At 67.1% G+C, this 55,457-nt stretch carries 58 protein-coding genes (2 of these 58 running past the window's edge); 26 read left to right on the top strand and 32 right to left on the bottom strand.

Annotated elements, in window-relative coordinates:
* The 7 genes from M8312_RS11675 to M8312_RS11645 all read right to left on the bottom strand — a co-directional run.
* Positions 1–10: the start of a DUF3800 domain-containing protein gene (locus M8312_RS11675; RefSeq protein ID WP_250117862.1), read on the bottom strand. It extends 731 nt beyond the left edge of the window; only the first 10 of its 741 coding nucleotides appear in the window; the start codon lies at positions 8–10; its stop codon lies off the left edge, out of view.
* A gap of 7 nt (positions 11–17) precedes the next feature.
* The gene (locus tag M8312_RS11670) at positions 18–1,079 is read right to left on the bottom strand and encodes a ribonucleotide-diphosphate reductase subunit beta (protein WP_250117861.1); all 1,062 of its coding nucleotides are present in this window, start codon (positions 1,077–1,079) and stop codon (positions 18–20) included.
* 2 nt (positions 1,080–1,081) lie between these two features.
* On the bottom strand, positions 1,082–1,312 hold the full coding sequence (locus M8312_RS11665; RefSeq protein ID WP_250117860.1) for a hypothetical protein: 231 nt from the start codon (positions 1,310–1,312) through the stop codon (positions 1,082–1,084).
* Complete coding sequence (locus M8312_RS11660) at positions 1,309–1,503, bottom strand: hypothetical protein (RefSeq protein ID WP_250117859.1); 195 nt, start codon at positions 1,501–1,503, stop codon at positions 1,309–1,311. Before M8312_RS11660 ends, M8312_RS11665 begins: the two co-directional genes overlap by 4 nt.
* Complete coding sequence (locus M8312_RS11655; protein ID WP_250117858.1) at positions 1,500–1,886, bottom strand: PepSY-associated transmembrane domain-containing protein; 387 nt, start codon at positions 1,884–1,886, stop codon at positions 1,500–1,502. Before M8312_RS11655 ends, M8312_RS11660 begins: the two co-directional genes overlap by 4 nt.
* Before the next feature lie 47 nt (positions 1,887–1,933).
* Positions 1,934–3,808: a ribonucleoside-diphosphate reductase subunit alpha gene (locus M8312_RS11650; RefSeq protein WP_250117857.1), complete on the bottom strand. Its 1,875-nt coding sequence runs from the start codon at positions 3,806–3,808 to the stop codon at positions 1,934–1,936.
* Positions 3,809–4,151: 343 nt separating this feature from the next.
* Positions 4,152–5,285, bottom strand: coding sequence for an acyltransferase family protein (locus tag M8312_RS11645; protein ID WP_250117856.1), 1,134 nt, complete (start codon positions 5,283–5,285; stop codon positions 4,152–4,154).
* Positions 5,286–5,468: 183 nt separating this feature from the next.
* On the opposite strand from M8312_RS11645, the gene M8312_RS11640 reads away from it, so the two are divergent.
* The gene (locus tag M8312_RS11640) at positions 5,469–7,373 is read left to right on the top strand and encodes a PAS domain-containing HWE histidine kinase family protein (RefSeq protein ID WP_250117855.1); all 1,905 of its coding nucleotides are present in this window, start codon (positions 5,469–5,471) and stop codon (positions 7,371–7,373) included.
* Here M8312_RS11640 and M8312_RS11635 read toward each other — a convergent pair.
* The gene (locus M8312_RS11635; RefSeq protein ID WP_250117854.1) at positions 7,370–8,539 is read right to left on the bottom strand and encodes a serine hydrolase domain-containing protein; all 1,170 of its coding nucleotides are present in this window, start codon (positions 8,537–8,539) and stop codon (positions 7,370–7,372) included. The genes M8312_RS11640 and M8312_RS11635 overlap by 4 nt on opposite strands.
* Before the next feature lie 247 nt (positions 8,540–8,786).
* On the opposite strand from M8312_RS11635, the gene M8312_RS11630 reads away from it, so the two are divergent.
* On the top strand, positions 8,787–9,779 hold the full coding sequence (locus M8312_RS11630) for a TerC family protein (protein ID WP_250117853.1): 993 nt from the start codon (positions 8,787–8,789) through the stop codon (positions 9,777–9,779).
* Between the two features lie 6 nt (positions 9,780–9,785).
* Here M8312_RS11630 and M8312_RS11625 read toward each other — a convergent pair whose 3' ends face one another.
* On the bottom strand, positions 9,786–10,298 hold the full coding sequence (locus M8312_RS11625) for a DUF3617 domain-containing protein (RefSeq protein ID WP_250117852.1): 513 nt from the start codon (positions 10,296–10,298) through the stop codon (positions 9,786–9,788).
* Between the two features lie 174 nt (positions 10,299–10,472).
* On the opposite strand from M8312_RS11625, the gene M8312_RS11620 reads away from it, so the two are divergent.
* The gene (locus tag M8312_RS11620) at positions 10,473–11,324 is read left to right on the top strand and encodes a hypothetical protein (protein ID WP_250117851.1); all 852 of its coding nucleotides are present in this window, start codon (positions 10,473–10,475) and stop codon (positions 11,322–11,324) included.
* Between the two features lie 91 nt (positions 11,325–11,415).
* Here the strand turns inward: M8312_RS11620 and M8312_RS11615 are convergent, their stop codons facing one another.
* Entirely contained in the window at positions 11,416–12,081 is a 666-nt protein-coding gene (locus M8312_RS11615) for a PEPxxWA-CTERM sorting domain-containing protein (RefSeq protein ID WP_250117850.1), read from the bottom strand.
* A gap of 511 nt (positions 12,082–12,592) precedes the next feature.
* On the opposite strand from M8312_RS11615, the gene M8312_RS11610 reads away from it, so the two are divergent.
* The 7 genes from M8312_RS11610 (at position 12,593) to M8312_RS11580 (ending at position 17,865) form a co-directional block, all read left to right on the top strand.
* On the top strand, positions 12,593–13,243 hold the full coding sequence (locus M8312_RS11610) for an Npun_F0296 family exosortase-dependent surface protein (RefSeq protein WP_250117849.1): 651 nt from the start codon (positions 12,593–12,595) through the stop codon (positions 13,241–13,243).
* Between the two features lie 135 nt (positions 13,244–13,378).
* The gene (uvrB, locus tag M8312_RS11605) at positions 13,379–15,580 is read left to right on the top strand and encodes an excinuclease ABC subunit UvrB (RefSeq protein ID WP_250117848.1); all 2,202 of its coding nucleotides are present in this window, start codon (positions 13,379–13,381) and stop codon (positions 15,578–15,580) included.
* A 78-nt stretch (positions 15,581–15,658) separates the two neighbouring features.
* The gene (locus tag M8312_RS11600; RefSeq protein ID WP_250117847.1) at positions 15,659–16,333 is read left to right on the top strand and encodes an alpha/beta hydrolase; all 675 of its coding nucleotides are present in this window, start codon (positions 15,659–15,661) and stop codon (positions 16,331–16,333) included.
* Between the two features lie 46 nt (positions 16,334–16,379).
* Positions 16,380–16,952: a DUF1993 domain-containing protein gene (locus tag M8312_RS11595; protein ID WP_250117846.1), complete on the top strand. Its 573-nt coding sequence runs from the start codon at positions 16,380–16,382 to the stop codon at positions 16,950–16,952.
* A 60-nt stretch (positions 16,953–17,012) separates the two neighbouring features.
* A complete protein-coding gene (locus M8312_RS11590) occupies positions 17,013–17,396 on the top strand; it encodes an excalibur calcium-binding domain-containing protein (RefSeq protein ID WP_250117845.1) in 384 nt (127 codons plus the stop codon).
* A gap of 110 nt (positions 17,397–17,506) precedes the next feature.
* Positions 17,507–17,644, top strand: a complete 138-nt coding sequence (locus M8312_RS11585; protein ID WP_250117844.1) for a hypothetical protein — start codon at positions 17,507–17,509, stop codon at positions 17,642–17,644.
* Positions 17,641–17,865, top strand: a complete 225-nt coding sequence (locus M8312_RS11580; RefSeq protein ID WP_250117843.1) for a hypothetical protein — start codon at positions 17,641–17,643, stop codon at positions 17,863–17,865. The genes M8312_RS11585 and M8312_RS11580 overlap by 4 nt, the downstream gene beginning before the upstream one ends.
* A gap of 12 nt (positions 17,866–17,877) precedes the next feature.
* On the opposite strand, the gene M8312_RS11575 is transcribed toward M8312_RS11580, so the two are convergent.
* From M8312_RS11575 to M8312_RS11555, 5 genes are read right to left on the bottom strand one after another with little or no spacing between them, the layout of a single operon-like run.
* Complete coding sequence (locus M8312_RS11575; protein ID WP_250117842.1) at positions 17,878–18,144, bottom strand: hypothetical protein; 267 nt, start codon at positions 18,142–18,144, stop codon at positions 17,878–17,880.
* A 23-nt stretch (positions 18,145–18,167) separates the two neighbouring features.
* Positions 18,168–18,800: an SOS response-associated peptidase gene (locus M8312_RS11570; RefSeq protein ID WP_250117841.1), complete on the bottom strand. Its 633-nt coding sequence runs from the start codon at positions 18,798–18,800 to the stop codon at positions 18,168–18,170.
* Between the two features lie 39 nt (positions 18,801–18,839).
* Positions 18,840–19,124, bottom strand: a complete 285-nt coding sequence (locus M8312_RS11565) for an EF-hand domain-containing protein (protein WP_250117840.1) — start codon at positions 19,122–19,124, stop codon at positions 18,840–18,842.
* A gap of 42 nt (positions 19,125–19,166) precedes the next feature.
* Positions 19,167–21,509 (bottom strand): hybrid sensor histidine kinase/response regulator, encoded by a 2,343-nt coding sequence (locus M8312_RS11560; protein WP_250117839.1) that lies wholly within the window; start codon positions 21,507–21,509, stop codon positions 19,167–19,169.
* 10 nt (positions 21,510–21,519) lie between these two features.
* The gene (locus tag M8312_RS11555) at positions 21,520–22,779 is read right to left on the bottom strand and encodes an MFS transporter (protein ID WP_250117838.1); all 1,260 of its coding nucleotides are present in this window, start codon (positions 22,777–22,779) and stop codon (positions 21,520–21,522) included.
* A 231-nt stretch (positions 22,780–23,010) separates the two neighbouring features.
* Here M8312_RS11555 and M8312_RS11550 point away from each other — a divergent pair, with 231 nt between their 5' ends.
* Positions 23,011–23,283 carry a PilZ domain-containing protein gene (locus tag M8312_RS11550; RefSeq protein ID WP_250117837.1) on the top strand — a complete coding sequence of 91 codons (273 nt, stop codon included), beginning with the start codon at positions 23,011–23,013 and terminating at the stop codon, positions 23,281–23,283.
* Positions 23,283–26,282 (top strand): EAL domain-containing protein, encoded by a 3,000-nt coding sequence (locus tag M8312_RS11545; RefSeq protein ID WP_250117836.1) that lies wholly within the window; start codon positions 23,283–23,285, stop codon positions 26,280–26,282. The genes M8312_RS11550 and M8312_RS11545 overlap by 1 nt, the downstream gene beginning before the upstream one ends.
* Positions 26,283–26,298: 16 nt before the next feature.
* Here the strand turns inward: M8312_RS11545 and lepA are convergent, their stop codons facing one another.
* Positions 26,299–28,119 (bottom strand): translation elongation factor 4, encoded by a 1,821-nt coding sequence (gene lepA, locus M8312_RS11540; protein WP_250117835.1) that lies wholly within the window; start codon positions 28,117–28,119, stop codon positions 26,299–26,301.
* Between the two features lie 180 nt (positions 28,120–28,299).
* On the opposite strand from lepA, the gene M8312_RS11535 reads away from it, so the two are divergent.
* The 3 genes from M8312_RS11535 (at position 28,300) to M8312_RS11525 (ending at position 32,807) form a co-directional block, all read left to right on the top strand.
* Positions 28,300–29,487 (top strand): hypothetical protein, encoded by a 1,188-nt coding sequence (locus tag M8312_RS11535; RefSeq protein ID WP_250117834.1) that lies wholly within the window; start codon positions 28,300–28,302, stop codon positions 29,485–29,487.
* A gap of 153 nt (positions 29,488–29,640) precedes the next feature.
* The gene (locus M8312_RS11530) at positions 29,641–32,466 is read left to right on the top strand and encodes a M16 family metallopeptidase (RefSeq protein WP_250117833.1); all 2,826 of its coding nucleotides are present in this window, start codon (positions 29,641–29,643) and stop codon (positions 32,464–32,466) included.
* Positions 32,467–32,612: 146 nt separating this feature from the next.
* Entirely contained in the window at positions 32,613–32,807 is a 195-nt protein-coding gene (locus tag M8312_RS11525; RefSeq protein ID WP_250117832.1) for a hypothetical protein, read from the top strand.
* 27 nt (positions 32,808–32,834) lie between these two features.
* On the opposite strand, the gene M8312_RS11520 is transcribed toward M8312_RS11525, so the two are convergent.
* Entirely contained in the window at positions 32,835–33,890 is a 1,056-nt protein-coding gene (locus M8312_RS11520; RefSeq protein WP_250117831.1) for a 5-(carboxyamino)imidazole ribonucleotide synthase, read from the bottom strand.
* Positions 33,887–34,366 (bottom strand): 5-(carboxyamino)imidazole ribonucleotide mutase, encoded by a 480-nt coding sequence (gene purE / locus M8312_RS11515; protein WP_250117830.1) that lies wholly within the window; start codon positions 34,364–34,366, stop codon positions 33,887–33,889. The genes M8312_RS11520 and purE overlap by 4 nt, the downstream gene beginning before the upstream one ends.
* A gap of 119 nt (positions 34,367–34,485) precedes the next feature.
* On the opposite strand from purE, the gene M8312_RS11510 reads away from it, so the two are divergent.
* Positions 34,486–35,079, top strand: a complete 594-nt coding sequence (locus tag M8312_RS11510) for a GGDEF domain-containing protein (RefSeq protein ID WP_250117829.1) — start codon at positions 34,486–34,488, stop codon at positions 35,077–35,079.
* 7 nt (positions 35,080–35,086) lie between these two features.
* Here M8312_RS11510 and gpmA read toward each other — a convergent pair whose 3' ends face one another.
* On the bottom strand, positions 35,087–35,776 hold the full coding sequence (gene gpmA / locus M8312_RS11505; protein ID WP_250117828.1) for a 2,3-diphosphoglycerate-dependent phosphoglycerate mutase: 690 nt from the start codon (positions 35,774–35,776) through the stop codon (positions 35,087–35,089).
* A gap of 4 nt (positions 35,777–35,780) precedes the next feature.
* Positions 35,781–36,908 carry a M14 family metallopeptidase gene (locus M8312_RS11500; protein WP_250117827.1) on the bottom strand — a complete coding sequence of 376 codons (1,128 nt, stop codon included), beginning with the start codon at positions 36,906–36,908 and terminating at the stop codon, positions 35,781–35,783.
* Between the two features lie 122 nt (positions 36,909–37,030).
* Here M8312_RS11500 and galE point away from each other — a divergent pair, with 122 nt between their 5' ends.
* From galE to M8312_RS11480, 4 genes are all read left to right on the top strand, one after another.
* Positions 37,031–38,038: a UDP-glucose 4-epimerase GalE gene (gene galE, locus M8312_RS11495; RefSeq protein WP_250117826.1), complete on the top strand. Its 1,008-nt coding sequence runs from the start codon at positions 37,031–37,033 to the stop codon at positions 38,036–38,038.
* Positions 38,035–39,693 carry a M20/M25/M40 family metallo-hydrolase gene (locus tag M8312_RS11490; protein ID WP_250117825.1) on the top strand — a complete coding sequence of 553 codons (1,659 nt, stop codon included), beginning with the start codon at positions 38,035–38,037 and terminating at the stop codon, positions 39,691–39,693. Before galE ends, M8312_RS11490 begins: the two co-directional genes overlap by 4 nt.
* 138 nt (positions 39,694–39,831) lie before the next feature.
* Entirely contained in the window at positions 39,832–39,957 is a 126-nt protein-coding gene (gene ykgO, locus M8312_RS11485; RefSeq protein ID WP_029941846.1) for a type B 50S ribosomal protein L36, read from the top strand.
* 167 nt (positions 39,958–40,124) lie between these two features.
* Positions 40,125–40,412, top strand: coding sequence for a hypothetical protein (locus M8312_RS11480; RefSeq protein WP_250117824.1), 288 nt, complete (start codon positions 40,125–40,127; stop codon positions 40,410–40,412).
* Between the two features lie 25 nt (positions 40,413–40,437).
* On the opposite strand, the gene M8312_RS11475 is transcribed toward M8312_RS11480, so the two are convergent.
* Together M8312_RS11475 and purT are read right to left on the bottom strand one after the other, a co-directional pair.
* Positions 40,438–40,869, bottom strand: coding sequence for a hypothetical protein (locus M8312_RS11475; RefSeq protein WP_250117823.1), 432 nt, complete (start codon positions 40,867–40,869; stop codon positions 40,438–40,440).
* An 11-nt stretch (positions 40,870–40,880) separates the two neighbouring features.
* The gene (gene purT / locus M8312_RS11470; RefSeq protein ID WP_250117822.1) at positions 40,881–42,041 is read right to left on the bottom strand and encodes a formate-dependent phosphoribosylglycinamide formyltransferase; all 1,161 of its coding nucleotides are present in this window, start codon (positions 42,039–42,041) and stop codon (positions 40,881–40,883) included.
* Between the two features lie 48 nt (positions 42,042–42,089).
* On the opposite strand from purT, the gene M8312_RS11465 reads away from it, so the two are divergent.
* Positions 42,090–42,965 (top strand): peptidylprolyl isomerase, encoded by an 876-nt coding sequence (locus tag M8312_RS11465; RefSeq protein WP_250117821.1) that lies wholly within the window; start codon positions 42,090–42,092, stop codon positions 42,963–42,965.
* 76 nt (positions 42,966–43,041) lie between these two features.
* On the opposite strand, the gene M8312_RS11460 is transcribed toward M8312_RS11465, so the two are convergent.
* The 3 genes from M8312_RS11460 to M8312_RS11450 form a co-directional block, all read right to left on the bottom strand.
* Complete coding sequence (locus tag M8312_RS11460; RefSeq protein ID WP_250117820.1) at positions 43,042–43,305, bottom strand: hypothetical protein; 264 nt, start codon at positions 43,303–43,305, stop codon at positions 43,042–43,044.
* Between the two features lie 66 nt (positions 43,306–43,371).
* A complete protein-coding gene (locus M8312_RS11455; protein ID WP_250117819.1) occupies positions 43,372–45,849 on the bottom strand; it encodes an ABC transporter permease in 2,478 nt (825 codons plus the stop codon).
* Positions 45,846–46,520, bottom strand: coding sequence for an ABC transporter ATP-binding protein (locus M8312_RS11450; protein ID WP_250117818.1), 675 nt, complete (start codon positions 46,518–46,520; stop codon positions 45,846–45,848). The genes M8312_RS11455 and M8312_RS11450 overlap by 4 nt, the downstream gene beginning before the upstream one ends.
* A 56-nt stretch (positions 46,521–46,576) precedes the next feature.
* On the opposite strand from M8312_RS11450, the gene M8312_RS11445 reads away from it, so the two are divergent.
* Positions 46,577–47,215: an arylesterase gene (locus M8312_RS11445; RefSeq protein WP_502957418.1), complete on the top strand. Its 639-nt coding sequence runs from the start codon at positions 46,577–46,579 to the stop codon at positions 47,213–47,215.
* On the opposite strand, the gene M8312_RS11440 is transcribed toward M8312_RS11445, so the two are convergent.
* On the bottom strand, positions 47,212–47,598 hold the full coding sequence (locus M8312_RS11440) for a PilZ domain-containing protein (RefSeq protein ID WP_250117817.1): 387 nt from the start codon (positions 47,596–47,598) through the stop codon (positions 47,212–47,214). The genes M8312_RS11445 and M8312_RS11440 overlap by 4 nt on opposite strands.
* Before the next feature lie 193 nt (positions 47,599–47,791).
* On the opposite strand from M8312_RS11440, the gene M8312_RS11435 reads away from it, so the two are divergent.
* Positions 47,792–49,129, top strand: coding sequence for a L,D-transpeptidase family protein (locus M8312_RS11435; protein ID WP_250117816.1), 1,338 nt, complete (start codon positions 47,792–47,794; stop codon positions 49,127–49,129).
* Between the two features lie 72 nt (positions 49,130–49,201).
* Here the strand turns inward: M8312_RS11435 and M8312_RS11430 are convergent, their stop codons facing one another.
* Entirely contained in the window at positions 49,202–49,897 is a 696-nt protein-coding gene (locus tag M8312_RS11430) for a murein L,D-transpeptidase catalytic domain family protein (protein WP_250117815.1), read from the bottom strand.
* A 296-nt stretch (positions 49,898–50,193) separates the two neighbouring features.
* Between M8312_RS11430 and rpsU the strand changes: the two genes are divergently transcribed.
* Together rpsU and M8312_RS11420 are read left to right on the top strand one after the other, a co-directional pair.
* Positions 50,194–50,400, top strand: coding sequence for a 30S ribosomal protein S21 (gene rpsU / locus M8312_RS11425; protein WP_037498287.1), 207 nt, complete (start codon positions 50,194–50,196; stop codon positions 50,398–50,400).
* Between the two features lie 97 nt (positions 50,401–50,497).
* Entirely contained in the window at positions 50,498–51,046 is a 549-nt protein-coding gene (locus tag M8312_RS11420; RefSeq protein ID WP_250117814.1) for an FKBP-type peptidyl-prolyl cis-trans isomerase, read from the top strand.
* Positions 51,047–51,049: 3 nt separating this feature from the next.
* Here M8312_RS11420 and M8312_RS11415 read toward each other — a convergent pair whose 3' ends face one another.
* The 5 genes from M8312_RS11415 to pyrE are packed head-to-tail and all read right to left on the bottom strand — an operon-like array spanning position 51,050 to position 54,751.
* Positions 51,050–52,129, bottom strand: coding sequence for an AI-2E family transporter (locus M8312_RS11415; protein WP_250117813.1), 1,080 nt, complete (start codon positions 52,127–52,129; stop codon positions 51,050–51,052).
* 7 nt (positions 52,130–52,136) lie between these two features.
* Positions 52,137–53,036, bottom strand: a complete 900-nt coding sequence (gene lepB / locus M8312_RS11410) for a signal peptidase I (RefSeq protein ID WP_502957417.1) — start codon at positions 53,034–53,036, stop codon at positions 52,137–52,139.
* A complete protein-coding gene (acpS, locus tag M8312_RS11405) occupies positions 53,029–53,445 on the bottom strand; it encodes a holo-ACP synthase (protein ID WP_250117812.1) in 417 nt (138 codons plus the stop codon). Before acpS ends, lepB begins: the two co-directional genes overlap by 8 nt.
* A complete protein-coding gene (locus M8312_RS11400; RefSeq protein WP_250117811.1) occupies positions 53,442–54,170 on the bottom strand; it encodes a pyridoxine 5'-phosphate synthase in 729 nt (242 codons plus the stop codon). The genes acpS and M8312_RS11400 overlap by 4 nt, the downstream gene beginning before the upstream one ends.
* On the bottom strand, positions 54,167–54,751 hold the full coding sequence (pyrE, locus tag M8312_RS11395; protein ID WP_250117810.1) for an orotate phosphoribosyltransferase: 585 nt from the start codon (positions 54,749–54,751) through the stop codon (positions 54,167–54,169). The genes M8312_RS11400 and pyrE overlap by 4 nt, the downstream gene beginning before the upstream one ends.
* Positions 54,752–54,927: 176 nt before the next feature.
* Between pyrE and coxB the strand changes: the two genes are divergently transcribed.
* Positions 54,928–55,457, top strand: the 5' portion of a protein-coding gene (gene coxB / locus M8312_RS11390; protein ID WP_250117809.1) for a cytochrome c oxidase subunit II. It continues 625 nt past the right edge of the window; 530 of the gene's 1,155 nt are visible here — the first part of the coding sequence; its start codon is at positions 54,928–54,930; the stop codon falls past the right edge of the window.

Genomic DNA, 55,457 nt, shown 5'->3' with positions numbered 1-55,457 from the left:
TGAGCCTCATGCTGTAACTACTCCGCCGCCACCCCGGCCGCCTCGAACAGACCACCCGCGTCGCCGCCCTCATTGGCGACCTCGGGCGTGCCGCCGGCCTTGGCCTTCATGCGGTTGTCGAAGTTGGTCCAGACCGTGTTCCAGTCGCCCCGCGTCGCCGCCTTCGAATATTCGGTCGCGCGGGTTTCGAAGAAGTTGGCGTGCTCGACCCCGTTTAGCAGCGGCGCGAGCCACGGCAGCGGGTGCTCGTCGATCATGTAGATGGGCGCGAAGCCGAGCTGCCCCAGCCGCCAGTCGGCGATGTAGCGGATGTACTTCTTGATCGCCTTGGGCGTCATGCCCTCGACCGGGCCCATCTCGAACGCCAGGTCGATGAAGGCGTCCTCCAGCCGGACCGTCTTCTGGCAGGTGTCGATGATCGAGTCCTTGACCGCGGGGGTCAGGCAGTCGCGCTCCTTCACGAAGGTGTGGAACAGCTTGATGATGCCCTCGCAGTGGAGGCTCTCGTCGCGGACCGACCAGCTGACGATCTGGCCCATGCCCTTCATCTTGTTGAAGCGCGGGAAGTTCATCAGCATCGCGAAGGACGCGAACAGCTGCAGCCCCTCGGTGAAGCCGCCGAACATGGCCAGCGTCATCGCAATCTCTTCATCGGTGTCGACACCGAAGGTCGAGAGATAGTCGTGCTTGTCCTTCATCTCCTTATACTGAAGGAACATGCCATATTCGCTCTCGGGCATGCCGATGGTGTCGAGCAGGTGGCTGTAGGCCGCGATGTGCACCGTCTCCATGTTGGAGAAGGCGGCCAGCATCATCTTGATCTCGGTCGGCTTGAACACCCGACCGTACTTCTCGTGGTAGCAGTCCTGCACCTCCACGTCGGCCTGGGTGAAGAAGCGGAAGATCTGGGTCAGCAGGTTGCGCTCGTGATTGGACAGCTTCTGCGCCCAGTCGCGGCAATCCTCGCCCAGCGGCACTTCCTCCGGCATCCAGTGGATCTGCTGCTGGCGCTTCCAGAACTCGAACGCCCAGGGGTATTCGAAAGGCTTATACTGCTTGCGGGCTTCGAGGAGGGACATCGTTAGGCTCCCGGTGCTGAATTGTTGAAATCATACGGTTTGGTGGTCGCGTAGGCGATGGCGAAGCCGCTCATGATGAGGCCGAAAGCCAGAATCATCATGCCGGCGATGAGCAGGCCGGTGGAGCGCTGGGACTCGCCCGGGTCGCCGCGCAGGGCCGCAACCAGCATGAGCAGCCCGGCCAGCGCGGCGATGATGCCGACGGTCAGGAACAGGATGTTGGCGCCGCTCACAGCAGCCGGTCCAGCAGGCCGCCCGCCAGCGCCGCGAACACCGCGCCGGCGGCCAGGAACAGCACGCCCCCGGTGCGGCGGTTGCGGCGCTTGAGCGGGTCGGCGGAATTGCCCGGAATCGCCAGCAGCAGCACCCCGGCCAGCAGCAGCAGCGCGGCCGCCACCCAGAACAGGTTCATGTGCGCGTTCACCAGAAGAACCTTCCGCCGCGGCTGTGTGCCTTGCGTCCACGGACCGCGAACATCTGGACGTACATCCACAACCCGCTGATGGCGAAGAAGATCAGCGCCAGGCCCGACGCGATCGAGATGGCTGTTCCGACGGGGCCGAACTGCTCGCCCGAATGGAGGCGGTGAAGGAAGCTGACATTCCAGCCCCCCGGCGCCGGCTTGGGCCGGCAGGTCATCGTTTCCGGACAGACGAAGCCGGCGGGCACCGTGGCGACCGGGCGCGGCGCCCGATCGCGCGCGGCGTCGTTCGCCAGCTCGCCAACGTGGCTCAGCACGCCGGTGACCGCGATCCACAGGATGAAGACGCCGACCAGAACCGACAGCCAGCGATGCCACTTACGCATGCAAAACTCCAAGGGCCGTCATTCTCCCTCTCCTTGCTGGAGAGGCGCTACTGGCACGCCAGGCACTCGTCATAATCGGTGGTGGCGAGTTCGTACTTGGGCGCTTCCGACGTGTTGTCGGCTTCGACCCCGCCAGCGAAACCGGCCCGCTGCACCGACTTGGAGCGGAGGTAGTAGAGCGACTTCACGCCCAGCTCCCACGCGCGGAAGTGGAGCATCATCAGGTCCCACTTGTCGACGTCGGCCGGGATGAACAGGTTCAGGCTGGTGGCCTGGTCGATGTAGGGCGTGCGGTCGGCGGCGAGTTCGAGCAGCCAGCGCTGGTCGATCTCGAAGCTGGTCTTGAAGGTGTCCTTTTCCTCCTCGCTGAGGAAGTCGAGGTGCTGGACCGAGCCGCCACGCTCGAGGATCGAGTTCCACACCGCGTCGGAGTTCTTGGCCTTCTCGGTCAGGAGCCGCTCCAGATACGGATTGCGGATCGAGAAGCTGCCCGACAGCGTCTTGTGGGTGTAGACGTTGGCCGGGATCGGCTCGATGCAGGCCGAGGTGCCGCCGCAGATGATGCTGATCGACGCGGTCGGCGCGATCGCCATCTTGCAGCTGAACCGCTCCATCACGCCCATGTCGGCGGCGTCCGGGCACGGCCCGCGCTCTTGCGCCAGCATCATCGAGGCCTCGTCGACCTGCGCGCGGATGTGCTTGAAGATCTTGAGGTTCCAGCTCTTCGCCATCGCCCCTTCGAACGGCAGATTGCGCGCCTGCAGGAAGGAGTGGAAGCCCATCACCCCAAGCCCGACCGACCGCTCCCGTTCCGCGCTATACTTGGCGCGGGCCATCTCGTCCGGCGCGCGGGCGATATAGTCGCTGAGCACGTTGTCGAGGAAGCGCATCACGTCCTCGACGAAGCTCTTCTCGCCCTTCCACTCGTCCCAGGTCTCGAGGTTCATCGACGACAGGCAGCAGACGGCCGTGCGGTCGGCGCCGAGGTGGTCACGGCCGGTCGGAAGCGTGATTTCCGAGCAGAGGTTGGACGTGGTGACCTTGAGCCCCAGGTCGCGGTGGTGCTTGGGCATGGCCCGGTTCACCGCGTCGATGAAGATGATGTAGGGCTCGCCGGTCGCAAGCCGGGTTTCGACCAGCTTCTGGAACAGCGAGCGGGCGTCCACCGTGGCGCGGGCCGACTGGTCCTTGGGGCTGCGCAGCGTGAATTCGGACCCGTCGCGGACGGCCTCCATGAACTCGTCGGTGATCAGCACGCCGTGATGGAGGTTCAGCGCCTTGCGGTTGAAGTCGCCGCTCGGCTTGCGGATCTCCAGGAACTCCTCGATCTCCGGGTGGGAAACGTCGAGGTAGCAGGCAGCCGAGCCGCGCCGCAGCGAGCCCTGGCTGATGGCGAGGGTCAGCGAATCCATCACCCGCACGAACGGGATGATGCCGCTGGTCTTCCCATTCAGGCCAACCGGCTCGCCGATGCCGCGCACACTGCCCCAATAGGTGCCGATGCCGCCGCCCTTGGAGGCGAGCCAGACATTCTCGTTCCAGGTGTTGACGATGCCTTCGAGGCTGTCGCTGACCGAGTTGAGATAACAGCTGATCGGCAGACCACGGCCGGTGCCGCCGTTGGACAGGACCGGGGTGGCCGGCATGAACCACAGCTTGGAGATGTAGTCGTAGATGCGCTGCGCATGGGCTGCGTCGTCGGCGTAGGCCGCGGCAACGCGGGCGAACAGGTCCTGGTAGGACTCGCCGGGCAGCAGATAGCGGTCCTTCAGCGTTTCCTTGCCGAATTCGGTCAGCAGCGCGTCGCGACTCGAATCGGTGGTGACGGGGAAGCGCCGTTCGGCGATCGAATGGCTCGAGCCCGCGGCCGCGCTGGCGGTGACATCATCGGTGCTGACGTTGCTGCCGGTCGAGAAATCCATCGCCTTCGTCCTCCAAGCGCGCGAGCCTCACAACGACTCGCGTGTTCCTGTTCTGTTCCATCGAGACATGCCAAAGGCCCGGCTCGATTCCAAGCGCGCCGGAGGGCTGAAAGCAGGGTTGGCCAGGACCTATCCCCGCTTTCCACAGGGCGCAGTTGTCCTCGCTGGAGATATAGTTATCCCCAGCACCAATCACAACCTCGTGTAGGTGCCCCCGCGGCGTCGCTACCAGATGTTGTGCTTGCATCCGGGTTCGGGCGCAAGCGGATTTGCGGTGGTTAACGAAATTTTGCGGTGGATCATGTGGCGGCAGGGACGCAGTGTCCGGCTCCGGGACGAATGCTTAGTCCGCAGCCTGCCCGCTGGCGGTCGCACGGCTGGTCGGACTGGCAGCATGAGGCGCGGACTTGCCGGTGAGACGCTCGAGCAAACGGCGCAGCGGTGCCTTGGCCCAGGGCTCGATGAACAAGACAAGGCGGGCGAGAATCGTGACCGCCACCAAGGCCAACAACGGTGCCAAGGGGCTTCCGACAGCCGGAGCCAGAGCCAGAGCCACGTCACGACCAACTTCGCTGTGCACGAGGTACAGCGGATAGGTCATCAGTCCCGCCGTACGAACAAGGTGCCGCCGTTCGCCGAGCAGCGCCTCAATCCGGCCGTTGCCGACGATGGCCAGCACGATGCCGATAAACGCCGCGCCGAAGATGAGCAGGGGCATGACAACCCCTACCTGAGTGCCGTTTTTGAGATCGACGGAGCGAGAATTGCTAACGATCTGCAGGAGCGCGGCAAGCAGGCTCAGCGCCAGCAAGGGCAGGTGCGAGCGGACCGACCTGTCCGCTGCAAAGGCCCACAGGATCATGCCAATCGCGAAATAGCAGCCGTAGGTAAGCAGGGTGAGATTGCCCCAACTCGACCCCTCCACTGCCTCGAAGAAAGGGCGCCAAGGCTTGCCAAGCAGGAAATCCAGTGTGCGGGCGAGCCAATAGCCGGAGCCGAGCAGCGCAATGACCGCCAGCAGCCGGGTGAGGTCGATTCGCAGTGCCAGGGCGCAACTGACGAGGAGGTAGAAGGAGATTTCGATTGGCAGCGTCCAGTAGGCGCCACTGATCCATGGGCCAGTTGGAGCGAGCAGAAGCGCCCGCCCATAAGCGGTAGCGGTCCCGCCGGCGATCAGCAGGGTAAGCGTCGCACAGATCCATGCCGTCGGATAAAGTCGCAGCGCGCGATTCTGGAGGAATTGGCCAGGGGACCGGCCATCGGCGGTAAAGGCGATTACGAAGCCAGACAGGACGAAGAATATCTGGACGCCAATCCACCCCGAGCCAACGAACTTGCCTGTAATGCCTGCCGCTGGATCAAGCGCGGCACCCACATCGTGCGCTGGCAGCCACCACCAGAAGCAGAGGTGATAGAATGCGACCAGCAGGGCCGCGCCCAGGCGGATGAGGTCAAGCCCGGGATAGTCACGCTTCATGGGTCATCAGCTAGGCCAAGCCCGCGCCGGCGCCAATGGCGAAGCCCCACGCTCGCCTTGGCTCGCTTGCCAAGAAAATCATCCGCGCTACGGTCGGGCCCGGGGTGCGTGTTGCCGGCTCGGCCGGATGTGAAGGTTGAGCATACGTTGGTAGAATACGCGACCTCTTCTGTCCCCTATTTCATGCAAGGCGACGGCGAGATGGCGGCGCGGATTCGCGCGCTCGACTGGTCGCGGACCGCGCTCGGCCCGGTCGAGCAGTGGCCGAGCGAATTGCGGACGATGCTCGGCCTTGTGCTGCAGTCGAGCGCGCCGATGGCGCTCTACTGGGGCCCAACCTTCAAGCTGCTCTATAACGACGCGTGGGCGCACATCCCGGCCGAGCGGCACCCGTGGGCGCTGGGCCGCCCGGGCCACGAGGTGTGGGACGACATCTGGGACGTGGTCGGGCCGCAGTTCGAAGGGGTGCGCGCGACCGGCGAGGGAGTGGTCGCGCTCGACCAGCTGCTGATGATGAAGCGGCGCGGCCGCCCGCGCGAGACCTGGTGGAATTACAGCCTGACTCCGATCAAGGGCCCCGACGGGTCGGTGCTGGGCATTCTCAACGAGGGGCTGGAGGTAACCGAGCGGGTCCAGCTCGAGCAGCGTCAGGACTTCCTGCTGCGCTTCAGCGACGCGCTGCGGGAACTGAGCGAACCACGCGATATCCTGCGCACGGCGCAGCGCATGCTGGGTGAGCAGTTGGGAGCCAATCGCGTCGGCTATGGCGAAACGGACCCGAGCGAGCGCTACTTCACGACGCTCGACAATTGGGTCGATGGCGTCGACCCGCAGCACGGCATTCACGACCTCAGCATGTACGGAGCAGCGGTGCACGCGCAGCTGAAACGCGGCGAGATGCAGGTCATCGAGGACATGGGCACCGACCCGCGAACAGCCCAACCGGGAGTGCGGGAAGCGTTCAAGGCGATCGACGTGGGCGCCTCGCTGACGTCATCGCTCGTTCGCGGTGGCCGCATGGTCGCCGCTTTGTATGTCCACACGCGCGAACCGCGTGCATGGTCGCCCGGCGACATCACGCTGGTCGAAGAAGTCGCGCAGCGCACCTGGGCGGAAATCGCCCGCGCCCGCGCCGAGGCCGAGGCTCATGCCAGCGAGGAACGCTACCGCCGCATCTTCGACCAGGCGAGCGACCTCATCGTGACCTCGGGGCTGGACCGGGTCATCACCAGCGCCAACCCGGCGGCCGCGGCCGCGCTGGGCCTCACCCAGGACCAGCTGATCGGCCGCAAGACCAGCGACTTCCTGGCGCCAGAATCGCGCGAGATCAGCGAATCCATGCTGGCCAAGAAGATTCGCGAGGGCGGAACCACCCGCTACGAGGTGCTCGCCTGCACCGCTCATGGCGAGGACCTCTACCTGGAGGTGAGTTCGGGCCTGGCCTCCGACGAAAAAGGCAATCCGATCGGAGTGCATCTGGTCGCCCGCGACATCACCGCCCGGAAGCGGTGGGAGAACCACCAGCGGCTGCTGGTCGGGGAGCTCAATCACCGGGTCAAGAACACGCTCTCGATCGTCCAGAGCCTGTCCCACCAGACCTTCCGGCCGGAGCAGCGACCCGAAGATTCGATCAAGGCTTTCGAAGGCCGGATCCAGGCACTCGCCGCCGCGCATAACCTCCTCACCCGGGAGAATTGGGAAGCGGCCAGCCTCAACGACCTTGTGGCCGAGGCGCTTCACCCATTCTGCTTGGGATCGCGCTGCAGCATCAGCGGCCCGCCGGTGCGCGTCCCGCCGCAGACAGCCGTGAGCCTGGCGCTTGCGCTTCACGAACTCGCCACCAACGCCAGCAAATATGGCGCGCTTCACAACGATGCGGGGATCGTGTCGGTCGCGTGGCGGCGAACGGGCGATCGCCTCTCGCTCGAGTGGCGCGAGGAAGGTGGCCCGAACGTCTCCGCGCCGCTGCGGCAGGGCTTCGGCACCCGCATGCTGAGCCGGGCGCTGGCCCGCGAGCTCGGCGGAACCGTCACCCTGACCTACGATCCCGGCGGTGTCCGCTGCCTGATCGAGGCGCCGCTGCCCTAGCGGCCGAGCGCCAGAGCGCGGCGGAAGGCCCGTTCTTCGGGTGCGGGCCATGATGTCCTGCCCTTGGGCGGATGCTCGGGCAGGCCGGTCGCAATGTAAGCAACCCCGGTCCTGCGCGCGGGGTCGATCCACAGCCCGGACCGGACACCGTAGGCATCCCCGGCATGGCCGGCGAATGGCCGCCCGGCGAGATCATCGTCGCAGCCCGGCCCGCGAGTCCCGATCAGTTGAACGCCGAGCCCATAGGCGCAGTACAGGCCTTGCTCGGTGTCGCCATTGCTCCCGTCGAAGCGCCAGGCAGGCGTGACCATCAGCGCGACGGTCTCCGGCCGAAGCAGGCGGACACCGCCGACCGCCCCTTGCCCCAGCAGCAGCTGGCCGATGATGGCCAGTCCACTCGCCGAGATCCTCAAGCCGCCCTGCGGCGCGAACAGTGCTCCATTGTCACCCGGCACCCAGGCGTTGAGATCGCAAGGTGCATCGGCCCGAACGAACACCGGACAGTCGGGCTGGTGGCCGTGGAGGTCATCGCGGATGACCTTGCCGTCCTGGGAGAGGACGATGGCGCGGGCGAGCGCCGCGTCCGGGCAGGTCGGCCAGTTGAAGCAGGCGTCGAGCTTGAGCGGCTGAAGCACCGCCCGACGCATATACCGATCGAACCGCTCCCCCGTCACTCGCTCGACCAGGCTGCCGACGACCACGAAGTTGAGGTTCGAATAAGTGAAGTACCCCGTTCCAGGCGGATGCGCGGAGTCCCAGCTAAGGGAATCGGCCAGCACATTGCCAAGGTGCTCGCCCAGCGGGATCGCATATTGATCGTCATGATCGCGCAGCCCGCTGGTGTGGCTGAGCAGCATGCGCAGGGTGAGGGGGTACCGTAGCGGCACGCCGAGCACCGGCGCGACATCGCCATCGAGCGAAAGACGCCCATCTTCCACCAGACGCATGACCCCGATGGTGGTGACCAGCTTGCTCAACGATGCGACCCGGGCCGGATCGCCGATGGTGACGGAGCGCCCGGTGGCGGGGTCGGCAATGCCTTCCGCGAGGCTGCCGCCAATGCCCTGCTCATCGAAGGCGACGGCCGTCAGGGTCTGCGGTCGCGGTCCCGCGGCCGCGCAGGCCGACAGCGCGAGAAGGAGCAGGATCGGCAGGACGCGGCGCATTGCCGGGCACGATGCCATGGCCATGAAAGCGCTGGCAAGGCACCCGACTTGAAGCGAGCGATGGCCGCACCTATACTGCGTCTGCGGACCGGGCCCCTCTGGCGCGACCTGCCCTTCCCTATGGGAACAAGGGCGCGTGATGTCGGACCGCATCGGAAGTGAACCGATGTGCGTGGCCCGGCGACCCCAGCCTCCCCTCACCGCGGTTCCTTTCGGGCGTGCGTCACGCATTGAGAGGAGTGCAACCGTGGAATTCCTGACCGCCGACTGGCTCGGCACCCCTATCTGGTTCTGGCTGAGCTTCCTTGGCCTGGTCGCGGCGCTCACCGCCTTCGACCTCGGCATCTTGCACCGTGAAGACAAGGAGATGGGCATCGCCGAAAGCCTCAGGCTATCGGCCTTCTACATCGGCATCGCCCTCGTCTTCGGGGCCTTCGTCTGGTGGCAGAAGGGGCCTGAAGACGGGCTTCAATATTACACCGGCTTCTTCATCGAGAAGGCGCTGTCGATCGACAACGTGTTCGTGATCAGCCTCATCTTCGGCACCTTCGCCATCCCTCCCCGTTATCAGTATCGCGCCTTGCTGTGGGGGATCATCGCGGTGATCCTGCTGCGCGGCCTGATGATCGCGGCCGGCGCAGCGGTCGTCGAGCAATGGCACTGGGTGCTCTACATCTTCGCCGGCTTCCTGGTGCTGACCGGGATCAAGATGCTGTTCGGTACGGACAAGCCGGCCGACATTGCGAGCAACCCGGTCGTGCGCTGGATCTCCACTCACATGCGGGTGACGAATGAACTGCACGATCAACACTTCTTCGTGCGGGTGCCCGACAACGCCACCGGCAAGCTGGTGTGGGCCATCACGCCCTTGTTCCTGGCGCTGGTGGTGATCAACCTCGCCGACCTGGTGTTCGCGGTCGACAGCGTGCCGGCGATCTTCGCCATCACCACCGACACCTTCATCGTCTACACCAGCAACATCATGGCGATCCTCGGCCTGCGCGCGCTCTACTTCGCGCTGGCGGCGATGGTGCACCGGTTCCACTATCTCAAATATGCGCTGGCGCTGGTGCTGGTGTTCATTGGCGGCAAGATCTTCGTTGCCGACTTCCTGCTGGACGGGGGCAAGTTCCCGCCGCTGCTCAGCCTGGGAGTGACCGCCGCGCTGATCGCCGGCGGTGTGCTCACTTCCTTGTGGAAGACGAGGGAAACGGCGGAGCCCGGCACCGCCGCCACCTGATCCGGACTATCCCCTGGCGGTGCACGCGCCGACGCGCTTGCCCGCCAGCTCGGTCCTGAGTTCATAGTCGCCCGGCCCATCGATGAAGGTGGTCGTGGTGGCGTTGCCCTTGAGCCCACCAGCGGTGGTGGAGCCGTCGACGTTGACCATGATCTTGCCGTTCACGCCGGCGCGCGTGCACGACAGCGTGACATTCACGACGCCGCCGCTGAAATAGGGGTTCTGCGCCGTGCACTGGTCGCCCGCTGCCGCGAACAGCGCCGGCTGGGGCGTGCCCTTCTCGTCGACGCACCCGTGCGTGGTTACGACATCGCCAACCTTCAGCTTGATGAGCGGCGTCTTGCCATCCGTCGAACGGATCGAGGTCACCTTGGCCTGCACCTCATAGTCACCAGCGGCGAGCTTGTCGGGCGCGGCGGCGGCCGGCTTGGCGGTGCTGGCGGGTTGGCCGCTGTCGCAAGCAGCAAGCGACAGCGTAAGACTGGCAAATAGCGCCGGCATGATGGCGATCCGGGTCAAGATGGTCTCCCCCATAGTCGAGCGGTTGCAGCTTAGTCGTGGTGTCCACCCGCGCAAGCCGCCCTGGATCGGAACGGAGGCGCAAGGAATTTACAACTACGCCACGGCACCATAGGCTCACCGGGCCGGAACAATCGCGCGGGGGCGCGGCCGGCTGCCAGGGGGACTATTACCGTGCGTGCACTTCGCTTTTTGCTGGTCGCGGCCAGCCCGCTACTCTTCACCGCCATGCCCGCGCAGGCGCAGAGCGCGTCTGGCGACATCGGCAGCTTCCTGCGCTCGAACGGCGGGACGCTGACCAGCGGAAGCACGGTCAACGGCGTGCTCCAGTCCGGCGACCTTTTGCGCAGCGACGGCACCTATGCCGACGGCTACCTCTACAACGGGCAGGCTGGGGAACAGCTGACGGTCACCTTGCGCTCTGACCAGTTCGACACCTGGGTGGTCGTCGACGATCCCAATTCGTCGTTCCGCGAAACCAATGATGATGGCGACGGCGGCACCAACTCACGGCTGACCGTGACGCTGCCGCGCACCGCCACCTACATCATCGTCGCCAATTCGCTGACCAAGGGCGCGACCGGCTCCTACTCACTGACGGTGCAGAGCAACCGCTCGGGTGCCGGCAATTCCGCCAGCAGCGGCGCTGCGGCGACCGGCGGCGGGGAGCTCTCCGCCATGTTCGCGCGCGGCGGCCTTCCGCGGATCGCGATCGGGCAGTCGGTCAACGGCCAGCTGACCAGCAGCGACTTCCTGCGCACTGACGGAACCTACGCCGACGGCTTCCTGTACAACGCCATGGCAGGCGAGAAGCTGAAGATCACGCTGCGCTCCAAGGAGTTCGACAGCTGGTTGGTGGTGGATGAACCCAACGGCCCGTTCCGCGAGACCAACGACGACGGCGGCGGCGACAACGACAGTCAGATGATCGTCACCATCCCGCGCTCCGGACCTTATCTGATCGTCGCCAACACCGTGTCTAAGGGCACGACGGGCGCCTACACGCTGAGCCTGTCTCGCCCCTGACAGCGGCTCTGCGACCGACGCAATAAAGAAAACCCGCGTCTGGTCGCCCAGACGCGGGTTTTCTGTTCCCGAGCAGGGAAGCTTAAGTGGCTTACGCCATCTGCTGCAGCATCGCCTGACGACGCGAGCGGCGCATGGCCATGCCCATCCCACCGAAGCCGAGCAGCATCAGTGCCCAGGTGCCCGGCTCGGGCACGGCGCCGGGCGCCAGGACCAGCCGCAGCTGCTTGAGGTCGTTGAAGCCAGCGCCGTCAGTCGTGCTGAACGACGCGCTGGTGAACACCTGACCGGGCGAGTTTCCGGTAATGTTGAAGATGTTCGAACCATTGGCGTTGGTGAGCGTGATCTGCGTCGCCACATCGAACGTGTCGATGAGGGTCACGATGAACGAGCGCGGAGAGCCGTTCTCGAGGTTGAACTCGGCGGCCGTGAAGCCGCCGGCCACGGTGAAGGTCAGCTGGGTCAGCAGCGGTCCGCTGTTCGGCGAGAAGCCGGCGCGGAACACGGTGGCGGCGCCCGGATTGGTATCGAGCAAGCCGTCGGTCGACGTGAACGTCACCAACGGGCCGCCAATGCCCACGGTGCCGGTGACGGACGCCGAACCGGTGTCCGGATAGGCGTTGAGATTGACGTTGGTGGTGCCGCTAAGGCAGCCAGCGCCATTGCTGCAGAGCGTGATCGCCGCCTGGGCCGGCGTCGCAACGGCTGCGATCCCCAAAGCAGCCGCAGAAATAGCGATAGACGTGAACTTGCGCATGACCGAGGTCCCCTTTGAGCCCGAAGGCAGGAAATCCCGCCGGATCGGCAATGGCCGAGTCGCTCCGGGATTAACAGGAGTCATAAACGATTCGTTAACCAATCCCAAGCGCAATCTGTGCCTAAGGTCGTGAAAAGGTGGGTTCTCTCCCATTCTGGCTCGCTTAAGCAGTCCAATTCGAAGCAACCTCCGGTTAACCAGATTTGGACGGAGCCTAGCGTGCGTGAGCCACGAGCACGACGACTGATCATTGAGGCATGGATGCTCGCCGCCTTCCCTATCTCGAATCAGTAGCTAGGCAAAACCAAAGTCGCCGCAATCCATCGGACCGAGTATTACTGTACCATAACGAAACACTACGCTTTCTAGACCCTTGGACTCCGGGCTGAATCCCTAAAACTGGCTGCGATCCGCCAATCTCTTTACGAGGCTGGGTGTTTTCGTTAATATTGTGTTTACGCCCAATCCGACTCGGCAGTTAATGGTTGTGGCTTACACAAGGGGATTAAAGATGCTGAAACTCGCGACCACCGCGGCCGCCTTTGCCGCTCTTGCAATGGCTGCGCCGGCGACCGCCGCCGTCACCCTCACCACGACGCCCGGCACCAACCCCTATTCGGGGCCGACTCCGACCTACAACCTGGACAGCGGTCGCCCCGCCGCCTTCACCGGCGGCTCGATCGTGAGCGGCTCCATCCCTGGCCAGAATGCTCAGCCGTATGGCAGCACCGGCGGTTACTGGTCGGTGGGCCCGACCGATGGCACTCCCGGCGTCCTCAGCCTCGCCGGTGTTGCGGCGGTCGGCTCGATCAGCTTCATCTGGGGCTCGGTCGACTCGTATAACACGCTGGAATTGCTCGGCGCGGCGAACAACGTTCTTTACACCTTCACGGGATCGAACGTGTTCAATCCGGCCAACGGCAACCAGACCGATCCGAACACCAATCCGCTGGTCACCCTGACCTTCACCGGTGGTGACCAGACCGCCGTCCGCTCGCTGCGCTTCAGCTCCACTCAGAACGCGTTCGAGACGGACAACTTCCGCATCAACGCGGTGCCGGAGCCGGCGACCTGGGCGCTGATGCTGGTCGGTTTCGGTGCGGTCGGCTTCTCGATGCGCCGCGGTCGCCGCGCCGCTCCGCGCCTGACTGCGCTGGCGTAAGCTCAATTCTTCCAACTGCTCCCATGGGTTGGAACACGGTGGGCGGGCCTTCGGGTCCGCCCATTGTCGTTTGGCGCTCCTGAGTTGCGGCTGCGCTGAATTGCGGCGGGCGGGCGCAATCCCCATATTCGGCCCATGAACATCCAGATTCGCACCAGCCTGGCCGAACCGGAGACCGGCGAGGACTTCGTCCCGCATCGCCCGCAACGCCCCGAAAAGGCCGAGGGCGGCCGGCCGTTCAAGCTGACCAGCGAATATGAGCCCGCCGGCGACCAGCCGACGGCGATCGCCGAGCTGGTCGCGGGCATCCGCGACGAGGGGGAGAAGAACCAGGTCCTGCTCGGCGTCACCGGCTCGGGCAAGACCTACACCATGGCGCAGATCATCCAGCACACCCAGCGCCCGGCGCTGATCCTCGCCCCCAACAAGATCCTCGCCGCCCAGCTCTACGGCGAGTTCAAGAGCTTCTTCCCGGAAAACGCCGTCGAATATTTCGTCAGCTACTACGATTACTACCAGCCCGAGGCCTACGTCCCCCGCACCGACACCTACATTGAGAAAGAAAGCTCGGTGAACGAGGCGATCGACCGGATGCGCCACTCGGCCACCCGCTCGCTGCTGGAGCGCGACGACGTGATCATCGTCGCCTCGGTCTCCTGCCTCTACGGCATCGGCTCGGTCGAGACCTATTCCGCGATGGTCTTCTCGATGCAGAAGGGCGCGCACGTCGATCAGCGCGAGATCATCCGCAAGCTCGTCGCGCTCCAGTACAAGCGCAACGACCAGGCGTTCGCGCGCGGCAACTTCCGCGTCCGCGGCGACAGCCTTGAAATCTTCCCCTCGCACTATGAGGACACCGCCTGGCGTGTCAGCTTCTTCGGCGACGAGATCGAAGACATCGTCGAATTCGATCCCCTCACCGGCAAGAAGATCGCCTCGCTGGCCAGCGTCAAGGTCTACGCCAACTCGCACTATGTGACGCCCGGGCCGACGCTGAATCAGGCGATGGGCGCGATCCGCCATGAGCTGGAGGAGCGCCTCAAGGAGCTGGTCGCCGAGGGCCGGCTGCTGGAAGCGCAGCGGCTGGAGCAGCGCACCAACTTCGACCTCGAGATGATCGCCGCCACCGGCAGCTGCGCCGGGATCGAGAATTACAGCCGCTTCCTGACCGGCCGCCTGCCCGGTGAGCCGCCGCCGACCCTGTTCGAATATCTGCCCGACAACGCCTTGCTGTTCGTCGACGAAAGCCACCAGACCGTGCCGCAGATCGGCGCCATGGCGCGCGGCGACCACCGGCGGAAGATTACGCTGGCCGAGCATGGCTTCCGCCTGCCGAGCTGCATCGACAACCGGCCGCTGCGCTTCACCGAGTGGGAGGCGATGCGGCCGCAGTCCGTGTTCGTCTCGGCGACTCCGGGTCCGTGGGAGATGAACGAAACGGGCGGCGTCTTCTCCGAGCAGGTGATCCGCCCCACCGGCCTCATCGACCCGCCGGTCGAGATCAAGCCGATCGAGGACCAGGTCGACGACCTCATCAACGAAGCGAAGAAGACTGCCAAGGCCGGTTACCGAACCCTGGTCACCACGCTGACCAAGCGCATGGCCGAAGACCTCACCGAATATCTCCACGAGGCCGGCCTCAAGGTCCGCTACATGCACTCCGACGTCGAGACGCTGGAGCGCATCGAGCTGATCCGCGACCTGCGCCTCGGCGTCTATGACGTGCTGGTCGGAATCAACCTGCTGCGCGAAGGCCTCGACATTCCCGAATGCGGGCTGGTCGCGATCCTCGACGCCGACAAGGAAGGTTTCCTGCGCTCCGAAACCTCGCTGATCCAGACCATCGGCCGCGCCGCGCGCAACGTCGATGGCCGGGTCATCCTCTACGCCGACACCGTCACCGGCAGCATGGAGCGGGCGCTGGCGGAGACCAGCCGCCGGCGCGAGCGGCAGAGTGCCTACAATCTCGAACACGGGATCACGCCCGAGAGCATCAAGCGCAACATCAGCGACATCATCGCCCACGTCACCACACGCGATGGCGTGGTGGTCGACACCGGCGACGATGAGATGCCGCACCTCGTCGGGCACAATTTGCGCGCCTACATTGGCGACCTCGAAAGCCGGATGCGCAAGGCCGCTGCGGACCTCGAGTTCGAGGAAGCCGCACGGCTCCGCGACGAGATCCGCAAGCTCGAGGAGGACGAACTCGGCATCCCCGACCAGCAGCGCGCCGCTCCGCGGGTCGGCCACTCGACCGAGGGCAAGCCCGGCACCCGCAAGACCCGCTATGGCAAGCAGCAGCAGGTCAGGATGAACAAGCGCGCGCGGCGGTAGGCGACCGCGTTACCGCTCCATTGGCCTCATTCTTCGCGAGCGAGCCGAACCCCGCCGCGCGCGAGCAGTTACCTCCTCATGAGCAGTATCACCCTGATGGGCGTGGAGGAGCTGGCGTCGGGCGAGGCCGACGACCTGTTCCTCCAGACCGACCGCGGCCCGATCCGGGCGCGTTTCCATGATTCCGGCGACGGCGACGGCGACGCCGCCGTGCTGTGGGTGTTCGGTTCCGGCGGCGGCCTGGGCGGGCCGGCGGGCGGACTTTATCCGCGCCTCGCCGAGCGGCTGCTCGAGCAGGACATTGCCAGCGTGGAGCTCGCCTATCGCAAGCCCGGCGAACTGCTCGAATGCCTGATGGACGTGCTGGTCGGGATCGCCTGGCTTGCCGGGCAGGAGCGCAAGCGCGTCATCCTTGTCGGCCACAGCTTTGGCGGCGCGGTCGTGCTGAACGCCGCCAAGGTCGCCGCCAACCACGTCATCGGCGTCGCGGCGCTGAGCAGCCAGAGCGCCGGGATCGATGGCTTGGCCGATCTCTCCCCCATGCCATTGCTGTTCGTGCACGGCGAGGAAGACGAGGTGCTGCCGGCCAGTTGCTCGCGGCAGCTGTATGAGCAGGCCGACCAGCCCAAGCGGCTGATCCACTACCCGCATTGCCTCCATGGCCTCGACGAATGTCGCGACGCGCTGGACCGGGATCTTCTGCAATGGATCACGGATACGGTGCGTGGGTCAGGCCCGTTCCTCCGCGAGTGAACGGACGCTAGGGACAAACGGCACAACATGATTGCCGGAGTCCCGCATGTCCCTCACGCGCTTCCTCATACCCACGCTCAGCAATCAGCTGACCGCCATGCTCGCCTGGCTGGACAAGGCGGAAGCTTGGGGCGCAACCAACGGCAAGAGCGTGGACGATCTGCTCGGCCTGCGGCTTGCGCCGGACATGTGGCCACTCGCGGCGCAACTCAAGATCGCGGCATTTCAGGCGATGGAGCCCGTTTACCGGCTGCGCGGCGAGCCGGTGCCGGACTCGGTAATCGCGGTGCGAATGGAGGGAAGCAGTGCTGGCGAGCAGCCGGGCACGCTGGAGCAGGGAAGAGCCCGGCTGCGCGAGGCACTGGACCTTTTGAACACGGTCGGACCGGATGAATTCGACCGCGAGCCGGACGCGCCGCTCGCCCACGACCTGCCGATGGGCATCGTGTTCGACATGACCCGCGAAACCTACGCACGTGACTGGGCGCTCCCGCAGGTCGTGTTTCACCAGTGCATGACCTACGCGCTGCTTCGCCACGCCGGCGTCCCGCTGGGCAAGATCGACTATGCGCCGCACCTGTTTCCCTACATCCGGCCCGGAACCATGCCGGGCATGTGAGCCGGTCGGCTTCATCATTTTCTTACCCGCTGATGCGACAAGGTCGGCATGCGCGCGTCCTTGATCCTGTCAGCCGCCGTCGTGGCCGGCGTTGCAATGGGTGCAGGCTTGAACCTGTATGAGGGCGGGCGGTCCGAACCGGTCCTTCCTAAGCCCATCGTCGGCAAGGGTCCGCGTTTCCTGGTTCCGGCCGCGCCCGCCGAACCGACCGACCCAACCGGCGGCTGGCTGGTCGCCGATCGCGATGATCTACCAGAAGCGCCGGCCACTCCCTCCGAAGCGCGCCGCGTGACCTCTCCCGACGCTGGCGACGGCGGTGTCTTCTACCCCGGCTGCAATGCGGTGCGAGCCGCTGGCAAGGCGCCCCTCCATCGTGGCGAGCCGGGCTACCGCGCGGGCATGGACGGTGACGGCGACGGGATCGCCTGCGAGCCCATTAGGTGATCCACCCCGCCCGTGCTAAATAGCAACTATCGCATGGATCGGACTTCGTAAGCCCGTGCGACTGAGAGACGCTTAGCTAGTGCTCCCGCTTACCGGCAAGGAGCTGCGCCGTGGACCTCAACTATCTTTATCATCGCCGGGGAGTTTCGCTGGCAAGGGCCCGTACCGCCGCGTCCGAACCGGCGCGTCGCGCGCATCTTGAGCTCTATCGCGCCTATGGGCTGCGGATCGTGGAGGCTCGGGCATGAGCCGGGCGTTGTTCGTCAACCTGAGCGAAGATCAGGTCATCGCCAAATGCGCGGCCGAGCAGGTCGGCATCTCCGCGCTGGAGAAGCTGCCCGATGGCGGCGTACGAGTGGTCTGCATGAGCAGCGATGGCGCCGCGACCATGACCCGCAAGTTCAAGAGCAGCCTGATCTCAGGCACGACCCGTCGGGAGCCGTTTAGGCCGGCTTACTCGCGCGCCTGATCCGTCCGACGCCTAATAACGTTCCCGCCAGACGATCTCGTAATCGCTCAAGGACCAGCCGGCCCACCGGCTGAATGCCATCAGGACCACGAACAGGGCGAGGGTGACGGCAGTGATGCCGATGACCATCGCCCAGGCCTCCCGCTCGCGCAGCTCGGCCCGGGTGATGGTCTTCCCCTTGCCTTTCGGCGGCGGGTCGCGGCGGATGCGGGACACCCGCACTGCCCCGCTGGCGGCGAGGTCCACGGCTTTCTTGGTGGTCGGCAAGGGGGCGGCCATGCATCTCCCCTAGCGAGCAGCCCTTACCTTCCGGTTAGCGAATCGGCGCTGACCGATCTTTTCACCCATGCCTGGTCGGTCGCTTCGCACACCATCAGGTCCGGATAAGGCCGGCACAGCAGTCGCGCCCGATCGGGCGCGCCGTCCAGCCAGTCGGCCCAATCATCCTGCCTGAGGATCACGGGCATCCGGTCGTGAATGTGGGCGACGTGCTGGCACGCTTCGGTCATCACCATCGTGTAGGCGCGGCCCCATTCGGGCGTGTCGCGCCACAGCCCGGCGATGGCGAACACGTCCTGGCCGGGAAGGCTGAACCAGGTGCGGGTCTTCGCGCCTTGCTCCCCCTCAGCCTCGGCGAAGGCGCTGACCGGTATCAGGCAGCGTCGCTCGGCGAAGCTGTAGCGCCACATGAAATTATCGAGCTTGTCGGCCCGGGCATTGTTGACCGGCCGGGGTTTCAATGGCTGTCCGTTCTTGCCCTTGAGCACCAGTGGAAAGCCCCAGGTCATGGACGTCAGTTCACCGGCCGCGATCACCAGCCCGGGCTGAGCCGGGTAAACCTCGCCCCCGCCCGCATTGCCGACCTGCCCGACGGTGACGCCGAACAGCTGCGCCACTTCGGCATTGGGCTTGGTCAGGCGATAGAGGTTGCACATGCCGCGTGAACTTGGCCCCGCCGCGCCATCGAGTCGAGCCTAGCGCGCGTCGGACGCGGCGAGGTTGAAGCGCGCGACCAGGAAGCGCCGTGCCGCCTCATATTCCTGAACAGTGACTCGCCCGTCGTGATTGGTGTCCGCCAGCCGCTTCAGCTCGCCCACCGCCGATTGCGCCTCGAACAGCGTCAGCCAGCCATCGTGGTTGGCGTCGAAGCGAGCCAATGCCCAGGCATTGAGGGCAGGGTCCCGGTCGAACAGCGCGCTCGCGTCCGGGTTGATGTCCCCAGCAGCGGCAGCGGCGGCGAGAAGCAGGATCAGCGGCATCGTGCCGGAGTGAACGCACAAGCTCTCGGTTGGTGGCAGGTCTCAGGCGGCGGCGGTCAGGGCCGTTCGAACCGCCTCGTCCAGCGCCTCCGCGCGAAACGGCTTGGAGAGCAGCGCCGCGCCCGGTGCAGCGCGCTTGATCGCCTCCGTCTCGCTGTAGCCCGAGACGAACAGCAGTGGCTGCTGCGGGCGGATCCGGCGGATCTCGGCGGCAACGTCGGCCCCCGTAAGCCCCGGCATGATGTAGTCGAGAATGACGACGTCGGCCTGCTCGGCAAGATATTGCCTCAGACCTTCGCGTCCGTCCTGGGCTGACCGCACCCGGTAGCCGAGATCCTCCAGCGTTGCGGTCACGAATTCCCGCACGTCCGGATCGTCGTCCACCACCAGTACCGAGGCGTCCACCTTCGCCCCCTGGTGTCCGGTCTCGGCGCTGCTCTCGCCGAGCGGTTCGGCCGCCGCTTCGGTGCTTCGGAAGTAAAGCTGCACCGTCGTGCCCTCGCCCGCCTGGCTGACGATCCGGGCCGTTCCACCCGACTGCCGCGCCACGCCATAGACCATCGACAGGCCGAGCCCGGTGCCCTTGCCGACCTCCTTGGTGGTGAAGAATGGCTCGAACGCCCGCTCCGCCACGTCGGCGGGCATGCCTTCACCCGTATCGGTGATACTGAACTCGACATATTGGCCGGGTGCAAGCTCCGGGTCGTCGTTTCCGATGGCCATCTTCCGTGTGCGGAACAGCAGTCGGCCGCCATTGGGCATCGCATCCCGGGCGTTGATGGCGAGATTGAGGATGGCGAGCTCGAGCTGCGTTGGATCAGCCAGCACCGGGATGGGGCTCTGGTCGAGTTCGAACTCCTTGGTGATTCCCGGGCCGAGCACGTTGCGCAGCAGTGGCCGCATATGCTCGATCAAGGGCCCCACCAGCGTCGGGCGCACCTCGAGCCGCTGAACCCGGCTGAAGGCCAGCAGCTGCGCGGTGAGGCGAGCGCCGCGCTCCGCCGCTTCCAGCGCATTTTTGGCGTAGCGCTGGAGCTTGGGATCGCTCTCGCGCTTGGCGATCATGTCGAGGCCGCCGACCACCACCGTCAGCAGATTGTTGAAATCGTGGGCAATGCCGCCGGTCAGCTGGCCCAGCGCCTCCATCTTCTGGCTTTGGCGAAGCTGCTCCTGGGTGCCGCGAAGCTCGGTGATGTCGCGCGCTTCGAACAGGATGTAGGCGATCGCGCCGCTGCTGTCGCGCACCGGTCGGAACGAAAAGTCGAGCGTGAACTTCTTCCCGTTCGGCCTGATCAGGACGCGCTCTCCCTCGCGCGCCACGCCTCTCGCCGCCGCTGCGATTGCGTCCCGCAGGAAGTCGCCCTGGTCCGGCCAGAGCTTGGCGGTCGGGGCTTCCCACAACTTCAGCCCGACCACACGATCAAGGTCCGAAGCGCGCCATTCGAACTCCGTCCGATTGGCGTGCAGGATGCTGCCGTCCGGCGCCATCAGGACGATCAGTTCCTGGACACTGTTGAAGATGGCGCGAAGCCGCTCCTCGCTTTCGACCACTTCGGCGGTGCGCTCGGCAACCAGCGCCTTGAGCTGCTCCTCGCCTTGCTTTGCGAGCGTGATGTCGAAGGCGGCGCCGATGAAGCCAAGCAGCTCGCCGTCGGGGCCAAAGCGCGGCCGTGACACGCTGCGTAGCCACCGCCAAGCACCATCATGGCGCTTGTACCGCGCTTCAAGCGTGAAGGGTTGCAGGCTGGCCTCGCCGGCGATGCTTTCTGCGACCAGTCGCTCCCAATCGTCGGCATGAATGAAGTCGCGCCATTCGTGTGTGTTGACTTCGGCGCGCGTCAGCCCGGTGAACTCGAGATAGGCGTCGTTCACGAACTCGCGCTTCTGGTCGCGCCTCGTAACCCACATCATCACCGGCGCGCTGTCGGCGATCCGGCGGAAGCGGGCCTCGGACTCGCGCAGGGCACGCTCGGCGACCCGCTGCTCGGTCACGTCCTGAATGATCATCACGATCGAGCGGACCGTGCCGTCGGCCCGCGCCTGCGGAATATATTCGGTCTGCAGCGCGAGCGGTCCGCGGGAGGGATGCTCGATGTCGGCGGCGAACCACTGGCGCTCACCCGCCAGGGCCGCCTCGATCATGGGGCGACGCGCCTCATAGGCTTCTTTCCACAGCACGTCCGCGATCCGGCGGCCGAGGATCTCGCTGCGCTTTCGTTCGAAGAATTCGGCGAATGCGCGATTGCAGAATAGGTAACGCTGCTCACGGTCGACCGTGCAGATCGGCATCGGCAGCGCGTCGGCGATGCCGAGCACCTGCGTGAAGTCGACGCCCGTGAGCGGGAAGATCGGTCGCACGGAGGGGTCGGACGCCTGGTCGGCCATGGCGGACAAGCTACTCCAAGGCGGCGGTCGAGGGAAATGCCGCGGCGTGCCCGAAGCTCACCTGCCGTACCTCCGGAAGCGCGAACCACCACCAGAAAGCCCCAAAGGCGACGATCGCCGCCGAGACATAAAAGGCGGCTTGGTAATCGCCGCCGTTCCACCCGACCAGCAAGCCGGTGAGGATCGGGCCAATGATTCCCGACGTGTTGCCGACGCCATTCATGATTCCGACCCACCCGCCGGCCGCACGCGGACCCGCGTACATCTGGGACAGGGCGTAGCAGTTGCTGCCGCCAATGCCGCTCACCGCTCCGGCGAGCAGGAGCCAGCCGAACACGCCGTTGGTCGTGGTCGCCAGCGCGACTCCCAGGATCGCCGTGGCCAGCCCGGCCTGGTAGAAGCTCATCAGCCCCTTGCGTAGGCGGCCCTCATCAACGCCGCGCTGTACCAGCGCGTCCGACCACAGTCCCCACAGCAGCGCTCCAGTCCCCTGCACCAGATAGACCATGGTGGTCATCCAGGTCATCTGGAGGATGGACAGCCCCCGCGACTGAACGAGATAGAGCGGCAGCCAGGCGAGCAGGAAGAAGAAGCCGTAGGTGTTGCAGAAATGGCCGATGCCCATCACCCACGGCGTGGTCTGTCGCATTACTTCGCGCACGGGCACGTTCTCGCCGCTCCGGCTGGCCCGGTCGGACCAGTGACTGCGGGAAACGAGCAGCCACGGCACGAGCCACAGCACGGTGACCGCCCCAAACGTCCAGAAGATTGCCCGCCAGCCGGAATAGAACAGCAACAGACCGCCGGCGAAGGTGCCAAGCGCGGGCCCCCAGGCGAGCGCGGCGGCGACCGTCCCGTTGGCGATACCCCGGCGCCCGCCCGGGACATGGCGGGCGATGATCTTGGACGCGGCGGGAAAGGCAACGCCCTCACCGATGCCCAGCACCACCCGAAGCACGATCAACATGGCAAGCCCGCTGACAAAGCCGGTCAGCAGGGTGGCCAGCGCCCACAACGCAAGCCCGGCGGCGATCAGGCGGTAGACGCAGAACCGGTCGGCCAGCCAGCCCACCGCGAACTGGGCCGGGGCATAGACCCACGAAAAAGCGGAGACCGCCAGCCCGAACTCATAAGGCGACAGGCCAAGCTCGCTCTTGAGCCTTGGCGCCGCAATCCCCAGCGCCCCGCGGTCGACATAGTTCAGGAGCACCAGCGCCCCGAGTAGCAGGGTCAGCCAAACGCCCGCTCGTCCCGCCCTTTGCGCGTCCATGCCGTCCTCCTCACGCCCGCCCCGGTTGCAGCACGAAGCCGAGGCTCACGCAATGAATCCCGCGTCGAGCCTGGCGGTACTGGCACTGACCGGTTTCGACCCTGCCTGCTGCACCGATCGAAGCGCCAGGACCTCGAGGACGCCGCTAATTCTCGCTTCGTTATCGCTTCGTAAATAGGTTCTGTTTAGAGACGGACCACAGCAAAGACCGTGCCTGTGGGGGGCTAGGACATGTCAATACTGTCGCGCTCGCGCTCGGCGCGTCACCCGGTTCGCCAGCGAGCCCAGCTGTTCTGCGGCGATGGTTCGACCAGCGCTGTCGACGTGGAAAACATCTCCAACGACGGCTGCTGCGTCTATGCCTCGCTCGAGGTTGGCGCACAGCTCAACGTCAGGGTGCCCGGCGCCGCCATCGTCACGGCCGCACAGGTGTGCTGGTCGGCGAGCGGCAAGTCGGGCCTTCGCTTCTCCTGTGGCAGCGCTCCAGCTGGTCGCCAGGCTTGATGCTGAGGGAGTTTGCTAGTTTCGGCAGCCGCCGGCGGAGCGTTGGCGTCGCCAGCGGTGCCGAGGACTATGAAGAAACCTCGCTGCTGCTCGGCGCTTTTGAGGCATCGCTGCAGGGCTGGTTCTGGTCCGTCGATCCCGAGGGCCGCCTGACCTACATCAGCAAGAGCGTTGCGGACCTCCTTGAGCGCACCCCTGATCAGCTGCTCGGAATGTCCTTCGCTGGCTTGTTCGAGCAGGCGGATGACGATCAATCCGGACGCCGCACGCTTCCGTTCGTCTTGTCCCGGCGGCTCCCGTTCGAGAAGATCATCCTTCGCCCGGCCGCGGGCACCATGGCGCGCCAGTGGGCGGTGTCGGGCGCGCCGCAATTCGCGAATGGCCACTTCAGCGGCTATCGCGGCGTCGCGATCGACGTCACCGAGCAGCGCCGCTCATCCGAGGACGCCTCCCGGCTGGCGCAATATGACGCGCTCACCGCCCTTCCCAACCGCCGGCGGATGGCGGAAGTGCTTGAAGAACGCTTGCGGGAATTGTCCCATCGCCAGCGCTCCTGCGCGGTCATGCTGGTCGACCTCGACCGCTTCAAGCAGGTCAACGATACGCTCGGCCACCCGGCTGGTGACGCCTTGCTCACGCAGGTCGCCGACCGGCTGGTGCGGATCGTGGGAGACCGCGAGCAGGTCTTTCGGCTTGGCGGCGATGAATTCCAGGTGATCCTGCCGGACTGCGGCGACAATCGCGTCATCGAGCCACTGGCCGAGCGGATCATCACCAGCCTGTCGCAACCCTATTCGGTGGAGGGCAGCCGCTGCAGCATCGGCGCGTCGATCGGCATTGCCGTCGCGCCGGGCGACGGCCGCACCCGCGTCGACCTCATCCGCAATGCCGACCTGGCGCTGTACGCCGCCAAGACCGACGGTCGCGGGCGCGCCACCTTCTTCTCCGAGGACCTGCTGCTGGCCGCCGAAGCGCGCCGCGGGCTGGAAGAAGACCTGCGCGATGCGCTCGCCCGCGATCAGATCAGCCTCGCCTACCAGCCGATCGTCGACAGCCGCACCAATCAGATGACCGGGGTCGAAGCGCTGCTGCGCTGGCAGCATCCGGTGAACGGTCCGATCTCCCCCGCCGTGTTCATTCCGATCGCCGAGGAGGCAGGGCTGGTCGCCCAGCTTGGCGATTGGGCGCTTCGCCAGGCTTGTCAGGATGCGGCGAGCTGGCCCGGCACCTTGCGAGTGGCGGTGAACGTCTCCCCCGTTCAGTTCAACGACGGCGCACTGCCCTCCCATGTCATGTCGGCGCTCGCCTCGGCGGGGCTATCGCCTGAACGCTTGGAACTGGAGATCACCGAAGGCGTGTTCCTCGGCGACACGCCCGCAGCCGATGCGATGTTCGCCTCCCTCAAGCGGATCGGCGTGCGGCTGGCGCTCGACGACTTCGGGACCGGCTATTCGTCGCTCGGTTATCTGCGCACCGCGCCGTTCGACAAGATCAAGATCGACCAGAGCTTCGTTCGCGAAGCCACCCTGCCCGGCTCACGCAATGCGGCGATCATCGCCGCCATCGTCGCGCTGGCAGAGGCGCTGGGCATGGACACGACCGCCGAGGGCATCGAATATATGGACCAGCTGGCGCTGATCCGTGCGCTTCGGGTCAGCCATGTCCAGGGCTGGGTCTACAGCAAGGCGCTGTCCTCCGCCGAACTCGGCGAGCGGCTGGCTGATGGTAAGTGGGGCATCGACCCGAGTGGCCCGGCCACCCAGCGCAGCAATCGCCAGTCGGTTTATCGCAAGATCGGGATCATCCACCAGAACCGCTATCGCTCCACCGTGGTGCGCAACCTGTCCGAGAGCGGCGCCCTGATCGACCGGCTCGACGACCTGCAGGCGAGCACCGCCATTGTGGTCGACTTCGGCGAGGGACAGCTCACTCTCGCCCGGGTCGTGCGCAGTGCCGGACGCCAGCTCGGGATCGAATTCGAACAGCCGCTGCTGGAGGATGAAACCGGCGGCCTTCGAACCGCCCGGCGCATTTCTCCCTACCAGCTGGCAACGCTGGGGCTGCCGAACCCCGGGGAACCCGACAAGCTCCTGGGCGACCACGGCGAGCCCTGGTCGGCGGAGGCCTTCGCCGAGAAGCTCAGCATCAGCGCTCCGCAACGCTCCCTTCCTCCTCAACCGCGTCAGTCACTGACCTGGTCCAGCCCGCCCGCCACTGGCTCGCTGACGGTCGAAGCGCTGGCCGCCCGCTACCTCGACAGCCTGCGCGAGGACGAACAGGCTCTGGCGACCGCGCAGGAGGACCTGCGGACCTCGCTCTTGCCCCAGCTTGGCCATCTGCCGCTGTCGCAGGTCAGCGCCTCTGACGTGCGTGAATGGCTGACGCTGCTGAGTGAGCGCGACCGGTCCCCCGGCGGGCTCGACAGCCGCCGCCTGCAGAAGCTCTTGTCGCGGATGTGGTCGCTCGCCGTCGACCTGCAGCTGACGGACGGCGCCACCAACCCGGTGGAGCAGGCGCTCGGCGCGCAATGGCGCGAACAGCAGGACGCCTTGCTGTCAATCGCCGACGCCAGCGAACTGCTCGGCGCCGCGCGATCCAGTCCGAATCGGCAGCTGCGCTTCATCATTGCCCTGCTGATGCTGACCGGCGCGCGAACCCGCGACGTCCTCAACCTGCAGTGGAGCCAGCTCGACCTCGAAGGCGCGCTTTGGCGGGTCAAGCAGCCGGGCGGCGCGGCCACTCGGGAGCTGGCGCTGAACCAGCCGGCGCTGGACCTGCTCAAGCGGCTGCCGCAGATCGCGGATTGCCCGTTCGCACTGCCCAACCCGACCACCCGCAAGCCCTATCGCTCCCTGACCCAGAGCTGGGAGGTGGTGAAAGCCAGGGCCGGATTGCCGCACCTCGAGCTGGACGACCTCCGCTATAGCCGTTTCGCGGTCGCGACCTGGCGCGAGCAGCTGGACGCCTTCGTCCAGCAGGACAGCGACGACACGCTCTGAAGGCGTGCCGGCGAGCCTATTCCTCGCCCATCCGTAGCGCGGCGATGAACGCCTCCTGCGGGATCGAAACCGACCCATATTCCCGCATCTTGGCCTTGCCCTTCTTCTGCTTCTCGAGCAGCTTGCGCTTGCGGGTGGCGTCGCCGCCGTAGCACTTCGCAGTGACGTCCTTGCGCATCGCGCTTATCGTCTCGCGGGCGATGACCTTGCCGCCGATGGCGGCCTGGATCGGGATCTTGAACAGGTGCCGGGGGATCAGCTCCTTCAGGCGCTCGACCATGCCGCGGCCGCGCGCTTCCGCGGTGCCGCGGTGGACGATCATGCTGAGCGCATCGACCGGCTCCTCGTTGACCAGGATGCTCATCTTGACGAGGTCGCCCTCGCGCGTCCCGATCTGGTGGTAGTCGAAGCTGGCATAGCCCTTCGACATGCTCTTCAACCGGTCGTAGAAATCGAACACCACTTCATTGAGCGGAAGCTCGTAGGTGATCTGCGCCCGACCGCCGACGTAAGTCAGGTTCTTCTGGATGCCGCGACGGTCCTGGCAGAGCTTCAGGATCGGCCCGAGATATTCGTCGGGGACGTAGATGGTGGCCTCGATCCACGGTTCCTCGATGCTCTCGATCCGGTTGGGGTCGGGCATGTCGGCGGGGTTGTGGAGTTCGATCGTCTGCGCGTCCTCGTTCTTCGAGTGCGACAGGTGCATCGTGTAAACGACGCTCGGCGCGGTGGTGATGAGGTCGAGGTCGTATTCGCGGGTCAGCCGCTCCTGGATGATCTCCAGGTGGAGGAGTCCCAGGAAGCCGCAACGGAAACCAAAGCCCAGCGCGGCGCTGGATTCCGTTTCGAACGAGAAACTGGCGTCGTTCAGCCGCAGTTTGCCGAGGGACTCGCGAAGCTTGTCGAAGTCGGCGGCGTCGGTCGGGAACAGCCCGCAGAACACCACTGGCTGGACTTCCTTGAAGCCGGGCAGCGCTTCGGCCGCGGGATGGCGGGCGTCGGTAATGGTGTCGCCGACGCGGGTCTGCGCGACTTCCTTGATCTGTGCGGTGATGAAGCCGATCTCGCCAGTCGACAGCTCGTCCAGCTGCTCGATCTTGGGTCGGAAGCAGCCGACCCGGTCGATCAGGTGCGTGGTTCCGGCAGCCATGAACTTGACCTGCTGCCCCTTTTTCAGGACGCCGTCGATCACCCGCACCAGGATGACGACGCCCAGGTAGGGGTCGTACCATGAGTCGACCAGCATCGCCTTCAGGGGAGCGTCACGATCGCCCTTGGGCGGGGGAATGCGGGTGACGATCGCCTCCAGCACCTCTTCGATGCCGATGCCGGCCTTGGCGCTGGCCAGCACGGCGTCGCTGGCGTCGAGGCCGATCACTTCCTCGATCTCGGCCTTGACCTTCTCGGGCTCGGCGGCGGGAAGGTCGATCTTGTTGATGACGGGCACGATCTCATGGTCGTGCTCGATCGACTGGTAGACGTTGGCCAGCGTCTGCGCTTCCACGCCCTGCGCCGCGTCCACCACCAGCAGCGCGCCTTCGCAGGCGGCGAGGCTGCGGCTGACCTCATAAGCGAAGTCGACGTGGCCCGGCGTGTCCATCAGGTTGAGGGTGTAGGTCTCCCCGTCCTTGGCCGTGTAGTTCAGGCGGACGGTCTGCGCCTTGATGGTGATCCCTCGCTCCTGCTCGATCTCCATATTGTCGAGCACCTGGCCGTGCGTCATCTCCCGTTCGGTCATGCCGCCCGTGCGCAGGATCAACCGGTCGGCAAGCGTCGACTTGCCGTGATCGATATGGGCGATGATGGAAAAGTTGCGGATCTTGTCGAGCGCGGTCACGCGGGCGGTTCTTCTACGATGAAACGGGAGGTGCCGGTCCGCTAGCAGAGCGCTCGACGCCTGTCATGCGTCGCCTATCGTTTCGGCGCCGATCCTGTTAGAAGATGGTCGGGCCAAAAGCGTGAGTGGGCAGGCGTATCGCCGCCGCTGATGGTCCCGCATCAGATCAGGGGACATCTCATGCTGCGTACGCTTTCCGCCACCGCCGGTGTGGCGGCCGTGCTCCTTTCCACTTCCGCTTTGTCGCAACGCCAGAGCACGCCGCCCGGCCCGCCTCCCATCGCCACTTACTGGGTCAGCGCCTCGACCGACAGCGGAATGGGCAGCGGGGGCGGGGCCGCGATGGCGGCGATGATGATGAGCGGCCGTGGAGGTGGCGCCAGCCGCTCGCTGACCCTGCAGCTCGGCTCACGCCAGCCCGGAGCAAGCCTGGATGTCGGTGAGCATCTGCCCCCGCCCGGCCTCGCCATGGGATCGAGCCTGCCACTCCGGGGAGTAACCCGGGTAGAGGGCGAGCGGGTCGGCGGCATGCCGCGCGATTTCCAGCGGCCCACCGGACGGATGCTGATCTACTGGGGCTGCGGCGAGCATGTCGGCCCCGGCCAGCCACTGGTGATCGATTTCGCCAAGCTTGCCGCCGGACAGATGCCGCCGGGCTGGGGTGCGATGATCGCCAGCGCCACCCCGCCGCATCCAGCCGCAGGACGAGGCTATGGCGAATGGCCGAACGACCGTGATCGACGGGCGGTGCCGATGTCCGGCTCGCTGGTCGGCGCGCACAGCCTGCGGTCTCCCATCAGTCCTCCCATCGCCTTCACCCTCGGCGCGGGACAGGACTTCATGCCGGCCCTCGACCTTGCCGAGCGCGGCTCGCTGCCGTCTGGCGCCACCCGCCTCGGCTGGCGGCAGGCACCGACCGCCACTGGCTATGCCCTCTCGCTGATGGGCGCCGGCCAGGGTGGGGGCAGCGACATGATCCTGTGGTCGTCGAGCAGCAAGGGCGGCGTCGGCACGGCCATGGGACTGATAGACTATCTGCCCCCCGCCAAGGTCCGCCAGCTGATCGCCTCCGGGCAGGTGCTGGCACCCACGGTCAGCGAATGCCTGCTGCCGGCCGAGGTCTCGCGCGCCGCGCCGGCGGGCTTCATCCGGATGATCGGCTTCGGTCCGGAGGTCGACTTCGCGGAGGCGCCCCGTGCGCCCAAGTGGGTCGCCAAGGTTCGCCTCAAGACCAGCGCCAGCCTGATCAGGGGAATGAACATGGGCGCGGCCGAGGGACCGTCCGGCGTCCCCGGACAGCCTGCCCCCAAGCGCAAGCCCAGCCTGCGAGACCTGCTCAAGGGAGTGGTTCGCCCGCCGCTTCCCTGAGGGTCCGCGGCCGGCGGCATCCCTCGCCCTGGCCGGGGAAAGCCGCTGCCAGTCGAGCGGAGCCTGCACTTCGTCGATAGCGGTTGCGCGGGCGGGACGCTCGCCTAGCATCGGTCCACCGAATCCCCGCCTTTGTCCGGAGCATGCTCGACCATGACGACCCTGCCGCGTCTCGCTTTCTTACTGGCCAGTGCGTCCGCGCTCGCCGCCGCCGCGCCGCTCGGCGCGCAGCCGGCACCTGCCGCGGCAGCCGCAACGTCCCGCCCCGCACCCGTCAGCAGCCTCGTCAGTCAGGTTCGCATCCCCAACACAGTGTTCAAGCTGCCCAACGGCCTGACCGTCGTGGTGCACGAAGATCGCAAGGCGCCGATCGTTGCCGTCAGCACCTGGTACAATGTCGGCTCCAAGGACGAACCCAAGGGCAAGACCGGCTACGCCCACCTGTTCGAGCATCTGATGTTCAACGGGTCGGAGAACCTGCCGGGCGACTATTTCACTTACCTCCAGCAGGTCGGCGGCACCGATTATAACGGCACCACCTTCTTCGACCGCACCAACTATTTCGAAACCGTCCCGCGCGGCGCGCTGGAACGGGCGCTGTTCATGGAAAGCGACCGGATGGGTTATCTGCTGGGTGCCGTCACCCAGGAGAAGCTCGATAACCAGCGCGGCGTGGTTCAGAACGAAAAGCGGCAGGGCGACAACCGTCCCGGTGGCCTGGTGTTCTACGAGGTGCTCGAGAACCTCTTCCCCGTTGGCCACCCTTATCATCACAGCACCATCGGCTCGATGGCCGACCTCGACGCCGCCAGCCTGGCCGATATCCAGGCCTGGTTCCGCGACAATTACGGCCCGAACAACGCCGTGCTGGTGCTGGCCGGCGACATCAATGCCGCTGAAGCTCGCCCGCTGGTCGAGAAGTATTTCGGGCAGATCAAGCGCGGACCGGTGAACGTGCCGGCCGCCGCCGCCGTGCCGCCCGCCAACGGTCGCTCCATCGTGATGAAGGACCGCGTCGCGGCGACCCAGATCCAGCGTTATTGGGCGGTGCCGGGGATGCTTGCCAGGGACAGCGCCGCGCTCGACCTCGGCGGCTCGGTGCTCGGCGGCCTCGCCTCCTCGCGACTCGACAAGGCCCTGGTCCGCGACGAGAAGATCGCCGTTGCGGTGTCCGCCTCCAACAGTGCCTTCCACCGCGTCGGCTTCTTCAGCGTCACCGCCGTTGTGAAGCCGGGCGTCGACCCGGCCGTGGTCGAGAAGCGCCTCGACGAGCTGATGGCCGACTACATCCGCAACGGCCCCACCCAGGCTGAACTGCGCCGCGCCGCCACCAGCGAAGTGGCGAGCCGAATCCGCGGGCTGGAGCAGGTCGGCGGCTTCGGCGGCAAGGCCGTCGCGCTGGCCGAGGGTCAGGTCTATGCGGGCGACAGCAATTTCTACCGGCGCCAGCTGACGGAACTGGCGGCGGTCACCCCGGCGCAGGTCAAGACGGTGTTCGGCCGCTGGCTGACCCGTCCGCCGCTCAAGATTCGGCTCGAGCCGGGCGATCGCCCGCCTTATCAGGAGGCCGCCGTCCGGCCGAAGGGCACCGCCGCCAAGGAGGGCACGCCGCCGCCCTCGACCAAGCGCGAGATCCCGCCGCTGGCGACGCTCGCGCAGCTGAACTTCCCCACCGTGGAGCGGGCCCGCCTGTCGAACGGCATCCAGGTCACCTACGCGCGCCGGACGGCCGTTCCGCTGACCCAGATGGCGGTCAGCTTCGACGCCGGCAACGCATCCGACGCGCCCAACCAGCGCGGCCTCAGCAGCTTCGCGCTGGGCCTGCTCGACGAGGGCGCCGGCGGCCTCACGTCGCAGCAGTTGGCCGAGCGCGAAGAGGAGCTGGGCACCGAGATCAGCAGCGGCTCGAGCCTCGACACCAGCAACGTCACCATGTCGGCCCTGTCGGCCAACCTCGGCCCGTCGCTCGACCTGCTCGAGAAGATCGTCGAGCAGCCGACCTTCGCCCCGGCCGAGGTGGAGCGGGTTCGCGCGCAGCTGCTGACCGGCATTGCCCAGGCGCAGAAGGATCCCAACAGCATCGCCTCGCGGGCCGTCCCGGCACTGCTCTACGGGGCCTCGCACCCCTATGGCGGCCCGCCGGGCGGTGACATCGCGGCGGTGAAGGGCTTCAGCCAGGCCGACCTCAAGGGCTACCAGCAGCGCTGGCTGCGCCCCGACAATGCGCAGATCTTCATCGTCTCGGACCGACCGCTCGCAGAGCTGGTGCCCCAGCTGGAGCAGCGCTTCGGCACCTGGGCGACCCCGGCGGTGGCCAAGGGCAGCAAGGTCTTCACCGCTCCGCCGGCCCGTCCGGCGAAGTCGCGGATCGTGCTGATCGACCGGCCGGGCTCACCCCAGTCGGTGATCGTCGGCGCGCAGCTCACCCCGGTGAACCCGCGCGGCGACATCGTGCCGGTCAGCGCGGCCAGCGAAGTGCTCGGCGGCAACTTCCTGTCGCGGATCAACATGGACCTGCGCGAAACCAAAGGCTGGAGCTATGGCGTGAGCGGCAATTTCGCCCTCAACCAGAATGCCGCGCCCTATCTGGTCAGTGCGCCGGTCCAGGCCGACCGCACCGGCGACAGCATTGCCGCGCTCAACCAGAACATCACCGACCTGCTCGGGACCAAGGGCATCACCAGCGAGGAGCTGACCCGGCTCGTCGCCAACAACGTCAACGCCCTGCCCGGCAAGTTCGAGACCAGCAGCGCGGTGCTGAGCGCGCTGATGACCAATGCGCTGTACGGCCGGCCGGACGACTATCAGGTCCAGCTCGCCGGCAAGTATCGGGCGCTGAACGCCGCGCAGCTCGACTCCGCGCTCAAGGGCGCCCTCGATCCCAACGGCTTCGTCTGGGTCGTGGTGGGCGACGCTGCCAAGGTGAAGCCACAGCTCGACAAGCTCGGCCTGCCGATCGAGGTTGCCGAGCCACGTTGACGAGTGACAGCGAGGCTGCGCCCGATCGCGGGCGCAGCCTCGCTGCACTCCTTACCGTAATCGCGTTGCGGGGAACCCACTGATCCGAATTGGGACCATCCGGATGTGGCTGATCTCAGGCCGCGAGTTTCCGCTAGAATAGCGGCATGAAGACGATGCAGGAGCGGCGGCGAACGCCCGATGTACCCCGGCCCGAGCATGGCCAACGGCGTGGTGATCGGCTCGCGGCGCAGGCGATCGCACGCGCAGGGGAGCCGAGCCTGCTCAGCCGGGCCCTCCCGCTCTGGACGGCAGCAGCCCTCATCGGCGCGCTCATCGGATCCTTCCTGCTGCGGAGCTGACCCGGACCGACATCCGGATCAGGCCCCTCAACGCACCCGCGTGACATGCCCCATCTTGCGGCCCGGGCGTGCTTCGCCCTTGCCGTAGAGGTGAAGCGACGCACCGGACTCGGCGATGAGCTCGGGCCAGCGATGGACCTCGTCCCCGATCAGATTGTCCATCGTCGCACCATTCCCGCGAAGCGCGGTGGAGCCGAGCGGCAGGTCGAGGATGGCGCGAAGGTGCTGCTCGAATTGCGAGGTGGCGGCGCCTTCGATGCTCCAGTGCCCGCTGTTGTGGACCCGCGGCGCAATCTCATTGACCACCGGACCGTCGGCGCAGGCAAAGAATTCGACCGTCAGCACCCCGACATGGCCAAGCGCCTCGGCAATCGCCCGGGCCATGGCCTCCGCGGCGGGGACCAGCGGCGCGACGACCGGGCCGGCCGGCACGGTCGAGGTGCGCAGGATGCCGTCCCGGTGATCGTTGCGCGGAGCGGGCAGGATGGCGATCTCGCCGCCAAGGCCGCGCGCAAGAATGATCGAGAATTCGGCGGCGAATGTCATGCCGCGCTCGGCGACCGCCGGCTGCTCGCTGATCGCGGCCCAGGCGTCGGCGGCCTGCTCAGGCGCACGGACCCACGCCTGGCCCTTGCCGTCATAGCCGTAGCGCCGGGTCTTCAGCACCAGCGGGCAGCCGAGCTCCGCCACCGCCTGCTCGACCTCGGCCAGGCTCTCGACCGCGCGCCACGGCGCGACCCTTCCGCCCGTCCGCTCGATGAAGCTCTTCTCGGTGGCCCGGTCCTGCGCGACCGCCAGCGAGCGGGTACCCGGGCGGAGCTTGTCGCCGATCCCCGCCAGCGGCTCCACGCTCAGATTCTCGAACTCGTAGGTCACTACGTCACAGCTCGCGGCGAACCGCTCCAGCGCGGCGCGGTCGTCGAAAGCAGCGCGAGTGAACTCGGCTGTGACGTCCGCCGCACAGGGCTGCTCGTGCGGATCGAAGATGTGGGTGCGGTAGCCGAGCTGCGCCGCCGCCACGCTCAGCATCCGGCCAAGCTGGCCGCCGCCGACAATGCCGATGGTCGCGCCCGGTGCGATCACTCCGGCGACTCTGCCACCGCTTCCGTCTGCGCCGCGCGCCAGGCTTCCAGTCGCTCGGCCAGGGCCGCATCGCTCAGGCTGAGGATGGAGGCGGCAAGCAGGCCGGCGTTGATCGCGCCTGGCTTGCCGATCGCCAGCGTGCCGACCGGAACGCCGCCGGGCATCTGCACGATCGACAGCAGGCTGTCGACGCCCGCCAGCGCCTTGCTCTCCACCGGCACGCCCAGCACCGGCAGGCTAGTCATGGACGCGGCCATCCCGGGCAGGTGCGCGGCCCCGCCGGCACCAGCGATGATGATCTTGAGCCCGCGACCCCGCGCTGCCTTGGCATATTCGAACAGCCGGTCCGGCGTTCGGTGCGCGGACACCACCCTGATTTCATGGGAGACGCCCAGCGACTCAAGCGTTTCAGCCGTATGGCGCATCGTCTCCCAGTCGGAAGAACTGCCCATGATGATGCCCACCGCCGCGCTCATGTTCGGCCTTTAGGAAGGAGTGTCCCCCGGTGCAACGCCGGGGACAAGCGAGCCACTGATGAAGACTCTGCAATGTCGGAATTTTGCGCTATTATCCGGTGACCTTGGGGGCCATCGTCATGGCTGACGTGCTGAATGTCGCTCGTACCGACGATAACGTCGATCGCGCTGAACTGATCGAGGAGATCAGCCGGCTGCGCGCCGAAGTCGCGCGGCTGGAGCAGCGGATCGAGGATCTCGACCAGCTGGCGCATCACGACAGCCTGGTTCCCCTGCTCAACCGCCGCGGCTTCACCCGCCAGCTCGAGAAACTGATCGACCGCACCAATCGCTACGGCGACGGCGGGGCCATCCTTTTCATCGACGTCGATGGCTTGAAGATGGTCAACGACAGCTTCGGCCACCATGCGGGCGACGCGGCGCTCGTTCATCTGGCGAAGCTGCTGATCAACGACGTCCGGCAGAGCGATTGCGTCGGACGGTTCGGCGGGGACGAGTTCGCCGTACTGCTGGAGCGGGCCGACTTCATTCAGGCCAGCGACACCGCCAGCCGGTTGGCCGACCGGATCGCCGGCAGCGAGTTCCGCTGCGACGGCCAGCCCATTCCGCTGAGCGCCGCGATCGGCATCGCCATGATCGAGCACGGCGACTGCGCCGAGCAGGTCCTGATCCGTGCCGACCGCGCCATGTATGAGGACAAGGCGGCGGCCTAGTCGAACCTTACCGCTCGCTCAGATAATATCGATCCCTGACCGACAGGTCATCGTCCAGTTCGTACACGATCGGCTGCCCGGTCGGGATCTCCAGCCCCACGATGTCCGCGTCCGATATCCCGGACAGCTGCTTCTCCAATGCCCGCAGTGAATTGCCGTGCGCCGCGACGATCACCCGCTCGCCGCGCTTCAGCGCCGGCGCGATCTCCGCCTCATAGTAAGGCAGCACTCGCGCAATCGTGTCCTTGAGGCTCTCGGTCGCGGGAACGGCCACGCCGGCGTAGCGGCGATCGTCCTGCAGCACGGCATAGGGGCTGTCCCCCTCCAGTGGCGGCGGCGGCACATCGAAGCTGCGGCGCCAGGTCTTGACCTGCTCCTCGCCGACCTTGGCGACAGTCTCGGCCTTGTTGAGCCCGGTCAGGCCACCATAATGCCGCTCGTTCAGCCGCCAGTCCTTGGTGACCGGCAGCCACAACCGCTCCATCTCGTCGAGCACCAGGTTCAGCGTCTTGATCGCGCGCTTCTGGACCGAGGTGAAGCAGCGGTCGAAGTCGAACCCCTTGTCCTTGAGCAGCGCGCCGGCCGCCGCGGCCTCCGCGACACCGGCCTCCGTCAGGTCGACGTCCCACCAGCCGGTGAAGCGGTTCTCGAGGTTCCACTGCGACTGGCCGTGGCGAAGCAGGACGAGCGTCGGCATCAGCTCAGGCCTTCAGGTCCGACAGGATCGCGTGCAGCGCGCCAAGGCAATGGTGCGCCAGATACTTGGACCGCTCCGGGCTCCAGCCGTAGAGCGGATCGGGCATGTCGAAATTGTCCTTGAACGGCATCTCCAGCGTCATCGACAGGCAGCCGTAACGCTCGGCCAGCTGGGTGGTGGACATGCTCATGTTGGCCTGGCCCGGAGCCGGGACCTCATAGCCCTGCGCCGTCTGGAAGTCGGGGCAGAGCCGCTCCAGCGTGTCGCTGAACAGCTTGAACAGGCGCGTCTGCCGCTCGGTCAACGAGGGAATGCCCTCGAACCCGGCGAGGAAGTTGGCGGGGATCGCCTCGTCCCCATGGATGTCCATCGCGAAGTCCGGCGCCTGGGCGTCCATCGCATTGCGGACGCACAGCACTTCGGGGCTCTTCTCGGCCGAGGGCGCGTGCCACTCGCGGTTGAGGTTCACGCCGACCGCGTTGGTGCGCAGGTGCCCGCGCTTGGAACCGTCCGGATTCATGTTCGGCACCAGGTGGAAGGTCACGGCCTTGCGCAGCGCGCGGGCGACGGGATCGTCCGGGTCGGCCAGCTTCTCCAGCGCGCCTTCCATGAACCATTCGGCCATGCTTTCGCCCGGATGCTGGCGGGCATAGATCCATGCGGTCAGCGGGCCTTCACCGATGGTCAGGCAGTCGATGTCCTGTCCATCCAGGCTCTTGCCAAGGCTGCGATATCCGACGCCCTCGATCTGCGCGAAGCTGCTGACGAGGTCGTGGTGCCGCTCCATCGAATAAGGCGCGAAATAGGCCAGCCAAACGACGTCGCTGCTGGGGGTCAGCCGGATCGTCAGCACGCCGTCGGCATAGCTGGTGTTCTCCGCCAGCACCCACTCCTCGCGGTCATGGCTGACGCGCGCCTTGTAGTCGGGCCAGCCGTGCGGATAGGCGCTGCCCGCGCAGTTGGTGATGCGCAGCGTGACTTCCTGGCCCGCCGCCCCGGCCAGCCGGAAATGGAACCACTGGTAGAAGTCGCTCATGTGGTCGGCGACGATCTCCAGGTCGATCGCCGCGCCGTCCTGCTTCACGACCCGGATGTTGCCCGAATCGAATGCGCTCGAAATCGTGATGCTCATGAGCCCCGCTGGGATGTGGTTAATATTGTCGGGACGGGTCCTTAAGGCTGACCGCTTGCGCCGTCAGCAAGAAAACGTCTAGCGGCCCCATGGGCGGTGGGCCTTGAGGAGCAGTTAACAGCATGGTGAGCGCGCAACCCCGTCCGACCGTTCTCGTCACCGGCGGCGCCGGCTATATCGGCAGTCACGCCGTGCTGGCATTGACCGACGCCGGCTGGCCGACCGTGGTGATCGACGACCTGTCGAACGGCCGCCGCGAGACCGTGCCCGAGGGCGTCCCCTTTCTTCAGGCCGATGTCGCCGACAAGGCCGCCATCGAACCGTTCCTGCGTGAACATCGGGTCGGCGCGATCATGCACTTCGCCGGCTCGATCGTGGTCCCGGAGAGCGTTGAGAACCCGCTCCTCTACTATCGCAACAACACGGTCGCCTCCCACAGCCTGATCGAGAGCGCCGTCGCCTGCGGCATCCGCCACATCCTCTTCTCCTCGACGGCCGCGACCTACGGCGCACCCGAAAAGGTGCCGGTCGACGAGGACGATCCCAAGGTCCCGATCAATCCCTACGGCTCGTCCAAGCTGATGACGGAGATCATGCTGCGCGACTGCTCGGTGGCGCACGGCTTCAATTATGGGGCGCTGCGCTATTTCAACGTCGCCGGCGCCGACCCGCAGGGCCGTTCGGGCCAGGCGAGCAAGGGCGCGACCCACCTGCTCAAGGTCGCCTGCGAAGCCGCCATCGGCAAGCGCACCCATGTCGACGTGTTCGGGACCGATTATCCCACACCCGACGGCACCTGCATCCGCGACTATATCCACGTCTCCGACCTCGCCGACGCGCACGTCGCCGCCCTGCAGGCGCTGATCGCCAGCCCGGACGAGAACCTGACCATGAACTGCGGCTACGGGCGCGGCTTCTCCGTGCTGCAGATGCTCGACGCACTCGACAAGGTGAACGGCACCCCGATCGAGCGGCGCATGGGACCGCGTCGCGCGGGCGATCCGCCGCAATTGGTCGCTTCCAACCGCCGTCTCGTCGAACGGCTGGGGTGGAGCCCGAAGCATGACGCCATCGAGCACATCATCGGCACCGCGCTCGCCTTTGAGCGGCGGCTCGCCGGACAGGAGTGATTTCCATCCGCCTTCCATTCGCGCTCGCGCCTTTCGCCGCCTTCGCCCTGCTGGGCGCCACCGTTCCCGCGACGCCGGCCCAGCCCGCTCCCGCCGCCCCCTCCGCCGAACTCAGCGCTGCCGCCAATCGCGTCCGCTCGCACGTCGAATTCCTCTCTGACGACCTGCTCGAGGGGCGCGGCAGCGGCGCGCGCGGTCACGAGATCGCGGCCCGCTATGTCGCCGCGCAATTCCGCGCCCTCGGACTCCAGCCGGGCGGCACCGGCGGTGACTGGCTCCAGCGCGTGCCCCTGCGCCGAGCCAGCCACGACGGGACGCCGGTCGTCTCCCTCACGACTGGCGGCAAGATCACCCGCCTCGCCTGGGGCAGCGACGTGTCGCTCCGCCCCAGCCTCACCGAAAAGCAGCGCAAGCTCTCCTCGCAGCTCGTCTTCGCCGGCTACGGCCTCAGCGATCCCGCGCTCGGCACCGACGACTTTCGCGGGCTGAACGTCGCGGGCAAGACGGTGGTGGTGCTTGAAGGCACTCCGCCGGGCATGGACACCGAGGTCGCGGCACACCTCTCCTCCGTGAAGGCGCAAATGGCGGCCAAGGCCGGCGCCATCGGCCTGATCGAGATCGGCCGCACCGGCGACAGCAGCCGCCTGCGCCAGTACGGCCGCGGCTCCGCCACCGACTGGGTGGATGCAAACGGTGAGGCGGGCAGCACGCCCAAGGGCCTGCGCTTCCGCATGGCCATGTCCAGCACCGCGGCCGCGCAGCTGTTCGCCGGTGCGTCCCGGACGCTTGAACAGGTCCGCACCGAAGCCTCGCGCGGCGGCCGCAGCCCGGCGGGTTTCGCGCTCCCCGCCACCATCGGGGTCGAAGCCAATAGCCGCTGGGAAGACTTCACCAGCCCTGAAGTGGTCGGCCTGCTGCCCGGCACCGATCCTCGGCTGAAGGCCGAGTACGTCGTGCTGATGGGGCACCTCGACCACCTCGGGATCAAGAAAGACGCCAAACCCGGCGAGGACGCCATCTACAATGGCGCGCTGGACAATGGCGCTGGCGTCGCCACCATGCTGGAGGCCGCGCGCGAATTCGTCGCCTCGGGCAAGCCGCCGCGCCGCTCGGTGCTGTTCATCGCCAACACCGGCGAGGAACTGGGCCTGCTCGGCGCCGATTACTGGGCCGCTCACCCGACCGTTCCGCTGGCCCAGGTGGCTGCGGCGGTCGACCTCGACATGCCTCTGCCGCTCTACCCGTTCACCGACGTGGTCGCCTTCGGTGCGCCCCACAACACGGTCGCCAGGACCGTCACGGCCGCGGCGGGCAGCATGGGGGTCAAGGTCTCGCCCGACCCCATGCCGGAGCAGTCGATCTTCGTCCGCTCCGACCACTACACGCTGGCCAAACGCGGGGTTCCGGCCATCCTGCTGATGACCGGCTTCGGTGGACGCGGAAAGGACGTGTGGGCCAACTTCTTCGCCGAACGCTATCACAGTGTCCGCGACGACCTTTCCCAGGCGATCGAGTGGGACCAGCTCGCCCGTTATGCCGAGCTCAACTACCGCATCTCGCGTGACCTCGCCGACACGGACCAGCGGCCGCGCTGGTATGGCGACAGCTACTTCGGCAAGGCCTTCGCCCCCGGACAGCCGAAGGCCGCTCGATGAGGTGAATGCAAGGGGTTGCGGGACGCATCACCTGCCCCCTTGCCTTGACTCTGCGCGACCCCTCCCATAAGCGCCGCCACCGAAGCCCGTCAGGGCGTCAGCTGACAACCAGAACAAGAGAAACGGGCAGGCCCGGTCATGAAGATTCGCAATTCCCTGAAGTCGCTCAAGGATCGTCACCGGGATTGCCGCGTGATCCGTCGTCGCGGCCGCACCTACGTCATCAACAAGACGAACCGCCGCTTCAAAGCCCGTCAGGGCTGAAGATCCGGGGGATGCTCTGCCGACGGGTTCGGCAGGGCTAAGCAGTCCCACAGTAGGTCGTGGCTGATGATCGTCGCCTCGATTCACCGCTGACCTGCACCGGCTGGCCGTCCATTGGCCGTTAAGCTCTGCCTTCCTATATGGATGGGACTGGAGTGATGACGACCATGACGAACACCCTTCGCACCCTTCTCGGTCTCGGCGCCCTTGTGGCAGCCGGAGCAATCGGTGCGACCGGCGCGTCGGCGCAGCCTGCCGGCGGCAACAACGGCCAATGCACCTCGCCTCCGGGCCTCAACTACATGATCTGCAACGGCCAGCGCGTGCCGAAGCCCGGCAATCGCGTGGTCAATCCCGACGGCAGCTGGCGCGAGGAAGTGCGCCAGGGCAGCTGCCTCGTGGTCAAGGAAAAGACCGCTTCCGGCGAGTATAAGGAGACCCGTCAGTGCAACTGATGCGCTGACGAGCCTTCCTGTCTGCCTACTGCTGTTGGGTCTGGACCGGCCGTCCCTGCTGCGCGCGTGAGGTGCGCCCCGTCGGATCGGCGGCAATGACGCACGGCGGCAGTTTCAGCCGTTCCTCATCCTCGCACGGCCGCACCTGGGCACTGCCATCCGGACCGACGAAGATCGCCCACTCGCGCTTGTCGGCGCAGGTCGCCGACCACATCGACAGCGTATTATACTCCTGCACATAGCCGGACTTGGTGACGCGCTTGCACGGCATGCCGCTGTCCTGGATGGCGCGCTTCAGGCCGATGTCGCGGTTCATCGTGTCGAGGTTGTGCAGCGCGTCCTGCTCGGGACTGCGGACCATGATCTTCTGTTGCGGAGCCGTGGTCGCTGGCTGCTTCGAGCCGCTGTCACACGCGGCGAGGCTCAGCAGCAGGGTGGTCGCGATCAGGGTGCGCATGGTCTGGCTCCTCATTCTTCCTCATAACGCAGGCGGACCTTGCCGGCTGCATCGACCGCATGGGCGACCGCCTGCTCGACGCTGTCGCCTCGTGCCAGGGCAACGCCCATCCGGCGGTTGCGCAACGTCTTGGGCTTGCCGAACAGGCGCAGCTCGGCCCCGGTGGCAAGCGCCTCGGCCACGCCGGTGAAGGAGAATCGTTCGCTCTCCCGATCGGCCAGGATCACGGCCGACGCCGCCGGCCCGCTCTGCAGGATCGGCGCGACCGGCAGGCCGAGGATGGCGCGCAGGTGAAGCTCGAACTCGTTGGGCGACTGGCTGACCAGCGTGACCATGCCCGTGTCGTGCGGCCGCGGGCTCAGTTCGGAGAAGATGGCCCGGTCACCGGCGACGAAGAATTCCACCCCGAAGATGCCGTGCCCGCCAAGCGCCGCCACGACCTTGCCCGCCTGGCTCTGCGCTGACCTGAGCGTGGCCGGCTGCATTGCGGCGGGCTGCCAGCTCTCGCGATAGTCGCCGGCCTCCTGGCGATGGCCGATCGGATCGCAATAATGGATGCCGTCCGCGGCGCTGACGGTCAGCAGCGTGATCTCGCTGTCGAAGGCGATGAACTCCTCGACGATCACGCGCGGGCGGTCGCCGCGCATGTTGGCGACGGCATAGTCGTAGGCCGCTCCCACCTCCTCGGCGGTCCTGGCGGTGCTCTGCCCTTTGCCCGACGACGACATGACCGGCTTCACCACGCATGGCAGCCCCACGTGGTCGATCGCGGCGAGCGCCTCCTCCCGGCTTTCGGCGAAGCGGTAGCGGCTCGTCTCCAGCCCCAGCTCCTGCGCCGCAAAGTCCCTGATGCCATCGCGGTTCATGGTCAGCTGCGCCGCCTTGGCCGATGGCGCCACCCGCCAACCCGCGGCCTCCAGCGTCGCCAGCGTGGCCGTGTCGATCGCCTCGATTTCCGGCACGATCACGTTCGGGCGATGCTTCTCCACCGCGGCCCGCAGCGCCGCTCCGTCCAGCATGGAGAAGACTTCGCAGGCGTCCGCGACCTGCATGGCGGGCGCGCGCTCATAGCGGTCGCAGGCGATCACTTCGCAGCCGAGCCGCTTGGCGGCGATGGCGAACTCGCGGCCCAGCTCGCCCGCGCCCAGGAGCATCAGTCTGGCAAGGAACATGACCCTTCGTTAGCAAGGCACACGAACCACGTCATCAGGAGTGCGCCCTTGCTCAGCCTCGCCCTTGCCCTCGCCGCTGCGCCTGCTCCGGCCAAGCCGCCGCGCACCCCGCCGGAGATTGTCGCCGCCGCGCCGGCCTCGGCCTGGCGGGCAATCCCCGCCGACGACCTGCTGGTGATCGATTATGAGGGCGGCGGGCGGACGATCGTGCAGCTCGCGCCCGGCTTCGCGCCCGTGCACGTCGCCAACATCCGGCGGCTTGCGAACAGCGGCTACTGGACGGGCAGCGCCATCTACCGGGTGCAGGACAATTATGTCGCCCAATGGGGAACGAACGACGCCAAGAAGACGCTTCCCCCCGGAATCGTCGCCAAGCCGCCGGCCGAATATGTCCGCAGCCCGCGCGGCCTCGTCATCCGGCCGCTCGGCTTTGCCGACGCTTATGCGGCACGGGTCGGCTTTGCGGGAGGCTGGCCGGTTGCCCGGTATAAGGATGGCAGCGTCAGTTTGACCCACTGCTACGGCATGGTCGGGGTTGGCCGGGACCTTTCGCCCGACACCGGCATGGGCGGCGAACTCTATGCGGTGATCGGGCAAGCGCCGCGCCAGCTCGACCGCAACATCGCCCTGGTCGGCCGAGTGATCGAAGGCATCGAGCAGATGTCGGCACTACCCCGGGGGACAGAGGCGCTCGGCTTCTACAAGGAAGGCAGCGTCGCGAAGAAGATTGCTCAGGTCCGTCTGGCCAGCGCCCTCCCCGGAAGCGAGCGCCCGGCCTTCGAATATCTGACCGAAACCAGCCCGGCCTTCGCCGCCTACCTCGACCGGCGGGCGAACCGCGACGACGATTTCTACCGCGTGAAGGCGGGCGGCGTTGACCTGTGCAACGCGCCGATACCCGTCCGCCGGGTGCCGGCGCGCTGACATGTCCCTGTTAGATTAGTCTCCCTTCCCGGCCCGGCCAGCGGCAGCGCTGGCCGGGCGGGAAGGAGAGTCTCGTTCAGGCGGCCCAGGCTTGTTCGGCCCGGTCCTTGTTGCGGTGCTGAATCACGGTCGGGCCATGATGGTGACGCGTACTCGCCTCCGCCAGCGGCAGGGCCGTGGCGCAGAAGGCACATTCGGCCGACATCCGGCCGATCAGCCAATGGGTGCGGCCACAGCCGGGACAGTGATTCACTTCATGCTCCCGGTACACGGCATGGTAGCCGCGCACGGCGGGGTCGTGCTTCAGGCCCAGGTCGCCGAGAGTCGGAAAGTTCGACATTCGATATACTCCCTTTGAGCGCCAAACGCCGCCCGAACGGGATTGGTTTCAAACAGGTTACCGCATTTAAAGGCTGCGCAGTGCCACGGCGGGACGCACCCGCAGGGCCGGCCAGGCGGCGGCAAGAGCGGTCAATATGGCGACCAGCACCCCCGCCAGCGGCAGCGCCACCAGCCCGACCCAGTCGGGTTTGAAGGACAAGGTGAACAGTCGAGTGACCACCGCCCAGGCCGCGGCCGTCCCGAGCAAGAAGCTCAACATCGCGACCGCTCCACTCATCGCCGCGAACTCGATCAGCTGGGCGGACAGGATCTGCCGGCGGGTCGCGCCGACCAGCTTGAGCAGCACACTTTCCCGCGCCCGGCTGGCCCGGGTGGCGGCGACGGCGCCGGCCAGCACCGCCACGCCGATCAGGATGGCGATCAGGGTCGCCAGCGTGATCGCCGCGTTCATCGCACCAAGGATTTCCTGCACCCGGGTCACCACCTCCGACACCCGGATCACGCTGACCATCGGCAGTTCGGAGGCGAGCGCGCGTTCGAACCCGGCGGTCGAGCGACCCGCTCCCGGGGCGACGGTCGCCATCAGCGTATAGGGCGCGTGCTCCAGCGTTCCAGGCGCGAAGATGATCGCGAAGTTGAAGCCGAAGCTGCGCCAGTCGATGGTTCGGAAGGAGGCGATCCGCGCCGTGATCGGACGGCCGAGCACCGCCACCGTGAGCGTGTCCCCCACCTTCAGGTTCAGCGCCTTGCCGGCGTCGGCGTCGAGCGACACCAGCGGCGGCCCGCGGTAGTCACGAGGCCACCACTCGCCCGCCACGACCTTGTTCCCGACCGGCAGGTCGGCGGCGAAGGTCAGGCCCCGGTCGCCCCGCAGGATCCACGCGCCTTCGGGCACGGTCATCTCGGCCACGGGCCGGCCGTTCACCGCCGTGACCGGGCCCCGCAGCGACGGGACCAGCCGCAGGTCCGCGCCGGGTTGGCTGCGGGCGGCGAGCGCGCGGAAATGGCCCTCCTGGTCAGCGGGAAGGTCAAGCAGGAACAGGGCGGGCGCCTTGGCGGGAATGTCGGCGGCAAGCTCGTTCCTCAGGCTCGAGCCAATGCCGCTCAGCGCCACCAGCAACGACAGGCCAAGGCCAAGCGCAATGCTGAGCCGGACGGTCGCGCTACCAGGACGATGCAGCGCCGCGATGCCGAGCCGGATGACCGGCCCCCCGCGACCCGCCGCAAGCCGTGCTAGCCGCCGGATCAGCCAGCCGAGCAAGCCGAACAGGCCCGCGAGCAGCAGGCCGAAGCCAATGGCGTAGAGCGTCAGCTTGCCGTTACCCGACGTCCCCACCGCCAGCGCCGCGGCCGCCAGGGTGGCAAGGGCCGGAACCAGAAGCGAGCGCCAGGCGCGCGTTTCGGCGGCCGTGCCACCGACTTCGCCGCGAAGCACCGGCGCCGGCCGGTCGGCGATCGCCCGCGCGACCGGGCGCCAACCGGCCGCCAGCGTGATCAGCAGGCCGAATGCGGCGCTCAGCAACAGTGCGGTCCACTGCGGCGCCGGGTCGGGCCGGATCGGCAGCAGGTCGCCGACGACCTGACCGACCAGCAGCGGCGTCAGCGCGCCGACCGCCAGGCCAATCAGGATGGCGAGCCCAGCGAGCAGGGCGACGGACAGGCCAAGCATCGGCGCCAGGGTGCGGCGGGTCGCGCCAAGGATCTTCAGCACGGCAATCCGGCTTCGCCGAGCGGCGGCGAAAGCGCTGACAGCGCTGGCGACCCCGATGCTGCCGATGCCGAGCGCTCCAAGCGCGATCAGCAGCATCAACTGGCCGACATTGTCCACGAACCGGCGAGTGCCGCCGGCGGCATCGCCCTTGTCGAGCGCGCGCCAGCCCCCGTCGGGGAAGCGCTGCTGGAAAGCCTTGCCGATCGCCACCCCGTCCGCACCGTCGGGGAGCAGCAGGCGATAGCTGCTGGTATAAAGGCTGCCGGGCTGGACCAGGCGCGTCGCCGCCAGGCCCTCGGGACTGACCAGCACCGGGGGGGCGAGCGCGAAGCCGGCCGCGGCGGGCATCCGGCGGATGATCCCGGCGACGCGGAACCGGGCGAAGCCGAGGGTGACCGGGTCGCCCGGGCGCAGCCCGACCCGGTCGGCCAGCTCGCGCCCGATCGCCGCTTCGCCTTCCCGCGGCATGCGGCCGGCGTCAAAGGTCACCGCGCCGCCTGGCGGCCAGTCCGCCGGAACGCCCGACAGCTCCACCAGCGCGCTGCCTTGGGCGGTATTAAGATTGGCGCGGGTAGTCATGCTCTCCTCGACCCGGCCAAGGGCCTCCATCGCCTGCCGCTCGGCCGGGCTGGCGCTCCGCTGCGAGGTGGAAAGCATGAGGTCGCCGCCCAGCAGCGCTCTGCTATTCTGCGCCAGCGCGACGTTGATGGCGCTGGCGAGGCTGGTGACGGAGGCCAGGCCCGCCACCGCGATGGTCAGGCAGGCCAGCAGCAGCCAGAGCGAGCCGATACCCCCGCGCAGGTCCCGGCGGGCCAGCGCGAAAGCGCTCATCCCGCGACGATCCGGCCGTCGGCGATTCGGACGATGCGGTCGGCGCGCTCGGCCACCGCGGGATCGTGCGTGATGACCAAGAGGCCGGCCCCAGCGGCGCGGACCCGCTCGAACAACAGGTCGACGATCTGCTTGCCGGTGGTCGCGTCAAGGTTGCCGGTGGGCTCATCGGCCAGCAGCAGGCGCGGACGCGGCGCGGTGGCGCGGGCGATGGCGACCCGCTGCTGCTCACCGCCCGACAGCTGAGTGGGATAATGATCCAGCCGGTGGCCGAGGCCGACGGCGGTGAGCTCGGCGGCGGCGCGACCCCGCGGGTCGGCCACGCCCGCCAGCTCCATCGGCACCATGACATTCTCCAGCGCGGTCATGGTCGGCAGCAGATGGAAGGCCTGCAGGACGATGCCGATCCGCGCTCCCCGCAGGCGGGCCAGCGCGTCTTCGTCGAGAGCGCCGACGTCCGCGCCCAGCACGATGGCCCGGCCCGAGGTCGCCCGCTCAAGACCGGCGATCACCGCCAGCATGGAGCTCTTGCCCGAGCCAGACGGGCCGAGGATGGCTACGCTCTCGCCTTCGTGGAGGCGCAGGTCGATGCCGCGCAAAATGTCGGTGCGGGCCTCACCGTCGCCGAGGGTCAGGTGGACGTCGGCGATCTCGATCAGGGGTTCGGCCATGCTCGCTTGCAGCTAGGAACGTTGCAGGCCAGCGACAAGCACCTAGATGCAAGGCCATGTTCAAATGGTTCCTGCCCCTGCTCGCCGTTGCCGCCACACCGGCGAACGCCGCGCCACCGACCCCCATGACCGATGCGCCGCTGATCCTCGCCTTCGGCGACAGCCTGACGGCGGGCTATGGCCTCGGGCCCGGTCTCGGCTTCGCGCCGCAGCTGCAGGCGGCACTTCGGCGCCAGGGCATCAAGGCGACGGTGCATGACGCGGGCGTTTCCGGCGACACCAGCTCGGGCGGGCGGGCGCGGCTCGGATGGACGCTGTCGGGCCTTCCCCGCAAACCGGACCTGGCGATCGTGGAGCTGGGCGCCAACGACATGCTGCGCGGGGTCGACCCCAGCATCACCGGGGCCAATCTCGAAACGATCATCGCCGAGCTCAGGAAGCGCGGCATTCCCGTGCTGGTGGCGGGGATGCTTGCGGCCCCGAACATGGATCCGGCCTACCGGCGCCAGTTCGACGGCATCTTCCCGGCGCTTGCGCGCAAGCATGGGGCGACGCTCTACCCCTTCTTCCTGCAAGGCGTGGCGGGCAACCGCTCCCTCGCGATCGCCGATGGAATCCATCCCAATTTCGAAGGCATCAAGCGGATTGTGACCGGGATCCTGCCGACGGTCCGGCGCGCCCTGGCGAGGCCTTAGACGCGGAGCAGTTCGGCCACGTCGACCGGCTCGGCGAACTCCGCGCCGATGCGATTGCCCTCACTCCAGCGGACCAGGGCGTTGGCCCGTTCCCGCCCGGGCATGATCAGCCAGATCCGCGCGCCCACCATGAAGTCGTCGTTGGTTTCGGCCATGAAGCCGGTGGCCGAGATGTTGAGCACCCGCGCCTCGCAACCCTCGTCGCCCAGTTCGCGGACGCGCGCCTCCACATCCACCGGCGCGCGGTCGGCGCGGCGGCGATCGGCGACTGCACTGTCCTCGCTCGCGATGCGCGCGGTGATCGACACGGACATGGACTCCGGAGTGCGCGGCCAACTCTGGTCCGACGCGCCTGTCATGCCGGGATGAGCGTACATGTCCATCCTTGGTTCCCCTTCGATTCACCATCCTGGACCCCAAGCTTTTAAGAAACGGTGATTGGGTCCGCCAGTGTTGCCGGCGCGCGACACTGGCTCGGGCTGTTCATGTTTGATATGGCCTCGAGCGGGCAGAAGGCTCGCGAGGCGGCTTCACCTTTTCGAAAGTTCGTTTCGCAAAAACAATGGGTTGGGCAACATGAACGCGCGTGTGACGATGGCTTTGCTGCTGGTTTCAGCGGTGTCGGTTCCGGTGATGGCGGTGGCGCAGGTCGCGCCGGTGGTGCCGCCGGTCGTGCGGACCCCTGCTCCGGCGCAGGTGCCGCCGGTCGTGACGCCGCGCACCACCACCGATCCGCTGGCGCCTGCCGCCGCGACTCCCGTCGCACCCGTGCCCGTCGCTCCGGTCGAGATGCCGCCGCCCGTGTGGCAGGCGTCCGCCGCGCAGGAGCTGCTGACCTATATCCGCGGGATCGGGCGCGAAGGGCTCGACCCCAGCGACTATGATCCGGCCAGGCTCGACGCGGCAATTCGCGGCGGCGACCCGCTGGTGCTGGCGCAGGTCGCGACCGACAGCTTCCGCAAGCTCGGCCGGGATCTCGCGCTCGGCCATGTCCCGCGCTCCGCCCGGACCCAGTGGTTCGTGAAGGACCCGGATCTCGACAATGGCCGGCTCGACCAGTTGCTGACCTCCGCAGCCGCCGGTGGCCGCGTGACCGAGATGCTGAACGGCCTGCTGCCGACCCACCCACAATATGGTTCGCTCCGCCAGGCTCTCGCGCTGGCAAAGCCGACGGACCGGACCGCCATCGACAAGATCCGGCTGAACATGGACCGCTGGCGCTGGCTGCCGCGCGACCTTGGCCAGCGCTACATCATCGTCAACGTGCCGGGCCAGTTCGCCACCCTGGTGGAGAATAGCCAGACCCGCTGGAAGCACCGCGCCATCGCGGGTGCGACCAAGACCCCGACGCCGCAGCTCGCGGTCAACGCGACGGGCGTGATCCTCAATCCGTGGTGGGAGGTCCCGCCGTCCATCTCGGGCGAGGCGGCCGGCAAGCCCGGCTATGTCGCGGTGCGCGGCAAGGACGGCAAGGTTCAGCGCTGGCGCCAGCCGCCGGGCCCGCGCAATGCGCTCGGCAAGATCAAGTTCGTCATGCAGAACCCGCAGAACATCTACCTGCACGACACCAGCAACCGCGGCCTGTTCGACTCGCGCGCGCGCTTCCTCAGCCACGGCTGCATCCGGACCGAGAACATCCTCGACCTGGCGGCCGAGCTGCTGGGTGACGATGGCGGTGAGTGGACGCAGGACAGGATCGATGCCGCGCTGGCCAGCGGCAAGACGGTGCAGGCGAACTTCGTGAAGCCGGTGCCCGTCTATATCGTCTACTTCAGCACGGCCGCGCTGACCGACGGTAACCTCGTCCAGTACACCGACCTCTACGGGCGCGACGGCGCGGTGCTGGCGGCGCTCAACGATCGCACGCCCACGACTCCGGCTGCCGCCAAGCCGACCCAGACCGCCGCCAAGTAAGTGGACGTCAAATAACAAGGGCCGCGCCTCGATGGAGGCGCGGCCCTTTTCTCTTGCCCGCTCGAGAAACTCTTAGGCGATCTTGTCGGCGTAGATCATGCGCGCGCCCGCCAGGCGCCGCATCACTTCCCACTGGCTCGCATGGCTGAAGGCGAAACAGCCCTCGGAGCGGCCAAGCTTGCCATGTTCGGCGATCATCTCCGGCTCGGCGTACCAGGCGTTGTGGATGACGATGGCGCGCTGCTCGGCGTTGCAGTTGCTCGGATCAAGCCCGCGCACCTTCATCGAGAGGCCGTACTTGCCCTGGTAATATTCCGCCGTGGCATACGCGCCATTGCTGGTCGCCTCCGAGCCCGGCAGGTTGGAGAACATCTCCACGAACCCGGAATGGTCGGGGTCCGAGCCGCGGCCGTGGGCGACCAGGTGGCTGTCCACCGTGCCGTTCATCAGGTCGACGAGGTGAAAACGCGACTCGCGGCTCGCCTTGTTGAAATCGACGATGCCGATCGTGTCGCGGGCCGAAACCCGGCCGGTGCGGCTGTGCACGTCGAGCGCCGCCTTCGCCTTTTGCAGCAGGACCGGGTCGATCCCCGGCAGCAGGGCAGGCGCGGCGGGAACCGTCGGCTGCGGCATGATCGGAAGCGCTGTCGTCGCCGGCTGGGCGAAGACAACGGCAGGAAGGCCCGCCGTGGTTGCCGCACTCGAAACCATCGCGGCGCCAGCGCCGATGGTGCCCCAGCGCAACATATCCCGACGGTTGACCTGCATCCGAATCCCTCCAGAAGTGAGGAAGCCTTATACACTTCAGAGAGTTAATGGCCGATAACCAGATTGTTGCGGTTGCGTCACTCTATCCCGTGCGCTGCTCATTTCATCGTGCGGGCGGCAGGCCCGCCCGGGTTGAATTGCAGCTGTGCCGCTGTTATGGGCCCCGCCAGCGCCGCGGCTCAGGCTTGCGGCGGCAAACTGCTTTGCGCAGGTGGTTGGGCGCTCCCAGACGGGTCGCGATTTCCTCTGCATTGGCCGGACGCCGGCCGCCAGACGATTGGAGTGATTGGACTTTTATGCAGATCATCGTTCGCGACAATAATGTCGACCAGGCGCTGCGGGCGCTCAAGAAGAAGCTGCAGCGTGAGGGCGTCTATCGCGAGATGAAGCTCCGCCGTCACTACGAGAAGCCGTCCGAAAAGCGCGCGCGTGAGCGGGCGGCGGCGATTCGCCGGGCTCGCAAGCTGGAGCGCAAGCGGGTCGAGCGCGAAGGCGGCCGCTAAGCCTGTCACCATTTTTCAGCCAAGGCCGCTTCGCATCGAGGCGGCCTTTGTTGTATCTGCCCCTCCCGCATTCCTTCCCGAGGTCAGGTTTTCGAACATGAGCGTCACCCAGGTTCCGATTCGCCCCATCGCCAAGGCGACCCGCACCCGCGCCCTCCTGGGCTTCGTGCTGGTGATCCTGGCCGGCGTGCTGCTGGCCTGGTTCGGCGCCGGGCAGCTGCGCGGCGAGACAACCGCCAGCGGCCTCCAGTTCCGAACGGTCCAGAAAGGTGAGGGGCCGCTGATCACCGTCAATGACGGCGTGCTGATCGACTATGAGGGCAAGCTGCCCGACGGCACCGTGTTCGACACCACCGCGGGCAAGAGTCCGGCGCCGATGCTGGCCGGCCAGGTCATCCCCGGCTTCTCCGAAGCGCTGCAGAAGATGCAGAAGGGCGGCCGCTACAAGTTCCGGGTGCCGGGCAAGCTCGCCTACGGCGCCAGCCCGCCGCCGGGCAGCCCGATCCCGCCCAACAGCGATCTCGATTTCACCGTCCACGTCGTTCAGGTCGTCCCCAACGCCGCGCAAATGGTGCGGATGCAGCAGATGCAGCAGGGTGCGGGCGCTGCCGGCGCCGAGGGCGCGGTTCCGCCCCCGGGCGAGTAAGACCTATTCGGGCGAGGCCACCTCCTCGCCCTCTTCGGCATGGGGATCGACCCCGGCCCATTCTTCCAGCGCGACCTTGAGGCTGGCGAGGATCGGATCGGCCAGCAGCAAGCCGAGGAAACCGAACAGCGCGCCGAAGATCAGCTGCGCCGCAAGCACCGCGGCCGGGGCGAGGTCCACCGTCTTTCGAGCAATGTAGGGCATGACGACATAGCCCTCGATATTGTGCACGGCGAAATAGACGATGATCGCCCACACGCCGGTGCCGGTTCCGGCCGAAAAGCCGACGGCCACCATCAGGGCTCCGCTGATCAGCGCGCCGATGTTCGGGATGAAGGCCAGCGAGCCGGTGATCAGTGCGAGCAGTGCGGCGAACGGCACTCCGCCCGCGGCCAGCATGGCCCAGGTGAACAGGCCTTCCGTGATCATTCCGAGCAGACGCCCGAACAGCAGCCGGCGCAGGTTGAAGCCGACCCGCTCCAGCAAGCGATAGAAGAAGTCACGCTTGCGCAGCGGCAGCATCCAGGCGACCCCGCGATGATAGAGGCGTGGCTCCGAGGCGAAGAAGATGCCGAGCGCAAGGATCAGCACCGCACTGGTGATCACGCCGATCGCGCTGCCAAGCGCGCTGGTCAGGCGGCCGACGCTCCCCACCAGCTGCTGGGTGACCATTTGCGGCCGATCCTCGTCCACCAGCCCATGCGTATGCGCCCAGCCGAGCAGCTTGGCCCCCTGCGCCTCCACCGTCTGGCGGAGGGCCTCGAACTGACCGGCGAAGGTGGTGCCGGCATACCAGAACAGCCAGCCGAAGAAGCCGAGGCAAAGAAAGATCACCAACACCAGGCGTACGCCCCGCGGGATCGGCAGGGCCCGCCCGATCAGGCGGGCGCCGCCGTCCAGCAGCACCGCGAAGATCAGTCCGCCGATGATCAGCAGCAATGGCTCGGCGAGGTAGATGACCCCCAGCACGGCCAGCACCACGCCGGCCCACACGCCCGCCCGCTTGAGCTCCGTCAGGACCAGCGGGTCACGGACTTCCGCCGGGCCCGGCCGTTCGACATGCGGCGACGGGGGCTGGGCCATGTGCCGATCAGCTGCCCTGATGCGCCCTGAGCGACGTACCTGCCCGGCCCGAGCGGAGTGCGCGGAACCAGCTGACGGGGTTCAGCAGCTCGGTCGTGCCGTCCAGGCTGAAGGTGATGAACTCGGCGCGCCCGCCGATATTCTCCCACGGCACCGGCCCGCCCAGCCCGAATTCGGGCGCTCCGGCGGAGAAGCGGCTGTCGGCGCTGCGGTCGCGATTGTCGCCCATCAGGAAGACATGGTCGGCCGGCACGGTGACCGGCCCGTAATTGTCACCCGGGCTGTCGCCCAGGTCGATGGTGTCATAGCTGACGCCGTTGGGCAGCGTTTCGCGGACGATCGGCAGGCGGCAATAGCTCTTGCCATCGCTGGCCCGGACCTGGAAGCCGGCGAACTGCAGGCCGCACGGCGCATTGGCATCGACCGGCACCATGGCCGGTGGGCGAACTTCGCGCTTCACCTCGCGGCCGTTAAGGATCAGGTGCCCGCCGCGCACCTCGACCGTGTCGCCCGGCAGCCCGATGGCACGCTTGATGTAGTCCTCGGTGCCGCCCGGCGGGGTGACGATCACCACGTCTCCGGCTTTGGGCAGGTGACCGAACAGGCGGCCCTGCATGACCGGCAGGACGTGGAAGCTCGGGGAAACCCACGACCAGCCGTAGGGATATTTGCTGACCACCAGCCGGTCACCCTTGAGCAGGCCGGGCATCATCGATTCCGAGGGAATATAGAAGGGCTTGGCGACCAGGCTGTGGAAGGCCAGCACCGCCAGCAGCACCCAGAACAGGCCCTTGATCTCGCGCCACAAGGCCGAGCCCTTCGCTGGCGGAGCAGCCGGATCACTGGCCGGCCCGGCCTGAACGGGCGGTGGCGTGGCCGGGTCGGCGGTCAGGCTTGGCTCAGTCACGTATGGGCTCCAGCTTGCGGGCTTCCAGGATCACGAAGGCCTGCGCCCAGGGATGGTCATCGGTCATGGTCAGGTGAACGTCGAGGGCGTGGCCCGCGGGCGTCAGGGCGTCAAGCCGAGCCCGCGCGCCACCGGTCAGGATCAGCGTCGGCTTACCGGACGGCGCATTAACAACGCCAATATCCTTCATGAACACGCCACGCTTGAAGCCGGTGCCAACCGCCTTGGAGAAAGCCTCCTTGGCGGCGAAGCGCTTGGCAAGCGTGCCGGCGGCGGTGAATGGCCGGCGCGCGGCCTTGGCCTGCTCCACCTCGGTGAACACGCGCTGGAGGAAGCGGTCGCCGAAGCGGTCAAGCGACGCCTGGATCCGCGCGATGTTGCACAGGTCCGAACCCAGCCCGACGATCACCGCGCGTGGTCCATCGCCGCACGCATCTGGCGGATGGCGGCCTCCAGCCCGACGAAGATCGCTTCACCGATCAGATAATGGCCGATGTTCAGCTCGCGAACCTGCGGGATGGCGGCGATCGGCGTGACATTGTCGGTGGTCAGGCCATGCCCGGCGTGAACCTCGATCCCGTTCTTGGCGGCAAGTGCGGCGGCGTCGGTCAAGCGCTTCAGTTCCTGGCTCCGTTCGCCTTCGCTCAGGTGGGCGAAGCGTCCGGTGTGGAGTTCGACCACCGGCGCGCCAAGGCGCAAGGCCGCGTCGATCTGCCGCTCGTCGGGTTCGATAAACAGGCTCACCCGCACGTTCGCCGAACGGAGCTGTTCGACCAGCGGCTGGAGGTGCGCGAACTGGCCGGCGGCGTCCAGGCCGCCTTCGGTGGTCCGCTCCTCCCGTCGCTCGGGCACGATGCAGGCCGCATTCGGCCGGTGCCGGAGCGCGATCCCGAGCATCTCGTTGGTGGCCGCCATCTCGAGGTTCAGCGGCACCGGCAGCTCGGCCGCAAGCCGGGCGATATCGAAGTCGGTGATGTGCCGCCGGTCTTCGCGCAGGTGGGCGGTGATGCCGTCCGCTCCTGCCTGGCAGGCCAGCAGCGCCGCGCGCACCGGGTCGGGATAGTCGCCGCCCCGCGCGTTACGGATAGTCGCGACATGGTCGATGTTGACGCCGAGGCGGAGGCGCTCGTTCATGCGGCGGCGCGGCTGCCGGGCTTGATCGCGGGAATGGCCGCCAGCTCAGGGGGCAGCGCGTCCGGCTGGTAGGTCGGCACGTCGAGCTTGATCAGCGCGGTGAACGGGACGCCGAGGTCGACGCCGCCATTCGACCGGTCGACCAGCGCCGCCGCGCCGACGACCTCCCCGCCGGCCTCGGTGATCGCCTTGATCGCTTCCCGGCTCGACAGTCCGGTCGTCACCACGTCCTCGACCATCAGCACCTTCTGCCCCGGCTCCAGTGCAAAGCCGCGGCGGAGCTCGAACGTGCCGGTCGGGCGCTCGACGAACATCGCCGGCCGGCCCAGCGCGCGGCCCATCTCATGGCCGATGATCACCCCGCCCATCGCCGGCGACACCACCACCTCGACCAAATCCCGTACCTCTGCCGGAAGCCGGTCGGCGAGGGCGCTGGCGAGGCGTTCGGCCCGTGAAGGGTCCATCAGCACCCGCGCGCACTGGAGGTAGCGCGGCGAGCGGAGACCCGACGAGAGGACGAAATGCCCTTCGAGCAGCGCTCCGGCCGCGCGGAATTCGTCGAGGACTCTTTCGTTTTCCATTGCAACTGATCCGGCCTATGACCAGATGCTGATAAGCGCGGCCCGCTCCCGCTTCAACCGGCGGAAAAGGGGCCTCGCCGAAGCGCTTGAGAGAGCGGCGGTCCGCTCCTATAAGGCCGCCACTTTCAAGCCCCGCAATGATCCGCGGTGGCTCGTCATTGACCTGAAGGGACACGATGAAGTTCTTCCCATGGGCGCTAGCCCTGGCCGTCGCCGGCCTCTCCCCCGTCAGCGCGCAGACCCTGCCGAACGGGGCGCAAGGCGGCCAACCCAGCGTCTCCGCGACGAGCGCGACGCCCGCCGCCGCGCAGCCGAATCGGGCGCCGGGCGCGGTCAAGGATCCGACCCCGGGCGCCAGCGCGGTGGCCCCTGCCGCTGCCGGCCCGGCGTTCCAGCATGCGCTGCCAACGCCCGGCATCGGCGAGCCCGACGGCCGGATCGGCACGCAGGACCAGTTCACGCCGGTCGGCCGTGAAGCCGCAGCGTTCCACAACAACTGGCTGCTGCTGCTGTGCGCGGTGATCAGCATCTTCGTCCTCGGCCTGCTGCTGCTGGTGGTGCTGAAGTTCCGCCGCGGCGCCAATCCGACCCCGTCGCGCACCAGCCACAACACCTTGATCGAGGTCGTCTGGACCCTAGCTCCGGTGCTGATCCTGGTGGCGATCGCCATTCCGTCGATCCGCCTCATCCGGCACCAGTACAGCCC

It is taken from the genome of Sphingomonas sp. KRR8 (assembly GCF_023559245.1).
In the GTDB taxonomy this organism is placed as follows: Bacteria; Pseudomonadota; Alphaproteobacteria; order Sphingomonadales; family Sphingomonadaceae; genus Sphingomicrobium.
The sequence above is the reverse complement of the archived record's forward strand: the minus strand, read 5'-3'. Positions and strand labels throughout refer to the sequence as shown.

Coding starts and splice junctions, on each gene's coding strand:
- M8312_RS11655 (WP_250117858.1), bottom strand. CDS start 1,886: ATGCGTAAGTGGCATCGCTGGCTGTCGGTTCTGGTCGGCGTCTTCATC.
- M8312_RS11510 (WP_250117829.1), top strand. CDS start 34,486: ATGGCTGACGTGCTGAATGTCGCTCGTACCGACGATAACGTCGATCGC.
- M8312_RS11570 (WP_250117841.1), bottom strand. CDS start 18,800: ATGTGCAACCTCTATCGCCTGACCAAGCCCAATGCCGAAGTGGCGCAG.
- M8312_RS11650 (WP_250117857.1), bottom strand. CDS start 3,808: ATGGATTTCTCGACCGGCAGCAACGTCAGCACCGATGATGTCACCGCC.
- M8312_RS11610 (WP_250117849.1), top strand. CDS start 12,593: ATGCTGAAACTCGCGACCACCGCGGCCGCCTTTGCCGCTCTTGCAATG.
- M8312_RS11480 (WP_250117824.1), top strand. CDS start 40,125: ATGACGAACACCCTTCGCACCCTTCTCGGTCTCGGCGCCCTTGTGGCA.
- M8312_RS11455 (WP_250117819.1), bottom strand. CDS start 45,849: ATGAGCGCTTTCGCGCTGGCCCGCCGGGACCTGCGCGGGGGTATCGGC.
- M8312_RS11615 (WP_250117850.1), bottom strand. CDS start 12,081: ATGCGCAAGTTCACGTCTATCGCTATTTCTGCGGCTGCTTTGGGGATC.
- M8312_RS11545 (WP_250117836.1), top strand. CDS start 23,283: ATGCTGAGGGAGTTTGCTAGTTTCGGCAGCCGCCGGCGGAGCGTTGGC.
- pyrE (WP_250117810.1), bottom strand. CDS start 54,751: ATGGAAAACGAAAGAGTCCTCGACGAATTCCGCGCGGCCGGAGCGCTG.
- M8312_RS11500 (WP_250117827.1), bottom strand. CDS start 36,908: ATGAGCATCACGATTTCGAGCGCATTCGATTCGGGCAACATCCGGGTC.
- M8312_RS11600 (WP_250117847.1), top strand. CDS start 15,659: ATGAGCAGTATCACCCTGATGGGCGTGGAGGAGCTGGCGTCGGGCGAG.
- M8312_RS11575 (WP_250117842.1), bottom strand. CDS start 18,144: ATGGCCGCCCCCTTGCCGACCACCAAGAAAGCCGTGGACCTCGCCGCC.
- M8312_RS11550 (WP_250117837.1), top strand. CDS start 23,011: ATGTCAATACTGTCGCGCTCGCGCTCGGCGCGTCACCCGGTTCGCCAG.
- M8312_RS11640 (WP_250117855.1), top strand. CDS start 5,469: ATGCAAGGCGACGGCGAGATGGCGGCGCGGATTCGCGCGCTCGACTGG.
- M8312_RS11430 (WP_250117815.1), bottom strand. CDS start 49,897: ATGCAGGTCAACCGTCGGGATATGTTGCGCTGGGGCACCATCGGCGCT.
- M8312_RS11475 (WP_250117823.1), bottom strand. CDS start 40,869: ATGCGCACCCTGATCGCGACCACCCTGCTGCTGAGCCTCGCCGCGTGT.
- uvrB (WP_250117848.1), top strand. CDS start 13,379: ATGAACATCCAGATTCGCACCAGCCTGGCCGAACCGGAGACCGGCGAG.
- M8312_RS11595 (WP_250117846.1), top strand. CDS start 16,380: ATGTCCCTCACGCGCTTCCTCATACCCACGCTCAGCAATCAGCTGACC.
- purE (WP_250117830.1), bottom strand. CDS start 34,366: ATGAGCGCGGCGGTGGGCATCATCATGGGCAGTTCTTCCGACTGGGAG.
- M8312_RS11560 (WP_250117839.1), bottom strand. CDS start 21,509: ATGGCCGACCAGGCGTCCGACCCCTCCGTGCGACCGATCTTCCCGCTC.
- galE (WP_250117826.1), top strand. CDS start 37,031: ATGGTGAGCGCGCAACCCCGTCCGACCGTTCTCGTCACCGGCGGCGCC.
- M8312_RS11420 (WP_250117814.1), top strand. CDS start 50,498: ATGAGCGTCACCCAGGTTCCGATTCGCCCCATCGCCAAGGCGACCCGC.
- M8312_RS11670 (WP_250117861.1), bottom strand. CDS start 1,079: ATGTCCCTCCTCGAAGCCCGCAAGCAGTATAAGCCTTTCGAATACCCC.
- M8312_RS11435 (WP_250117816.1), top strand. CDS start 47,792: ATGAACGCGCGTGTGACGATGGCTTTGCTGCTGGTTTCAGCGGTGTCG.
- M8312_RS11460 (WP_250117820.1), bottom strand. CDS start 43,305: ATGTCGAACTTTCCGACTCTCGGCGACCTGGGCCTGAAGCACGACCCC.
- ykgO (WP_029941846.1), top strand. CDS start 39,832: ATGAAGATTCGCAATTCCCTGAAGTCGCTCAAGGATCGTCACCGGGAT.
- M8312_RS11440 (WP_250117817.1), bottom strand. CDS start 47,598: ATGGACATGTACGCTCATCCCGGCATGACAGGCGCGTCGGACCAGAGT.
- M8312_RS11450 (WP_250117818.1), bottom strand. CDS start 46,520: ATGGCCGAACCCCTGATCGAGATCGCCGACGTCCACCTGACCCTCGGC.
- M8312_RS11635 (WP_250117854.1), bottom strand. CDS start 8,539: ATGCGCCGCGTCCTGCCGATCCTGCTCCTTCTCGCGCTGTCGGCCTGC.
- M8312_RS11645 (WP_250117856.1), bottom strand. CDS start 5,285: ATGAAGCGTGACTATCCCGGGCTTGACCTCATCCGCCTGGGCGCGGCC.
- M8312_RS11400 (WP_250117811.1), bottom strand. CDS start 54,170: ATGAACGAGCGCCTCCGCCTCGGCGTCAACATCGACCATGTCGCGACT.
- rpsU (WP_037498287.1), top strand. CDS start 50,194: ATGCAGATCATCGTTCGCGACAATAATGTCGACCAGGCGCTGCGGGCG.
- M8312_RS11525 (WP_250117832.1), top strand. CDS start 32,613: ATGAAGACGATGCAGGAGCGGCGGCGAACGCCCGATGTACCCCGGCCC.
- M8312_RS11445 (WP_502957418.1), top strand. CDS start 46,577: ATGTTCAAATGGTTCCTGCCCCTGCTCGCCGTTGCCGCCACACCGGCG.
- M8312_RS11530 (WP_250117833.1), top strand. CDS start 29,641: ATGACGACCCTGCCGCGTCTCGCTTTCTTACTGGCCAGTGCGTCCGCG.
- M8312_RS11565 (WP_250117840.1), bottom strand. CDS start 19,124: ATGCCGCTGATCCTGCTTCTCGCCGCCGCTGCCGCTGCTGGGGACATC.
- gpmA (WP_250117828.1), bottom strand. CDS start 35,776: ATGCCGACGCTCGTCCTGCTTCGCCACGGCCAGTCGCAGTGGAACCTC.
- M8312_RS11415 (WP_250117813.1), bottom strand. CDS start 52,129: ATGGCCCAGCCCCCGTCGCCGCATGTCGAACGGCCGGGCCCGGCGGAA.
- purT (WP_250117822.1), bottom strand. CDS start 42,041: ATGTTCCTTGCCAGACTGATGCTCCTGGGCGCGGGCGAGCTGGGCCGC.
- M8312_RS11580 (WP_250117843.1), top strand. CDS start 17,641: ATGAGCCGGGCGTTGTTCGTCAACCTGAGCGAAGATCAGGTCATCGCC.
- M8312_RS11555 (WP_250117838.1), bottom strand. CDS start 22,779: ATGGACGCGCAAAGGGCGGGACGAGCGGGCGTTTGGCTGACCCTGCTA.
- M8312_RS11535 (WP_250117834.1), top strand. CDS start 28,300: ATGCTGCGTACGCTTTCCGCCACCGCCGGTGTGGCGGCCGTGCTCCTT.